Origin of the sequence: Sphaerisporangium fuscum, from assembly GCF_018531465.1 — a bacterium.
Classification (GTDB): domain Bacteria; phylum Actinomycetota; class Actinomycetes; order Streptosporangiales; family Streptosporangiaceae; genus Sphaerisporangium; species Sphaerisporangium fuscum.
This window is the reverse complement of record NZ_JAHDTF010000004.1, coordinates 1-57,461: the sequence shown is the minus strand read 5'-3', so window position 1 is coordinate 57,461 and position 57,461 is coordinate 1. Positions and strand designations below refer to the sequence as shown.

The following is a 57,461-nucleotide window of genomic DNA, read 5'->3' as shown; positions in this document are numbered from 1 at the left end:
TTTTCATAATCGCACCTCCTCCCACTTCCAACCGTAGCTTTCCGATCACTTGATAGCGAGCACCGAGTTTCGAAATACCATGGCCGCCGCTCTTCCTTGTCAGCCAGAGCGGCGGCCATCGATCCTCACCGCGCTTCAGCAGCTGAACCCGACAGTCAGCCGTGAATCCTCCACTGCAGTGTACGGCAGGTCAGAAGTACCAACGATAGCCGTACACATCCCACCACTGGGACTCGAACCTGTTCTCGTAGGGCTTGAGCTTCTTGGTAGAAAAGGCCAGCGTTGCCCTAGCCATTACTTTTTGCTTGATGGCGTTTATATTACACCAGTTGCATTCCGATTTGATTTCGTCGGCGTCATAGGAGACGGTTTTTTGTCCCGCAGGGCCGACGAAACTGGCTTCGCTGGCGGCGCTACACTCGTTCGGGCTGGTAAGGCCAAGCTCCTTTCCGCTCGGCGTTACAGTCAAACCCCACCCTAGACTGTCGAAACAAAAGGCGGTCTGGATCTCCACATTCGATTTTTTGATAAGGTAGGAGTTTTTTTGCTTTTACGAAACTTAGTGCCGTAGACAAGACTTCCCCAGGCCTCGGCGCCGTCGATGGTGAAACTTGTCGTCGGAAGCCAATTTTTTGGATCAGCCGTGTCGAGCGGTTTATAGTAGAATAAAAAGCAGGCATCCAGGCGAACACCTTTTACGGGATACTTTGTCTTGTCGCACCCTCCTACTGCTTTATGACCGCTACTGCTACCCGGATACGTCCCTCCGTACCCAGATTCCGCATCATCGAAGAAATCGTCTGAATCCTCATACAGCTGGTCGCCGTCGATAACACCATCAAGGTCGCCGCACTGACGGAACCTGAATATGATGTTCGTTGATCGGCTATCTTTTTTGCTGTCGGTAGCGCCAGCCGGATCTACCCATTCTATTTGACGTGTTCGATCAACGGTCGCGTTGACGAGAACTTGACCACCTACCGTCTCTTGCGCCACGACATCATGTACCTGAACGGCGGCGTTCTTCTGGTTGACGTGACTCGATTCCATCTTCTGCGCAGCCGTCACGATCGGCCTGTTGATGAGTGCTAGCTGTGCGGCGATGGGGCCACTTGGTTCAGCTGCCGGCAGATCCCAGACATTCGGGGCCCTATGTTCAAGGACAACGTTTTGGGCCTCGAAGTAGGCCCTTATGGTGTTCGCATAGGATTCCTTATTGCAATCTTGCGAAGAATCGGCAGGCCGATCGATTGGGATCGTAAGTGCTCGCGGAGAGACCGAGGCGGCCTCCCATTCGCCCGGGGCGATGCGAGTCCTGGCTCGAACTCTGATCGTATAGATCGAACCGTTCGTCAACTCAGCAATTGACGTCGAAGTCGAGGCCGTTTCCAGAGCGCGAAGCACATGCCCCCCAGCATCAAGCACCTCGATGTCGTACGAGTCTATTAGGACGTTCCCTCCGCTACTCTCAGGAACCCCCCAACTTACCGTAGCCCCTCCGTCACCAGGAGCCGTCGAAAGGTTGAGCACTTTGCTTGGAGGGCCGGGCTGAGCATAGGCCAGCGAAAGAGACGGCCGATTCAGTGCAGAAGGATCACCGAAGATAACCGGACCTTCTCGGTTTGACGTCACTAGCAGCCACGCGTATTCGTATCCGGCGATGTCGGCAATGGGTGAGGTGATGGGCATTTGGAAGCCCTCATCATCGACTTCCGCTGCAAGGTCCGATCCTCTTGTCTCCGAGGTCACCTCACCCCGCAAGGGCTTCACATTGATAATGGTATCCGCGGCACATGAACCTGCAGGGCAGGTAGGAGTACCGAGATTCAGGAGTGCCTCGGATACTTGTGCTCCGTCAGGAAGCTCACCAAGCCGGAAGCCGATTACCATGGCCGTCTGGTCGGTTCCAGTGCCGCTCACTTGCATGATGTCTGTGTCAGTGACGACGCAAGGACTACCGTTGCAGGCGGTCGGGCCGGTCTTCGCGGCCTTGATGACGAAGCTGTCCCTACTCAAGGTGAGGTGTCGAACATCTCCGATGGGATCTGCTGGTGGCGTCCCCGGAGTGGCAAAGCTTACTGCGTTCGTTTTGGCCGTGCAGATTTCTTCCACGCATGCCTGCATCTGCCATTTGTAGATAGTACCTGGCTGGACCGTATCAGCAGGAAGCTGGAACGATGCGCGCTCACCGCCCTTCACATCCCGCTTTCCGAGGGGGATTGAACCGATAGGGGCGCCGGTGCCGTCGTACAGGTAGTACTTGGCTACCACCGGGCCGCCGGAGGGGCGGTTGACCATTCCCGAGAGGATCGGCTGGGTTGGGTCCGCCATGCCGGTCTCGGTGTCGGTCGGCAGGTAGGGGGCGTCGGTGGTGATTCGGTAGTAGGGGGACTCGCTGCAGGTGATGGGGGTTACGCCGTTCAGGCAGGCCTTGACGGAGACCTTGAAGCTGTCGACGTTGCTGACGTCGTAGGTCTTGGTCGCGGACTGGCCGGAGGGGAGGTTGGCGTTGGTCGGCGGGGTGAGGTTGAGCATCCACTTGATCTCGGTCTCGCTCAAAGCCCGCTGATAGGCGCGGACCTCGTCATACGAGGCTTTAGACGCTGTGAGACTGCCACCGCTGGGGTTGATGAAGAACTGGCTGTTGCTGGACCACGTGTCAGAAGTAGAGGTGTAGCTGTCCTCGGCGGAGAGCGCGCCGTTGACGTACAGGCGCATCTTGTGGGCTGATGCGTCGTAGATCGCCGCCAGGTGCGTCCAGGTGCCGGTGCTTCCAGTGGCCGATGAAGCAATGGTCTTGCTCGCCGTGCCACTGCTTCTCAGGGTCATATCCCACTTGCGGGTATTCGGGTTGTATCCGACCACAAAGCCGTCTTGGGTGGAGTTCTGTTGGCTAAAGAACCCAGCCGCCCAGGTCGGAGTGACATCAAGGCGCACCCAACCGGCCACTGAGAAGCTCTTGTCGGTGTGCAACACGGGTTCTTGCGTGGAAGCGTACGATGGAACGGCGGTCGCGCCGTTGAGCTGTAGTCCTTTGCCGTCCTTGCCATCGATGTAGGCGTAACGGCCTGAGACCATCACGAGCGAGTGCTTGTTACCACTGCTGTCGCTCGACTCTGCGCCTTCTGTGAAGCTCCACTGGCCGACTGCTCCAGCACCAGTAGTCCAGGCAGGCAGAGGTGCAGTGGAGTCAAGTACTGAAAGGTAGTAGTCGAGGTTGCGACCGTCGACAGAGCTGCTCTTGTAGCCGACCTTCACCGAACTCGTGCGCACGATCGCTTGGTCGGCGTCCATGGAGTCGACCGATTCAGCAGTGACGGTGGGGATCTCAGGCGGCAGGAAGTACTGCACTATGAGCTTCGGCGGGGTCGCTCCGGCACCGGTCATCTCCGTGGAGTGGAACAAGACTGAGTAACCGTCCCAGTCGTTGACCAGGTCCTCAGTAGGTCCACTGAGCTCGATGCCATAGTTCGGAGTACCTGCCGACCACTTCTTGACCCAGTTGGTGATGGGCCACGACATAGCAGCGGGAGTGTTAACCCCAGTGGTCGGGCAGATCGTCCCGACGATCCCCTCTCCGGTCGACGGCTTGTTGTACCAAGTCAGGCTGCCGGCCGTCCAGGAGTCGGCGAGGGGACTGGCCCAAACCTTCCCGTCTCCCCTGGCGGAACAGGCTCCAGCCTGTGTACGCCACAGCTGCAGCGCCGCCGAGTAGATCGCCTTCCCTTCGAGCGCGCTGGTGTCGAACTGCAGATAAGAACGGAAGTACTGGAACTTCGAAGTGCCCGAACACCTCCACAGCTCGCCGCCAACCTTCAGCAGCGTGTCTTCAGGCGAGTCGAAAGTGCCGCATTCCGACCGTGAACCCAGGGTCGTATCGCTGGTGGCGGTGAGTGTCGTGGTGGGATCGATCGTCACGGGATATCGCGTCGCCGGGTCGGCCAGCCAAGCCGCGTCTGGCTGAGCACGAGGATCTGCCGGCCGTTCTCCCGTACCACCGAGGTGTTGATCGTTCCGATACGGCGGGTCTTTGGGCTGCCGGCCGCGGATTCGCCGGTGCTCTCCAGCATCACCGGACGGGGGGCCTCTGCCACCACCTTGTCCTTGGCATCGGTGAGCTGCAGTCCGCCCTTCTTGCTCTTGCCGAAGCTGATCCCCGTCGACTCGACCGGGAGGCGGAATTCCAAAGGCCCCTTGGGTCGCTCTCGCAGCACGACGTCATGTGAGAAGCCGGTGCTACGGGCGGTGACCACCAGATCCGCCCCTGGCCCGGCCGCATCGACGTACGTCGCGACGTTGCCGTTGATGACAGGCCGGGGCAACGTCTTTCCCCACGAGAGGGCGAATCGCTGACCGCCGGCACGCTCCATGGTCGCAAAGGGAGCGTCCCCACCGAGCGAGAACTGGACCTTGGCTTTGGCGACCTTCGGCTTGAGCGCTCCGTCCTGTTCGACGAGGGAGGTGTCCATCCAGGCCCAGGAACCGTCGGCCTGCTTCACACGTGCGGGAGCGGAATAGGACTCCATCGCGAGGTGGCCGTCGGGATAGGCCCAGGTTCGGGAGGTTTCGGTGGCCGCGGGCAGAACCTCTACCGGCTTGTTCTGCTTCTTCGCCTCGGCGATGCCGGCGCGGAGGTCCGCGTCGGGGTCGGCAGGGCGGGGGAACTCGGTGGCCTTCGGCGTGAGGTTGGAGGGGGCCGGAGCCGGATTCGTCTTGGTGTCCGCGGTGGCCGGGGCCATGGCACCGGCGGTGAGGAGGGAAGCCGCCAGAGCCGACACCATGACGACGGCGGTCCTTCGGCGTAAGCCCTGCCTCTCTCTAGCTGAGGGTAACTGGAACGTTCCTGATAGTTTCACACACCACCCCAATGGGTCGTAAGTGGACCTGTCAGGTGGTTTGTATGTTGCCAGCGATCTTCCAGCAATGTGGCATGGATCACCGGGAACACGCCGAGGGTGTCCGTAACGCATGATCGACCGAAAGCGATCGGAAGATCACTAAAGCGATGCACTTCAAAGGATAATTCGCAGTTCAGCGGCCTCTGGCATTTGGGTAGGCACGCATTAGAACGCGGCTCCGATCTTGGAATCGGTGCGTCCGTTAGGGCTTCATCCGTCGAGCAGCAGTAGGGCCGGGCGGTCGCCCGGTCCTACTGCTCGCTGTTTTCCGCTCGCGTGGCGTGAGCTGTCAGAAGTCGAAGACCGCTCCTGTGGAGGCGTGGAGTTCGCAGCGGTTGCGGAAGGTGCGTTCGTAGGCCAGGCGGCTGCCGTCCCAGAGGCCGGTGCCGTAGACCGTCACCGGGTCGTACTCCTTGGCGCACTTGTCGTCCGGGGAGACGTTCATGTCGTTCAGGTTGGCCGCGACCCGCTCGAGTTGCCGGCAGGCATCTCCGCTCTTCGGGTGGCTGCCGCCCGCCGGGGCGCACTGGAGGTACGTGGCGCGGTGGGCCGGCGTGCTGGAGTCGCCGCGGGCGATGGTCAGCAGCAGCACCCGGCCGATCTTGCCTCGGGCCCGCCCGAGGTGACCGTTCCCGAAGTAACCGGTCCCAGATTGGCCGTTTCCGAAGTGACCGGTCCCGGATTGGCCGTTCCCGGAGCGGCCGTTCCCTGACTCGAAGTACGAGCTCCATGACTCAATGTGAGGGCCGTCCTCGCTGGAGTGACCGCCGTCCCTGTCCCCGTGCGCGAGTTCCGCCACCGGGTTCCAACCGACGGAGTGGGCCGCCGGGCCCCCTGGGAACGGGCGCGGGATGGCGGCGAGCGCGCGCGGCGCGGCGGAGACGGCCGAGGCTGCCGGGGCGAGCGTCACCGCTCCGCCGAAAGAGACAAACGTGCAGGTCAGGCCTATAAAGAGACGTCGCATGTGGATCCCCCGATTCCGCGTGCCCGTGCCGGCCGCAGCCTCTGTTCCTCTCCTTGTCGCTCTCGCGCCGTCCCCCTGATCACAAGGCGAAATTCGACGCACCAGATATCTCTCCGGTTCCCGGCGTTTCATAACAAACTGATTACGGCGAGCTGTATTTGTCCGGATTTGCGACTGTTCGGGGTGATCGCAGCAGTACGGTCTTCAGGTCTCTTTACGTACGCATGGGGCTCTCCCGGGCAACCCATGACATAGAAGGAGCTCAATGAACACCCGAGCAAAGCGTCTGATCCTCCCTCTCGGTGGCGCTCTCGTCGTCACCGGCGTGATCGGCGCGACCCTCACCACTCCCGCGAGCGCGCAGACCAAGCCCTCCCCGGTCAGGTCGGGCTCGCTGGCGAACGGGACCGACGCGAAGGCCATCGCGGGGTCCTGGACGCCGAGCAAGCTGAAGGCGGCCAAGCACTTCAACGAGGACTCCTCGGTCTCCGCCAAGCTGCACAAGAGCACGAGCAAGGCCTCCGCCGACGGCAAGGCCGGCCAGATCGCCCCGATCGGGGACGGCGACAAGAGCGTCGGCAAGTCGAAGAACGTCAACCTGCCGACCAACGTCGGCAAGGTGTTCTTCCAGGTCGACGGCAAGCCGTACTGGTGCTCCGGCACCTCTGTTCAGTCGAAGTACCACAACCTGGTCGCCACGGCCGGGCACTGCGTGTACGACACCGACAAGAACAAGTTCGTCGACAACTTCGTCTTCATCCCCGGCTACTACCAGGGCAAGGCGCCGTTCGGCATCTACGTGGGCTCGAAGGTCAACCTCCACGACGACTTCAAGGTCTACGAGGACTACGACTACGACTATGCCTTCGTGAACGTCTTCAACGGCGTGAAGCAGACGGGCGAGAAGGTCGTCGACAAGACCACCTACGACGCCTACAAGGGTCCGAAGCGGGCCGAGGACGTCCAGATCACCAAGGACGAGTACCAGAAGAAGGTCGACGAGAAGGGCGGCGAGACCGCCGACGCCTGGTCGAAGACCACCGGTTCCGAAGTCGTCCTGCCCTGGGGCACCGCCGGCGGCCAGAAGGTCGTCAAGGAGGTCACCAAGGACGAGTACGACAAGGCCCCGGCCGCCGACGCCAAGGTCAACTACGCCAAGGCGCCCGGCAAGACCGCGACGGAGATCGTCGACGAGGTCACGTACAACAACTACAAGGGCCCCGGCTACAAGAAGATCGTCGACTCGGCCTACACCATCACCCACTACTTCGTGAAGTACTGGGTGAAGAAGACGACCGACGTCAAGTACTACAAGACGGTCTTCTACATCAAGACGTTCGTGGACGCCGGTCGCCTCGGCGACAACGTCGGCGGCCAAGGCTTCACCTGGAACCGGAGCACCAAGGCCAAGCAGTTCAGCTTCGGGTACCCGACCGACGCGCACCTCGACGGCAACAAGGCCTACACCGGCGAGACCATGAAGTGGTGCTACGGCCAGACGGCCGCCGCCCCCGCGGTGGCCAAGTACAAGGCCGAGGAGCAGCTCGCCATCAAGTGCGCCTTCACCCCGGGCGCGACCGGCGGCCCGTTCCTCATCGTGTACAAGAGCGCGAACCGGACCGGATACCTCAACGGTGTCGTGAGCCTGACTCTCGACACCGACGGCAACGGCCGGTACGACCACATCACGACGCCGTACTTCAACAGCGACACCTACGGTGTCTACAAGTACGCCGCCAACCTGTGGACCGGGAAGCTTACGACGAGCTGACGCGCGCCACGGCACAGTAGGGGGCCGGGCCGTGCGTCCGGCCCCCTTCCGCCGCACTTTCCAGCAGTGTCGTCGATCACATGTTCAATAACAAAGTGAATCCAGGTCCGCCAAGTGGGGTGCCACAGGCCCGTTGATCTGGAAAAATCGCCCTTCACTGTTGTCTGTTCATCTCTGATCATTGGAAGGTACGAAATGCCGGCCCGAGCGAAGCGGATCGCGCTCACATTCTGCGGCGCCCTCGCGTCCGCGAGTGTGATCCTGTCCGCGGGCCCGGGAGGTGCGCCCGCGTTCGCGTCGGGGTCGTCGGTGCCCGACGGCATCACCTCCGTCGCGCTCGCGCAGACCGACGCGGACATGCAGAAGGTCGTCGACTGGTGGACGCCCGACCGTCTGAAGCGGGCGAACAGCTACACACCCCCCGACAAGTCGGCGCCCAGTTCCGGATCCAAGACGACGAGTCCGAGCAGCACGCCCGCCGCCGCCACCGCCACCCCGGCGGCCGCCGAGGCGGGCAGCATCAGCACGAAGCTCGACGACAAGACGAGAGCCGTGTCGGGCCAGGTCCCGCCGAGGACGGCCGACCAGGTCATCAACTCCAAGAACGTCAACCTCCCGCCGACGGTCGGCAAGGTCTTCTTCCGCATCGGCAACGCCGAGTACTGGTGTTCGGCCTCGTCCGTGCACTCCAAGTACGGCAACGTGGTCGCCACGGCCGGCCACTGCGCGTACGACGCCAAGAACGGCAAGCCGGTCGAGTACTGGGTCTTCATCCCCTCGTACGCCGGAGACGGCCTGACACCGTACGGCATCTACGTCGGGCACACGCTCTACCTCAACGGCACCTACGCCGCCACCGGCGACTTCGACTACGACTACGCCTTCGTCACCGTCCACCACGGCTACAAGTACGCCCCCGACCTCGACGCGAACGGCAAGCCCAAAAAGGACGCCAAGGGTCAGACCGAATACAAGCGGGTGGACACCGGACGGCTCGAGAGCCAGGTCGGCGGCCAGGGCTTCGCATGGAACAGGGGCTTCACGGTCGCGGCGTACGCCTTCGGATACCCCGCGGGGCCGAACGGCGACGGCAGCCGGCCCTTCAACGGCCGCACGATGGAGTCCTGCCTGACACCGGCGACGAGCAAGATCTCCACCGACAAGTGGGACCTGCAGAACGGCGTCCTGTTCAAGGGGTGCGCCTTCACCTCCGGCGCCAGCGGCGGGCCATGGCTGATCAAGTACAGCAACACGCGCCGCATCGGCTACCTCAACGGCGTCAACAGCATCACCTGGGACCTGGACGGCAACGGGCGCAACGACGGCGTCTCGTCGCCGTACTTCAACACGGCGACCTATGCCGTCTACTCCTACGCGGCCCGGCAGAAGACCGACTGAGGCGCGTAGCCACAGACTCACGCGGAAGGGCCCGGCATTCGTGCCGGGCCCTTCCGCGTTCCGCTGTCCGCTCCGTAGCCGCCTGTCGGGATGTCCCGTTCCAGACGTTCTCTCGGTGTGCGGAGCCGTTAGACGGGCCGCGGGCCCGGGTCAGTTCCATCAAATCACTGTGATCTACGACACAAATTCAGTGATCACATAACGCGACAGTAAAGATCACGGTGAGTAGTTGATCGTTTAGCGGTGCATCTGACCTGCAGAAAGATCTACTCGGGACGCCGTCTGACAAAGATCATTCCAGTGGAGCTTCGGTCACAAAAAGGACACGAGGGGCCCAAGGTCAAGAACGGGATCCAGAAGTCGTATCGGGACGAAGATCACGACGCTATCTTTTTTGTCATCCCTTTACTGACGCATGGGACGCAAGTGGCGTCCCACGACAGCCCAAGGAGTTCCTTGTGAACACCCGAGTGAAGCGCCTCGCGCTCCCGCTGGGTGGCGCTATCGCCGCCACCAGCATGATCGGCGCGACCCTGGTCACCTCGGCCAACGCCGCGACCGCTCCCTCCAAGAAGGTCGTCTCCCTGGCTTCCGCTTCCGAGGCCAAGAAGATCACGAGCTTCTGGACCGCCAACGCCGGCGCCAACCTGAAGGCCGCGGCTGAGTACGAGTCCAGCAGCCAGGTCGAGGGCAAGATCAAGCTTGGTGGCGGCACCGCCAACCCCGACGGCAAGGCCGGCCAGGTCGCGCCGATCGGCCAGGAGAAGGTCGTCCCGACCAAGGTCAAGAACGTCAACCTGCCGAAGACCATCGGCAAGGTCTTCTTCACGGTGGGCGACAAGGAGTACTGGTGCTCCGCGTCCTCCATCCAGAGCAAGTACCACAACCTGGTCGCCACCGCCGGGCACTGCGTGTTCGACGAGGGCATCCAGAACGGTGCGCTCGACAACTGGGTGTTCATCCCGGGCTACTACCAGGGCAAGGCTCCCTGGGGCATCTACGTCGGTAAGGCCGCGTACACGCACTACGACTTCGCGGTGTACGAGGACTTCGACAGCGACTACGCCTTCGTCACCGTTTACAACGGCATCGCTTTCGGTGGCGAGAAGCAGGTCACCCAGGAGACCTACAACAACTGGCAGGGCGAGAAGTACGCGAAGGACGTGGAGATCACGGCCGACGAGTACAAGAAGACCGTCGACGCCAAGGGCGGCGAGAGCGTCGACGCTTGGTCGAAGACCACCGGCTCCGAGGTCGTCCTCCCGTGGGGCACCAAGGGCGGCCACCCGGTGACCAAGGAAGTGACCAAGGACGAGTGGGAGAAGGCTCCCTCCGAGAACACCCCGGTCAACTACCACAAGTCGAAGTTCAAGAAGCCGGTCACCGAGGTCGTTGACGAGGCCACGTACAACGCGTACACCGGCCCCGGCTACAAGAAGATCGTCGACTCGTCCTACACCATCACCCACTACTTCGTGTCGTACTGGGTGAAGAGCGACTCCACCACCAAGTACTACAAGACCCTCTTCTTCGTGGTGGTCGTCAAGGACGCCGGTCGCCTGGGCGACAACGTCGGCGGCCAGGGCTTCACCTGGAACCAGAAGGTCGGCCAGCCGGTCTACGCCTTCGGCTACCCCGCGGCCCCGCACCCCGACGGTGACAAGCCGTTCACCGGTGTCACGCCGAAGTGGTGCTACGGCAAGACCTTCGCCGCCGCCCCGGTTGCGAAGTTCAAGGCCGAGGCCCAGATCGGTCTGAAGTGCTCCATGACCGCCGGCTCCTCCGGTGGCCCCTGGATCCTGAAGTACAGCAGCACCAAGCGCCTCGGCTACATCAACGGTGTCACCAGCCTCATCGGCGACGCCGACGCCAACGGCCGGATCGACTTCGCCACCTCGCCGTACTTCGACAGCGAGACCTACTCGATCTACAAGTCGGCCGCCAACCTCTGGTCCGGCTCCATCGTCACCAAGGACGGCGACATCGCCACCAAGGCCTGACGATCTAGCTAGCTAGAGTCAGCAGTACCGCAGTACCAACAGCAGGGCCCGGCACCCAGTGCCGGGCCCTGTTTGTGTTGTGGCGTCCGAAGCCGGCATTGGAGTCCGGATTCGCGGATGCCTCGTTCCAATGCTCGAGGAGCGAGCGCCTAACGGACTTCTGGGCGATTCGCCGCAATTGTGAAGTCGTTAGACGTACCCAGCCCGCGAATCGGCTCCCCTTGAAGACTGTGATCTGCGTCACACGGATTAGGTGACGGAGGGCAACAGTCTCGATACGCCACTTTTGCCACAAACGCCACAGTGATCATCTGAGCTGCGTTGACAATCGTCCCGGCAATCGCCTGACTCGTCGCGGACGGGCGCGTCAAAAGGTCACAGGACGGTCACACGACCACGAAGATCGACTTTTCCTCTGATTCGGGTTACCCGGCTGCCGATCTTCTCTGTATCTTCCTGGCTATCCCTTTACTGACGCATGGGACGCAAGATGCGTTCCACGACAGCCCAAGGAGTTCCTTGTGAACACCCGCATTGCGCGTCTCGCCCTCCCGCTGGGTGGCGCCATCGCCGCCACCAGCATGATCGGCGCGACCCTGGTCACCTCGGCCAACGCCGCGACCGCTCCCTCCAAGAAGGTCGTCTCCCTGGCCTCCGCCTCGCAGGCTCAGAAGATCACGAACTTCTGGACCGCCAACGCCGGCGCCAACCTGAAGGCCGCGGCTCAGTACGAGTCCAGCAGCCAGGTCGAGGGCAAGATCAAGCTCGGTGGCGGCAACGCCAACCCCGACGGCAAGGCCGGCCAGGTCGCGCCGATCGGCCAGGAGAAGGTCGTCCCGACCAAGGTCAAGAACGTCAACCTGCCGAAGACCATCGGTAAGGTCTTCTTCACGGTGGGCGACAAGGAGTACTGGTGCTCCGCGTCCTCCATCCAGAGCAAGTACCACAACCTGGTTGCCACCGCCGGGCACTGCGTGTTCGACGAGAACATCCAGAACGGTGCGCTCGACAACTGGGTGTTCATCCCGGGCTACTACCAGGGCAAGGCTCCCTGGGGCGTCTACGTCGGTAAGGCCGCTTACACCCACTACGACTTCGCGGTGTACGAGGACTTCGACAGCGACTACGCCTTCGTCACCGTTTACAACGGCATCACCTACGGTGGTGAGAAGGAAGTCACCAAGAGCACTTTCGACAGCTGGCAGGGCTACAAGTACGCCAAGGACGTGGAGATCACGGCCGACCAGTACAAGAAGTGCATCGACGAGTTCGGCAAGGACAAGGCGCCCTGCTTCACCAAGCCTGACGGCACCGACAAGGTCGTTCCCTGGGACACCAAGGACGCGGTGATCGCGAACAAGGAAGTCACCAAGGACGAGTTCGACAAGGCGCCGAAGGCCGGTAGCAACCAGAACTACCAGCAGGCCCCGTGGATGACGAAGAAGGAGATCGTCGACGAGACCACGTACAACGCGTACACCGGTCCCGGCTACAAGAAGATCGAAGACTCCTCCTTCACCATCACCCACTACTTCCTGGTCTACAAGGTGTCGAAGGCCTCCGGCACCAAGTACTACCGGACCGTCTACTACATCGAGTACGTCAAGGACGCCGGTCGCCTGGGCGACAACGTCGGCGGCCAGGGCTTCACCTGGAACCAGAAGGTCGGCCAGCCGGTCTACGCCTTCGGCTACCCCGCGGCCCCGCACCCCGACGGTGACAAGGCCTTCACCGGCGAGACGCCGAAGTACTGCTACGGCAAGACCTTCGCCGCCGCCGCTGTGGCGAAGTTCAAGGCCGAGGCCCAGATCGGTCTGAAGTGCTCCATGACCGCCGGCTCCTCCGGTGGCCCCTGGATCCTCCAGTACAGCAGCACCAAGCGCCTCGGCTACATCAACGGTGTCACCAGCCTCATCGGCGACGCCGACGCCAACGGCCGGATCGACTTCGCCACCTCGCCGTACTTCGACAGCGAGACCTACTCGATCTACAAGTCGGCCGCCAACCTCTGGTCCGGCTCCATCGTCACCAAGGACGGCGACATCGCCACCAAGGCCTGACGATCTAGCTAGCTAGAGTCAGCAGTACCGCAGTACCAACAGCAGGGCCCGGCACCCAGTGCCGGGCCCTGTTCGTGTGTCAGGAAGTGCTTGCGCTTCCTCCGGCCCCAGGTACCCGCGCATCGTCCAGACTTCGTAGCACCCTGACAGAGATGTCCCACAGGAGATTTCCGCTGCATAGGCGGCAACCAGTCCCTATTTTCGCTTTTCTTCCTAAAGCTCTGATAACTGGCTAAAAAGGCTGTAAACGTACACGAAAACCGACCGGCCGACCGGGGCTCCTCCGGGGTGGCCAGCCGCGGAACGCGATCCGCGCCCCTCTCGCGTCCGACGGTGGCTCGCCACGATCATGCCGCACGAAGATCCGCCGGGCGGCCCCAGAGGCTCAGGCGGCCTCCCCGGGCACGACGAGAGACCATCCCAAGGCGGCCGTCACTCACACCGCGTCCCCAAAGGTCGCGGAGAGTACGAAAAATCTCGCCCCCGGTACGCCGAGAGGCGACTCAGGCCGGCGGCTCGATCGATGTGGGTCCGCTTAGACGTAGCGAGCCCCCGGTTTGGCTCCACCGAGTTCGTGTGATGTGTGTCACATTGATGCTCGCCGAGTATGCCACCAGGCCCCAGAGGTCACAGAAGAACCGCTAGGTACACAGGCGCCCTGAACTGGGAGTAAAGCGGAATCTGGCCAAATTTCTGCGGCAGTCAGCGGCCGAGAACGATGGTCACGAAGAGGTCACAGCGTCGCCGAGGCCAAAATTCACCCAGAATCGTCCCCACAAGCGGAGATCGACTCAGTATCTTCATGGTTATCCCTTTACTGACGCATGGGACGCCGATTGCGTTCCACGACAGACCAAGGAGTTTCCTTGAACACCCGAGTCAAGCGTCTCGCCCTCCCCCTCGGTGGCGCCATCGCCGCCACCAGCATGATCGGCGCCACCCTGGTCACCTCGGCAAACGCCGCGACCGCGCCGACCAAGAAGGTCGTCTCCCTGGCCTCCGCCAGCAGCGCGCAGAAGGTGGCCAACTTCTGGACCGACAAGGGCAGCGCAGCCCTGAAGGGCGCCGAGCAGTACAAGGGCGACCAGCAGGTTTCGGGCAAGGTCAAGCTCGGCGGCGGCGACGCGAAGCCTGACGGCAAGGCCGGCACCGTCCAGCCGATCGGCCTGGAGAAGGTCACCCCGACCAAGGTCAAGAACGTCAACCTGCCGAAGACCATCGGCAAGGTCTTCTTCACGGTGGGCGACAAGGAGTACTGGTGCTCCGCGTCCTCCATCCAGTCCAAGTACCACAACCTGGTCGCCACCGCCGGGCACTGCGTCTTCGACGAGGGTGTCCAGAACGGCGCCATGGACAACTGGGTGTTCATCCCGGGCTACTACCAGGGCAAGGCTCCCTGGGGCATCTACGTCGGCAAGGCCGCCTACACGCACTACGACTTCGGCGTGTACGAGGACTACGACAGCGACTACGCCTTCGTGACCGTCTACAACGGCATCAGCTACGCCGGTGAGAAGCAGGTCACCAAGGACACCTTCGACAAGTGGCAGGGCTACAAGTACGCCAAAGACGTGGAGATCACGGCCGAGGAGTACAAGAAGCTCGTCGACGAGTTCGGCGACAAGGCTCCCGTCTTCACCAAGGACGCCGGCACCGAGAAGGTCGTCCCCTGGGTCACCAAGGACGCGGTGACCGCGAACAAGGAAGTCACCAAGGACGAGTTCGACAAGGCGCCGAAGGCCGGCAGCGACCAGAACTTCCAGCAGGCTCCGGAGCTGACGCGCAAGGAGATCGTCGACGAGACCACGTACAACGCGTACACCGGTCCCGGCTACAAGAAGATCGAAGACTCCGCCTACACCATCACGCACTACTACCTCGCGTACAAGGTGCAGAAGACGGCGGCCACCAAGTACTTCAAGACCGTCTACTACATCGAGTACTACAAGGACGCCGGTCGCCTGGGCGACAACGTCGGTGGCCAGGGCTTCACCTGGAACCAGAAGATCGGCCAGCCGGTCTACGTCTTCGGTTACCCCGCGGCCCCGCACCCCGACGGTGACAAGCCGTTCACCGGTGTCACGCCGAAGTGGTGCTACGGCAAGACCTTCGCCGCCAAGCCCGCCGCCGCCTTCAAGGCCGAGGCCCAGATCGGCCTCAAGTGCTCCATGACCGCCGGCTCCTCCGGTGCTCCGTGGATCCTGAAGTACAGCAGCACCAAGCGCCTCGGCTACATCAACGGTGTCACCAGCCTCATCGGCGACGCCGACGCCAACGGCCGGATCGACTTCAGCACCTCGCCGTACTTCGACAGCGAGACCTACTCGATCTACAAGTCGGCCGCCAACCTCTGGTCCGGCAAGATCGTCGCCTCCGACGGTGACCTGATCACCAAGGCCTGACGTCAGAGCCAGCAGCGCAACGCAGGACCCGGCATCCGTGCCGGGTCCTGCCCGTTTTACGAAACGGTTTACACGATCGGCAGTGAGATACGTCACATCGCGCCGCAGCGGTAAACCGGCCCGCATCCGGCCGCCGAGATCGTTGGACCGTTTCCACCTGGGACGGCAGCCCCGCGCGTGGGCGCCTTCCCGGACGTCCTGTGGGCCCGCGTCCGCGACTCGCTGACGAGCTTCGCGGCCCATATTTCATGATCAGACCGATAGGTTCTTACTGTCCCTTTTGGGGTCAGTGGGGCAGGAGTCACCTCCTGCGGCAGAACAAGGAGTCTCATTGAACACCCGAGTCAAGCGCTTCGTGCTCCCTCTCGGTGGCGCCACCGTCGCCGCCGGCATGATCGCTGCTTCCCTCGCCGGCAGTGCGGCCGCCTCGGCCGCCGCCGCCCCGGCGTCCGACGGCATGGCCACCAGCAAGGCCGCCGCCCTGTCCACGGTCAAGTTCTGGTCCGCCAACGGTGGCAAGCTGCTGAAGGCCGCCGCCAACTACAACGAGGACGCGGCCACCAGCGGCAAGATCAAGCTGGGTGGCGGCGACGCCGCCCCCGACGGCAAGACCGGCACCGTCCCGCCGATCGGCCAGGAGAAGGTCACCCCGACCACGGTCAAGAACGTCAACCTGCCGCGCACCATCGGCAAGGTGTTCTTCTGGCTCAACGGCAAGTCGTACTGGTGCTCCGGCTCCTCCATCCAGGGCAAGTACCACAACCTGGTCGCCACCGCGGGTCACTGCGCCTACGACACCGACGCCAACCGTGACACCCTCGACCACTGGGTGTTCATCCCTGGCTACTACCAGGGCAAGGCGCCGTGGGGGTACTACGTCGGCAAGTCGGCCTACACGCACTTCGACTTCGCCAACTACGAGGACTTCGACAGCGACTACGCCTTCGTCACCGTCTACAACGGTGTCGACGCCAACTGGAAGGACGTCGGCCGTCTCGGCGACAACGTCGGCGGCCAGGGCTTCAGCTGGAACCAGAGGATCGGCCAGGCCGTCTACGCCTTCGGTTACCCGGCGGGCCCGCACCCCGACGGCGACAGGCCGTACACCGGCCTCACGCCGAAGTACTGCTACGGCAAGACCGCCGCGGCCGGCGCCGTCTCGGCGTTCAAGGCCGAGGCGCAGATCGGCATCAAGTGCTCCTTCACCGCCGGCGCGTCGGGCGGCCCCTGGATCGCCCAGTACAGCAGCACGAAGCGTCTCGGTTACATCAACGGTGTGACCAGCCTCGTGGGCGACAGCGACGGCAACGGCCGCTTCGACTTCGCCACCTCGCCGTACTTCGACAGCGAGACCTACTCGATCTACTCCGCGGCCCAGAACCTCTGGTCCGGCAAGATCGGCAAGTGAGCCGAGTAGCCATCGCGTGAGGATCAAGAGGGGCCCGGCGGAAGCCGGGTCCCTCTTCACATTCAACCTCACCGCATGGTGATACTCCCCTTGCCGTAAATCCCGATAAATGCCCGAATGTCCGTTTATCGGGCTCGAACATATGGAGGAGGTAAAGAAAGCGCATAGGCTCGAAGACATCCCCTTTGGGACGCATGGGGCATAAGTGATGCCCTTTGTCAGAACAAGAGGAGTCTTATGAATTCCCGAGCAAAGCGCCTCATCCTCCCCCTCGGCGTCGCCGTCTCCGCCACCGGCATGATCGGCGCGTCCCTCACCTCGTCCGCTGCGGCCTCGGCCAAGCCTCAGCCGACGAACGTCACCCTCGCCTCCAGCAAGGCCAAGGCGAACGACACCGCCAAATTCTGGTCCGCCAACGGCGGCAAGCAGCTCAAGGCCGCCACGCGGTACCACAACGACGACTCGGTAAAGGGCAAAGTCAAGTTCGGCGGGAGCGACGCCGCTCCCGACGGCAAGACCGGCACCGTGCCGCCGATCGGCCAGGAGAAGGTCACCCCGACCAAGGTGAAGAACGTCAACCTGCCGCGCACCATCGGCAAGGTGTTCTTCCGGGTCGACGGCAAGCCGTACTGGTGCTCCGCCTCGTCGATCCAGGCGAAGTACCGCAACCTGGTCGCCACCGCGGGCCACTGCGTCTACGACACCGACTCCAACCGCGAGACGCTGGACCACTGGGTGTTCGTCCCCGGCTACTACCAGGGCAAGGCGCCCTGGGGCATCTACGTCGGCAAGTCGGCCTACACGCACTACGACTTCGCCGTGTACGAGGACTACGACAGCGACTACGCCTTCGTCACGGTCTACAACGGCATCGACGTGCGGACCTGGAAGGACGCCGGCCGCCTCGGTGACAACGTCGGCGGCCAGGGCTTCGCCTGGAACCAGAAGATCGGCCAGCCGGTCTACGCCTTCGGCTACCCCGCCGGCCCGCACCCCGACGGCGACAAGCCGTACACCGGTGTGACGCCGAAGTGGTGCTACGGCAAGACCAAGCCCGCCGCCGTCTCGGCCGCCTACAAGGCCGAGGCCCAGATCGCCATCAAGTGCTCCATGACCGCGGGCGCCGCCGGCGGTCCGTGGATCAGCAAGTACAGCAGCACCAAGCGTCTCGGCTACGTCAACGGTGTGACCAGCCTCATCGGTGACGCCGACGGCAACGGCCGGTACGACTTCAGCACCTCGCCGTACTTCGACAGCGAGACCTACGCGGTCTACAAGAAGGCCGCCAACCTCTGGTCCGGCTCGATCCGGTAACGAGGGGTAAGATCCACTTCGCGGGGCCCGGCCAGTGCCGGGCCCCGCGTCGTTTTCAGGACGCCGGAAGTGCACGGGCGCGGAGACAGAAGCTCACGCCGCCGGCGCCAGCTCGTGGCTGCGCCGCACGAGCGCGGCGACCGCGGGCTCCTTGACGAGCGGCTCGAGCCGCTTGCGCAGGTCGGCGACGTACGACCGCGTACGCACCGACTGCAGCCCGGCCGCGAGGTCGAGCGCGGACGCCCCCACCTCGCAGGCCTGCTCGACATCACCGCACAGCGCGTGGGCCGAGGCGAGCAGGGTCAGGTTGAACATGCGCCCCCGGACGTACCGCCCGTCCATGTCGAGCGAGCGGCGCGCGTAGCGGACGGCCTGCGGCCCGTCCCCGAGGTCGCGGAAGCAGTGGGCGTACTTCGCCGCGAGGTACGCCTCGTCGAAGTAGCGGATCCACTCGGGCTCCTCCCCCGCCCTGCGCCGGTCGAAGGCGAGATCGGCCTGGTGGAGCGCGGCCGCGCAGGCCGCGCCGTCGGAGAGCGCCGCGTGGGCGTGCCCCTCCAGGACGTACGCCTCGGCGAGCAGGGGCGGGACCTCGGCGCGGCGGGCGGACAACTGGGCCGCCCTGGCGAGGTCGAGGGCGTGCCGCGGCTGACCTATGTAGATGGCCTGGTGTGCCATGCCGGCGAGGATCTCCCCGCCGAAGCCGTGGTCGCCGGCGCCTCGCGCCAGGCTGAGCGCCTGGATGAGGTGGCGCTGCGCCAGGCCGTGCTGCTCGAGGTCGTAGGCCATCCAGCCGGCCAGGCGGGTCACCTCGGCCGCGGCGGACGCCAGCGCCCTGCCGGTGGCCTCGCCGTACGTGCCGTCCTTCAGCAGCGGGGCGACGGCCGAGTCGAGGTATTTCACCACGGCGGAGCGCACACGGCCCCCGCCGAAGCGGTTGTCGAGCTCGCCGAACGACCGCGTCACCTCCCGGATGGCGGCGATGTCGGCGGAGCCGACCTTGCGCGAGCCACCGGCCTCGGGCCTGCTCTCCATGGGAGAGGTCAGCCAGCGCAGGGCTCCGGCCGAGCCCGCTCCGACGGCGAAGGCGGAATCTAGCAGGAACCTGCGCCTTTCCATGTCCGCCCTCCATAGTGCTGTCACCGTCTCGACACCCTCCTGCCACGAGTGAGTGAATTGCTGCCCGAGATCGAGGGGCGTGGCTCCCCCCGCCATTCCGAGGTCGTCAGGGGTGATCGGCCGGCCGAGTCGCAGAGCGAAGATCTCCGCGAGCAGCGCCGGCACCGGGTCGCGCGGCTGCTGGCCCGCCATCCACCGCAGCACCGAGCTGTGGTCGTACCTCAGCCCTTTCAGGCCCCGCGCGGCCCCGAGGTCGTTCAGCCTGCGGGCCAGCCCTTTGTGCGAGAAGGCGGCCTCGCCGACGAGGCGCCGGAACAGAAGGTTCGGCTCGCGTTGCATCGCCACCCCAGGAGGACTACGCGGACGGTGTGTCTGGCACTCCGGCTGCCGCAAGCCCCCTGCGCACACATACGCCCTTCGTGCACACCCTTGCCCCGACAGGTAACGGAGGGTTTTTGTTATAGCACGATGAGTGACGGCGCGTGCGAATTCCCAAGACTTGACCCCAGGAGCGGTACCTCATGGCGAAGGAAAGGCTTTTCGACTGGGATGTCTACACGGGCGATGACTCGGGCCGGTCTGTGTGCGGGGTCACGGCCACCGAGAAGCTCGCCGTGGAACGGGTTCAGGCGGCCTTCGCGGAGCTGCCGCGGGGGACCTCCGCATGGGCGGAGGTCACGCGCGTGCGGCTCGATCCGTCCCATCTGGCGCCGCGGGAGCGGCTCGCGCACGGGCGCCTGGTGGCCGTACGGCTGTGGGACGGCACCGTGCTCTGGTCGCGGCCACACCTCGGCCAGGGCGCCGTGGACATGCCGCAGGCCCGCCAGGCGTGAGCGTGGCGGGCCTGCCGGGAGAGGTTACTTACGGGCCACGCCGTCGAGGCGGGCCTGGGTCGCGACCGCCTCGATGACCGCGGGGGCGACCCGCTGGTCGAAGGGGCTCGGGATGACGTAGCCGGCCGACAGGTCGGCGCCGACCACCGCGGCGAGCGCCTCGGCGGCGGCGACCTTCATGTTCTCGGTGATCGTGGAGGCGCGCACGTCGAGGGCGCCGCGGAACACGCCCGGGAACGCCAGCACGTTGTTGATCTGGTTCGGGAAGTCGGAGCGGCCGGTGGCGACGACGCGGGCGTGCCTGCGGGCGACGTCCGGGTGGATCTCGGGCGTCGGGTTCGACAGGGCGAAGACGATCGAGTCGCCGGCCATGGAGGCGACGGCCTCCTCCGGCAGGGTGGACCCGGACAGGCCGATGAAGACGTCGGCGCCGGCGAGGGCCTCCTCGGTGGAGCCGGTGTGGCCCGCCTTGTTGGTGTCGCGGGCGAGCGCCTCCTTGAAGGGGTTCAGCCCCTCACGGCCGGCGTAGATCATGCCCTTGGAGTCGGAGACGGCGATGTCGCCGATGCCGGCGTTCAGCAGCATCCGGGTGACGGCCACGCCGGAGGCTCCGGCGCCCGCGACCACGGCGCGCAGCTCGCCGAGCGACCGCCCGGTGAGGCGGGCGGCGTTCTTCAGCGCGGCGGTCACGACGATGGCGGTGCCGTGCTGGTCGTCGTGGAAGACCGGGATGTCGAGGATCTCGCGCAGGCGGTCCTCGACCTCGAAGCACCGCGGCGCGCTGATGTCCTCCAGGTTGACCCCGCCGAACGAGGGGGCGAGCCGCACGACGGTCTCGACCAGCGCGTCGACGTCGGTGCAGTCGAGGCAGATCGGGACGGCGTCGACGCCGGCGAACTCCTTGAACAGCAGTGCCTTGCCCTCCATCACGGGCATGGCGGCGGCGGGCCCGATGTCGCCGAGGCCGAGGACGGCGGTGCCGTCGGAGACGACCGCGACCACATTGGAGGTCCAGGTGTACTCGGCGGCGAGGTCGGGCTGATCGGCGATGGCGGTGCAGACCCTGGCGACGCCCGGTGTGTAGGCGAGGGACAGGTCGGCCGCGTCGCGGACCGGCACGGTGGAGCGGACCTCGAGCTTGCCCCCGCGGTGCATGGCGAAGACGGGATCGAGATCAAGTGATTCGAGTGAAGCGGAGAACGGCGTGACTGCCACAGCGACCCCTGTGTCGTAGCGACGGATTCCTTCGGTAGACGCCGCATGGCGAGCGAAGGCCCAGGCTTCTGTAGCCGCCCGGCGGCCGTCGTCGTTGACGGTCGTCTCTTTCGGGGGTACGGGGGTCACCCGTTGCTTGATTGTGCCACATGTCGAGACGCCTGCCAGTGTCGCTTTGGCCACAGAACCGCGAGTCCGCCGGCGACGAGCGCATCAACCCGCCCATATCACCACCGATCCCCCTGACCAGCACATACCCGGAGCTCTACGCCTCGATACCCCCACCTGTACCCGGGACCTCTCACCGCCGGACCCGTAGCGCTGTGCGGAACCTCTGTTGTCCCCGTCCCGGGGTCCGCTTTCGTGTAATACTCGATATCCCGAGTCGTCTCTTACACCGGTGGAATTCCACGTGGACCTGACCTCGTACGCGGAACTCGCGGTGCTGCTGGTCAACAACGAAGACGCGCTGGACTCCCTGGAAGGCGCCCGGCGGTTCCTCGCCGAGGCGGGCCGCGCCGCGCAGGCCGGCCGCCTCACCAAGGCCGATCTCCAGGCCCTGCGGGAGCTGTGCCGCGCCCTGGCCGCGGTCTTCGCCGCCGCCGCCCGTCACGACGAAGAGGACGCCGTCGCCCTCCTGAACGCGCTGCTGACCCGGCATCCCGTACACCCGCAGATCTCCCGGCACGACGGGCAGCGCTGGCACCTGCACCTCACCGAGGGCGGCCGGCTCTCCGACGAGTACGCCGCCGGCGCGATCATGGGGCTCACGGCGCTCGTCACCGAGCTCGGCGTCGACCGGCTCGGCACCTGCCAGGCGCCGCCCTGCCGGCGCGCCTACCTCGACACCTCCTCCAACCGCTCCCGGCGCTACTGCTCCGAGCGCTGCGCCAGCCGGGCGAACGTGGCCGCCTACCGCGCGCGCCGCCGCGACCTGACCGGCCGGGCGGGCTGAAGGCTCACCGCGGCCGCAGGCCCCGGCCGAACGGCCAGTAGCGCAGGACGACCCGCCCCACCAGCAGCGACGCCGGTACCGCCCCGAAGTCCCAGCTGTCCTTGCGCCCGGGCGCGCGCTGGTTGTCGCTCTCCAGCCACCAGCCGTCCCCCTCCCGCCACGCGGCGCGCTTGACGATCAGCCGGGAGTGGTCGCCGGGCAGTCTGGCGACCACGAGATCACCCGGCCGCACCTCCGCGCCGCGGCGGACGACGAGCCAGTCCCCGGGGCGCAGGACGGGCAGCATCGACTCCCCTTCGACGCGGACCCTCATGAACCACATCCCCCTCTGCTTCCGGGATTGTCGGCTAGTAAGTTGGGAACCGGATAGTGCTGCCTGTTAATCAGCATCAAGGAAGGAAACCGATGCTCGCACGACTGCTGCGGCCCGGCCATGTCGCCTCCGCGCACTGCGACCTCCCCTGCGGCGTCTACGACCCCGCCCAGGCTCGCATCGAGGCGGAGTCCGTGAAGGCGATCATGCAGAAGTACGCCGACAACGACGACCCCGTGTTCCGCGCGCGCGCCCTCACCATCAAGGAGGAGCGTGCCGACCTGGTCAAGCACCACCTCTGGGTGCTCTGGACCGACTACTTCAAGCCGCCGCACCTCGAGCAGTACCCGCAGCTCCACGGGCTGTTCTGGGACGCCACCAAGCTCGCGGGCGCGGCCGGCGCGAAGGGCACGGTCGACGTGAGCAAGGCCGACGAGCTGCTGGGGAAGATCGACGAAATCTCGAAGATCTTCTGGGAGACCAAGGCCGCCTGAGCCTTGCAGCCCCTTTCTGGCCTCGCGCGGTCGCTCGATCGCGCGGGGCCAGCGGCTTATCGTGGGGCCGAAGGCCCGCGCGGCCCAAACCGGACGCCAAGGGAAGGTCAGCCGGACACCAGGCGGGCGGGCCGCATTTCCGCAAGATCACGACTATCGGCGCGTCCCAGTCCTCCAACAGGGGACACGGGGCGGTAAGTTGCTAATCAGCAGCTCTGTGCGAGGAGGAACGTGACCGACGAGACAGCGACGCGCGCCGAGGGCATTCCTGACGGCATCACGGGGATCCGTGACGCGGTCAGCGTGCGGCTTCCCGCTGCCAGTGCCTACCTGTCCGTGCTGCGTACGGCCACCGCGGGGCTCGCGGCACGGCTCGACTTCACGCTCGACGAGATCGAGGATCTCCGTATCGCGGTCGACGAGGCATGTGCCATGTTGCTGGGCCACGCCGTGCCCGGCACCGACCTGACCGCCGAGTTCGAGCTGACGGGCCAGGAGATGATCGTCCGGGTCGAGGTCAGCACGGTGGGGCAGGCCGAGCCCAAGCGCGACGACTTCGCCTGGATGGTGCTCACCGCGCTCGCCGACGACGTCGAAGCCGAGACCGACTCTCCCGACCGCATGGCCATCGTGCTGCACAAGCGTCGAGGCTCTGCGAGGCTGCCGTGACCGAGAAGACCCGCGCAGTGGCTGGCAGCGACAGCACCGTCCCCGACAGGGTGCGGGCGCGCGGGCTGTTCGGTGAGCTCGCCGAGCTCGCGCCCGACGACCCGCGCCGCCAGCGCATCCGCGACGAGCTGGTCGAGCTCCACCTCCCGCTGGTCGAATACCTCGCCCGCCGGTTCCGCAACCGGGGCGAGTGGCTCGACGACCTCACGCAGGTCGCCACGATCGGCCTGATCAAGTCGATCGACCGCTTCGACCTGGCCCGGGGCGTGGAGTTCTCGACCTACGCCACGCCGACCATCGTGGGCGAGATCAAGCGGCACTTCCGCGACAAGGGCTGGGCGGTGCGGGTGCCGCGGCGCCTGCAGGAGCTCAAGCTCTCGCTGACCAAGGCCATAAGCGAGCTGTCCCAGCGTCAGGGCCGGGCGCCGACGGTGGCCGAGCTCGCGGCCCACCTGCAGATGAGCGAGGAAGAGGTGCTGGAGGGCCTGGAGTCCGCCAACGCCTACTCCACCGTCTCGCTCGACGCCCCCGACTCCGGCGACGACGACGCGCCGGCCGTCTCCGACTCGCTCGGCATCGTCGACGAGTCGCTGGAGGGCGTCGAATACCGAGAGTCGCTCAAGCCGCTGCTCGAGAGACTGCCACCTCGCGAGAAGCGCATCCTGCTGCTGCGCTTCTTCGGCAACATGACACAGTCGCAGATCGCGACCGAGCTCGGCATCTCCCAGATGCACGTCTCGCGTCTGCTCGCCCGCACACTGGCGCAGCTGCGCGAGGGCCTCACGGCCGAGGACTGACCGCGTTCCCGGCCCTGCGGGGCCGTGGAGTCACTGCTCGATGAGCGCGCGCGTCGTCGCGGGCGCCAGCAGCGTCCCCAGGCCGGCCAGCGCCAGGACGATCAGCAGGATTCCGGGCAGCCACTGCCCGGACTGGACGAGCGAGACGGCCACCGGCAGGGTGAAGATCTGGGTGACCACGCCGGGGCCGCGGGCCCAGCGGGCGACGCGCAGCAGGCCCCAGCCGACCGCCAGCAGGCCCGCGCCGACGACGACGCCGAAGGCCGACAGGGCTATGGAACTGCTCACATCGACGGGCCGGCCGACTATCGTCTCGAACCCGGCGTAGCCGCCGAGCAGGACGGCGACGACGCCTTCCAGCGCGAGGACGGCGGCCGCGATGGTCAGGGTCACCGGACGGTTCGACATATCCGGTCACCCTACTGGACGGACGTCGCGGGTCTCCGACCGGTGGATACGCTGGGCGACATGCGCGCACTCCTCCTGTTCAACCCCAAGGCGACCTCGACGAACCGTCGCACCAGGGACGTCCTCGTCCGCGCGCTCGGGGCGGCGGTGGAGCTGTCGGTGGAGGAGACCGGGTACCGCGGGCACGCGGCCCTGCTGGCGGCGGCGGCCCGTGAGAAGGGGTTCGACGCGATCGCGGTCCTCGGCGGTGACGGCACGATCAACGAGGCCGTCAACGGCATGATGAACGGCGACCGGCAGGCGCGCCCGGCGTTGATCGTGATCCCGGGCGGCAGCGCGAACGTCTTCGCCCGCTCCCTCGGGCTGCCGAACAACCCGGTGGAGGCGACCGGCGCGGTGCTGGAGGCGATCCGGGAGGGCCGCCGCCGTACGCTGAGTCTCGGCCAGGCGAGCTGGGACGACGGCGCGCTGCAGAACTCGGACGAAGGCTTCCATACGGGGCTAGAAGGCAGCAACAGTCGCTATTTCACGTTCTGTGCGGGTCTCGGGTACGACGCCGAGGTCGTGCGGGCCGTCGAGGGCCTGCGCGGCGCGGGCTACAAGGCGTCTCCGCACCGCTACATCCACACGGCGCTGCGCCACTACTTCATGACCGACCGCCACCACCCGGCCCTGCGGCTGGAGCGCCCGGACAAGCGCCCCGTCGACGGCATCTTCATGGCGATCATCTCCAACACCGCGCCGTGGACGTACGCCGGCCACCGGCCGATCAATCCCACGCCCTGGGCGGGCTTCGACACCGGTCTCGACCTGCTCGGGCTGCGGCGCATGGGGGTCGTGGCGATGCTGCGGCTCGTCAGGCAGATCGTCGGGGAGCAGGTGGGGCTACCGAAGGGCGGGCACCTGGTGCAGTTGCACGACGAGAGTGAGTTCACGTTCCGGGCGCGGCGGCCCATGGCGTTCCAGCTGGACGGCGACTACCTCGGCGAGCGGGAGCAGGTGACTTTCCGGTCAGTCCCAGCGGCGTTACAAGTTCTGGTCTAAACGCTCACATCCCGTCATAGTGTGATGCATACGACAGCCATATCAGGCAAAACGTTCTCCCAAACCTCTTGCGTGACCTGGGCATGCCTGAAAAGCTCAACACGACGTCGGAACGTAGGACGTTTGAGGATCCACACATGTTCCTCAAAGGTCTGCGGCGATCACACGAGCTTCTGGACCCCCAACCCTAAGGCCCAGGCAAAAGTTCGCTCTTGTTAGTGAAAGAGTTCACAAACATCCGTCACCCGGACGGAGCCGCAGGCTCCACCTGAGAAGGAGTGGAACGCATGGACTGGCGCCACCGCGCTGCCTGCCGTGACGTGGACCCCGAGCTGTTCTTCCCGATCGGCAACACCGGCCCGGCACTCATGCAGATCGAAGAGGCCAAGCAGGTCTGTCGCAGCTGCCCGGTCGTCGAGCCTTGCCTGAAGTGGGCCATCGAGTCCGGCCAGGACGCCGGTGTGTGGGGCGGCATGAGCGAGGACGAGCGCCGCGCCCTGAAGCGCCGCACGGCCCGCGCCCGCGCCCGCGCGGCGGTCTGACCCATCGCGTTTCCGGCTCGCGTCGAGCCGGCGGACCCCGAGACCGCTCCCGGAAGACCCGCGAGATCCACGCACGCTGTCCGCATCGCCCCAGCGTCGCGGCGTACGGAACGACACGCCCGGCATCGCCCTGTGCGATGGCCGGGCGTCACAGCGCGCGGAAACGGTCACCGACACCCCCCGTCGTCGAGATCAGCACCCCGATGGGCACTGCTGTAGACGATAGAGCACCCCTCTGACAAGATGCCCCACCGGGGTCGGCGGAGCCACTACGCGGGCTGCACCGGAATGGTCATGGAGACCTCCGTGCCCCCGCCCTGACGCGGCTTGACCGCCAACCGCCCCGACAGCTCCCCCACCACCAGCGTGCGCACGATCTGCAGGCCGAGGCTCGTGGCCGCGTCGAGGTCGAACCCCTCCGGCAGCCCCTGCCCGTCGTCGGCGACCGTGACGTCGAGCCGCTCCTCGGTGCGCGAGACGATCACCTTGATCGTGCCGCTGCCGTAGGCGAACCCGTGCTGGACGGCGTTCTGCAGCAGCTCGGTGAGCACCATCGCCACCGGAGTGGCGATCATCGCCGGGAGCATGCCGAAGCTGCCCACCCGGCGCGGCATGACGTTCGCCGCCGACACCTCGCCGGTCATCGCGATCACGCGGTCGGCGATGTCGTCGAAGTCGACGTTCTCCTCGGGCGTGTGCGACAGGGTCTCGTGGACGATCGCGATCGAGCCGACCCGGCGCACGGCCTCCTCCAGCGCCTCACGGCCCTCCGGCACGCGCAGCCGCCGCGCCTGCAGCCGCAGCAGGGCCGCCACGGTCTGGAGGTTGTTCTTGACCCGGTGGTGGATCTCGCGGATCGTGGCGTCCTTGGTCATCAGCTCGCGCTCGCGGCGGCGCAGCTCGGTGACGTCCCTGATCAGCACCAGAGCGCCGATGCGCCCGCCGCCGACGATCAGGGGGATCGCCCGGAGCTGCACGACGTTCGCGCCGGCCTCCACCTCGGTCTCCCTCGGCGTGCGGCCGCTCGCCACGAGCATCAGGTCTTCGTTGATCGGCTCGTCGGAGTAGCACAGCGCCGCGGTGGTCTTGCCCAGCTCGCTCCCCACCAGATCGGCGTTCAGCCCGAGGCGGCGGTAGGCCGACAGGGCGTTCGGCGAGGCGTACGTCACCCGGCCCGCCCGGTCGAGCCGCAGCAGCCCGTCGCCCACCCTCGGCGAGCGGACGAGGATGGGCCCCTCCTCAGGGAAGGGGAAGCGACCCTCCGAGACCATCTGCGCCAGATCGGACGCGCTCTGCAGATAGGTCAGCTCCAGCCGGGAGGGAGTGCGTGCCGACGAGAGGTTGGTGGAGCGCTGGATCACCGCGACATAGTGGTCGTCGCGCCGCACCGGGATGGTCTCCTCGCGCACCGGCACCCCGCTCGACCAGTCGGGGTCGCCCTCGCGGCAGATGCGGTGCTCCTTCCACGCCGTGTCGATCAGCGGGCGCTCCCCGGCCGCCACGATCGTGCCGACGACGTCGTCGTGGTACACCGTCGGGCCGGTCGTCGGCCGCATCTGGGCCACGGCCACCCACCCGGACTCGTCGCGCAGGGGGATCCACAGGATGAGGTCGGCGAAGGACAGGTCGGCGAGCAGTTGCCAGTCGGAGACGAGCGAGTGCATCCACTCGAGGTCCGCGGGATCGAGCGTGGTATGACGGGCAACCAGGTCGCTGAGAGTCGGCACGTCTGCATCATGCGTGCTAACCACCGCCCAAAGCGAATCGACTGCCGGGCTGCTGGGAAGATTCTCGGGTGGAGCACGAGAGGCGTGCCCTGTCACCACGTGGAGCGTCCGGCGAGCGGGGCCGCCGAGCCGAGATGAGGCCATGATCACTGACCCTCTGGCGCGGTTGCGCGCGGCCGCCGCCGTACGCGAGGCGGCCGGGCTGAGACGCGCCCTGCGCCCGCGCACTCCCGACCACGACGGAATGATCGACCTGGCCTCCAACGACTACCTCGGCCTCGCGCGGGACGAGCGGCTGGTCGCGGCGGCCGTACGGGCCACCGAGCGGTGGGGCACGGGCTCCACCGGGTCACGCCTGGTCACCGGCTCCACGGCGCTCCACGCCGAGTTGGAGGAGCGCCTGTGCGCCTTCACCGGCGCCGCCCGGGGGCTGGTCTTCTCCTCCGGCTACCTCGCCAACCTGGCCGTGATCGCCACGCTCGGCGCGGGCGGGCTCGTGGTGAGCGACGCGCGGAACCACGCCTCGATCATCGACGCCTGCCGCCTGTCCCGGGCGCGCGTGACGGTCACCCCGCACGGGGACGTCGACGCGGTGGAGAAGGCGCTGGCCGGCCGTGCCGAGGAGCACGCCGTCGTCGTCACTGACGCGGTCTTCTCCGTGGACGGCGACCTCGCGCCCGTGGCCGCACTGCACGCGGCGGCCGTACGGCACGGGGCGCTGCTGGTGGTCGACGAGGCGCACTCGTTCGGGGTCGTCGGCGATCACGGGCAGGGGGCGGTACACGCCGCGGGGCTGGCCGGGGCGCCCGAGGTTGTGATAACCGTCACACTGTCCAAATCGCTCGCGTCGCAGGGCGGCGCCGTGCTGGCCGCGCCAGAGGTGGTGGACGCCCTGGTCGACACGGGAAGACCGTTCATCTTCGACACCGCCCTGGCACCCTCCGCCGTAGCGGCGGCACTCGCCGCGCTTGATATCGTTGGCGACCATCCTGAGCTGCCAAGACAGGCTCGGCAGAACGCCTCGGCGCTGGCCCGCGCGGCCGCCGGCCACGGACTGCCCGCGACGGACCCGGCCGCGGCCGTCGTGCCGGTCGTGCTCGGCCCTCCGGACGCCGCGCTGCGCGCCGCCGAGGTGCTGGCCGAGCACGGTGTGCGCGGCGGCTGCTTCCGCCCGCCGTCGGTGCCGTCCGGCCGGTCTTGTCTGAGGTTGACCGCACGGGCCAATCTGAGTTCGGATGATCTCGCGGTGATCGGACGGGCGCTCACCGCAGTGGCCGAGATGAAGGTGAACGTGTGACGGAAGATTCTCCCCGGATTCCCAAGTACTACGACGTCAAACGTAACTTGCTGGAACTCACCAAGTCTCTGCCCGCCGGGGCGGCGCTGCCGCCCGAGCGTGCTCTCGCCGTGCGCTTCGAGACCTCCCGCACGACCGTGCGCCAGGCCCTCACCGAGCTCGTCATCGAGGGACGCCTGCTGCGCATCCAGGGCAAGGGCACCTTCGTCGCCCAGCCCAAGGTCGCCCAGGTCCTGCAGCTGACGTCGTACACCGGAGATCTCCGCCAGGTCGGCCTCGAACCCGACACCAAGATCCTCGACATCAGCTACATCACCGCCGACGAGACGCTCGCCCGGCGCCTGTGCATCAACCCGGGCGGGCGGGTCCTGCGCATCCACCGGCTGCGCCTGGCCAACGGCGAGCCGATGTCGATCGACACCACCCACCTGTCGGCCCGCCGCTTCTCCCGGCTGCGCCGCGAGCTCGAGGTGCACTCCTCGCTGTACGAGACGCTGCACAACGCCTACAACGTCCAGCTCACCGACGCCGAGGAGATCATCGAGACGGTGCTGGCCACGCCGTACGACGCGCAGATCCTCGGCGTCGACGTCGGCCTGCCGATGCTGCTGCTCACCCGGCACGCCTTCGACGCCGAGGGGAACCCCGTCGAGTGGGCCCAGTCGCTCTACCGGGGCGACAGGTACAAGTTCGTCACCCGCCTGCGCAGACCCCCGGAGGCCGACCACCCGCGACGCTGACCGTCCCGGACCCACCTGCGACCGAGAATCGTGATCTTCGCGTCTCGGCCCTCTAGGGTGGGTCCGGTGAGCGTTCTGGTGATCACCGGCACCGACACCGGGGTGGGCAAGACCGTCGTGACCGCCGCCGTCGCCGCGCTGGCGCTGGAACGGAAGGTCCCGGTCGCCGTCGTCAAACCCGCGCAGACCGGGGTCGAAGCCGGCGAGCCCGGGGACCTCGACGAGGTGATCCGGCTGTCCGGGGTGACCACGACGTTCGAGTTCGCTCGCTTCCCCGACCCGCTGTCCCCCGCCGCGGCCGCCCGCCTGTCCGGCCTGCCGCCGGTCTCCCTGACGGACGCGGCCGAGCGGGTGCGCGAGCTGGCCGAGACCCACCGCCTGGTGCTGGTCGAGGGGGCGGGCGGGCTGCTCGTCCGCTTCGACGAGGACGGCGCCACGATCGCCGACCTGGCCCGCCTGCTGCGCGCCCCCGTCCTGGTGGTCACCAGGGCCGAGCTCGGCACGCTCAACCACACCGCGCTCACGCTCGAGGCGCTCGCCGGGCGGGGACTCGACCTCGCGGGCCTGGTGATCGGCTCCTGGCCGCGCGACCCCGGCCTCGCCGAACGCAGCAACGTGCCCGACCTGGAGACGCTGGCGGCCCGTCCGCTCGCCGGAGCGCTCCCCGAGGGCGCCGCGTCGCTCGACCGGGCCGCCTTCAACCGCCTGGCCCACGACGGTCTGAGCCCGGTGCTCGGGGGCGGTTTCGACCCTTCGCGCTTCCGGGCAACCCTAAGTCTGTGACGCAACCGGCGAGGGGAGCATGAGCGTGGACATCCTGGAGACCGCCCGGGTCCAGGTGCTCGGGGAAGGCCGCGGCCTGACGGCCGGTCAGGCCCTGGAGTGCCTCGAACTGCCCGACGACCGCCTTCCCGACCTGCTGGCCCTGGCCCACGAGGTCCGCATGACCTGGTGCGGCCCCGAGGTCGAGGTCGAGGGCATCGTCTCCCTGAAGACCGGTGGCTGCCCCGAGGACTGCCACTTCTGCTCCCAGTCGGGGCGGTTCGACTCCCCCGTCCGCTCGGTCTGGCTCGACATCCCCTCGCTCGTCCGGGCGGCCGTCGAGACGGCCGCGACGGGCGCCACGGAGTTCTGCATCGTCGCCGCCGTGCGCGGCCCCGACCGCCGCCTGATGAACCAGGTGCGCGAGGGCGTCGCGGCCATCCGCGAGGCCGTCGAGATCAACGTCGCCTGCTCCCTCGGCATGCTCACCCAGGAGCAGGTGGACGAGCTGGCCGAGATGGGCGTCCACCGCTACAACCACAACCTCGAGACCGCGCGCTCCCACTTCGGCGCGGTGGTGACCACCCACACCTGGGACGAGCGGTGGCGCACCTGCGAGATGGTCCGCGCGGCCGGCATGGAGCTCTGCTGCGGCGGCATCATCGGCATGGGCGAGACCCGGGAGCAGCGGGCGGAGTTCGCCGCGCAGCTCGGCGAGCTCGCCCCCGACGAGGTGCCGCTTAACTTCCTCAACCCCCGGCCCGGCACGCCGTTCGCGACCTACCCGCTCGTCGAGGGACGCGAGGCGCTGAAGACCATCGCGACCTTCCGGCTGGCGCTGCCGCGCACCATCCTGCGGTACGCCGGCGGGCGTGAGCTCACCCTGGGCGACCTCGGCACCCGCGAGGGCATGCTGGGCGGCGTCAACGCCATCATCGTCGGCAACTACCTCACCACCCTCGGCCGCTCCCCCGAACGCGACCTGGAGCTCCTGGCAGATCTCAAGATGCCCATCAAGGCCCTCTCGCCGACTCTCTGAGCCTAAAGTCGCCCCTTGACCAGCCCGAACGAGGGCTCAAGGATTGACCGGGGACGGAGAAGGTAAGTTCACGTCATGGAGTCTGCAAAGCACGCCGGCGACGTCGCGGTCGCCGTCTCACGGGCCTACGGTGCCGACGTCATGTTCACCTTGTCGGGCGGCCACGTCTTCCCCCTTTACGACGGGGCCGTCCACGAGAACATGCGCATCGTCGATGTGCGGCACGAGCAGAGCGCGGTGTTCGCCGCCGAGGCCACGGCGCGGCTGACGCGACAACCCGGCCTCGCGGTGCTGACGGCCGGGCCGGGCATCACCAACGGGGTCAGCGGTGTGGCGACCGCCCACTACAACGGCTCGCCGGTCGTGGTGATGGGCGGGCGCGCCCCGGCGTCCCGGTGGGGCTCGGGGGCCCTGCAGGAGATGGACCATCCCCCGCTGTTCGAGACGATCACCAAGCTGTCGTTCACCGCGGGCGGCGCCGACTCCATCGGCCAGGACGTCGAGATGGCCTTCCGCACGGCCATCGCCCCGCACCGCGGCCCGGTGTTCCTCGACTTCTTCATGGACCACCTGTTCTCGCCGTCCCCCGAGCACAAGGCCGAGACGCTCACGCCGTCCCCGTTGGAGCCCGACTCCGAGGCCCTCGCCATCATCGCCCGGCTGATCGCCGAGGCCGAGCGGCCCGTGCTCGTGCTGGGCTCCGACGTCTGGATGGACCGCGCCGAGGAGGCCGCCCGCGACTTCGCCGAGGCCTGGCAGCTGCCGGTGATCCCCAACGGGCAGGGCCGCGGCATCCTCCCCGCCGGGCACGAGCTATTGGTCACCCGGGCGCGCGGCATGGCGTTCTCGCAGGCCGACCTGGTGATCGTCGCCGGCACCCCGCTCGACTTCCGTCTCGGTTACGGCCTGTTCGGCGGCAGGGACGGAGCCCCGCTGGCCAGGGTCGTCCACCTGGCCGACGCCCCGTCGCAGCTGGCCACGCACGTCGGCACGGCCGCCTCCACCGCCGCCGACCTCTCCCTGCTGTTCTGGGGCCTGTCGACGGCCTGCACGGAGGCCGGGGTGTCCCCCAAGTCCTACTCCAGGTGGGTGGCCACGCTCGCGGAGGCGTCCAGGGCCGCCATCGCGGACGACGCCGAGCTGCTGGCCTCCGACGCCGACCCGATCCACCCGATGCGCGTCTACGGCGAGCTCAACCGGCTCCTCGACGACGACGCCGTGGTGATCGGCGACGGCGGCGACTTCGTGTCGTACGCCGGGAAGTACATCGAGCCGCGCAGGGCCGGCTGCTGGCTCGACCCCGGGCCGTACGGCTGCCTCGGCACCGGCCTCGGCTACTCCATCGCCGCCCGCATCGCCCGCCCCTCCTCGCAAGTGGTGCTCCTGCTCGGCGACGGAGCCGCGGGCTTCTCGCTGATGGACGTCGACACGCTGGTGCGCCACAAGCTGCCCGTGGTGATGATCTGCGGCAACAACGGCATGTGGGGCCTGGAGAAGCACCCGATGCAGATGCTGTACGGGTACGACGTCGCGGCCGAGCTGCAGCCGCAGTGCAGGTACGACCAGGTGGTGGCCGCGCTCGGCGGCGCCGGCGAGCTGGTCACCTCGCCGTCCGAGATCGGGCCGGCGCTGCGCCGCGCGTTCGACTCCGGCGTGCCGTACATGGTGAACGTCGCCACCGACCCGCAGATCGCCTACCCGCGCACCACCACCGGCATCTGACCTCGCACCCGGGCCGCGACGGGGTCGCGGCCCGGGACGGTCAGCTGGCCGAGGGGGTCGGCGTCGGCGTCGGGGACGGGCTCTCCTCCCCGCAGGAGAGGCCCTGCTCCACCACGATGGTGACGAGACGGTCGGTCGGCCACGAGGTGCCGGGCTCCGGGTTCTGGTCCAGCACGCGGGTGCAGCCCTCACTGCTCGGCTCGCCGCTGATGTCGACCTTGACCTTGAATCCTGCGGCCTTGAGCTTGTTCTGCGCGAGCTGCTGGGTCAGGTTCCTCACCATCGGCACGACCTTCTTGGTCGCCTGAGATTTGGTGACGGTCGGGCTGGGCGACGGGCTCGGGCTCTTCGACGGGTCGGGAGATTCGGTGTCGTCCGTCGGCGTCGGGGTGGACTCGCTCGTCCTGGTGGGGAGGGTCGCCGGCTCCTCGGGCGGAGGAGTGGTCTTCTTTGGAGGACGAGTCTTCGGGGTGTGCTTCGGGCCGCTCGGGCTCTCGCTGGGCCCCTCCGACACCGAGGGGCTCACCTCCGGGGTCTGCGCTCCGGCGCTGGCCACCTGGTTGTACACCACGGCGCCCCCACCGCCCAGCAGGGCGCCGACGGCGATCACGGCGGCGACGATCCCGGCCCTGCCGCGTCTGGGGGCGGCGGCCCGGCGGCGGGAGCCACGCGGGGCGGGCGGCGGCGCGACGTCGGTCGGAGGGGGCGCATGGGCGCCGGTCTCCGAGGCCGCCGTGGGCATGATGTACGGCGGCGGCGTCGGGGTGGACGGGGCGGTGTGGCCCTCGCTCCACGACGGACTCGCCGCGTGGGAGCCGGTCTCCGGCGCCGCGATCGGGGCGGCGTGACCGGCGGTGGGTGCCGAGGAGACCATGCCGGTCAGCCCGCTGACGGCCGCGACCGCCCCGGTCTCGCCGCGCATGGCCTGGCGCGCGGCCACGCTCATCTCGGCGGCGCTGTGCCAGCGGCTCCCGGGATCCTTGGCCAGCGCCCGCTCCACCAGGTGACGCACGGCGGGAGGCACGTCGGCGGGCAGCGGCGGCGGCTGCTCGCGGATGTGCTTCAACGCGATTGTGACCGGGGTGTCGCCGTCGAAGGGCCGGTATCCGGCCAGGCACTCGTAGGCGACCACGCCGAGCGCGTACAGGTCGACGGCGGGGGTCACCGGCTGACCCTCGGCCTGCTCCGGCGCGCAGTAGGCGGCGGTGCCGAGCACCATGCCGGCGTCGGTCAACCGGCTGGCGGTGTCGGCACGGGCGATGCCGAAGTCGGTGAGGACGAGCGTGCCGTCCGGGCGGACCAAGAGGTTCCCGGGCTTGACGTCGCGGTGCACGATGCCGCGATCGTGCACGGCCTGCAGGGCCGAGGCGGCCTGCGCGATGAGCTCCATGGCGGGCTCGGGGGCGATGCGGGTCAGCCTGGTCAGCAACCGGTCGAGCGGCTCACCGTCGACGAAGCGCATCACGAGATAGGCGGTCGGCCCGGCCCCCGGCACGTCGCTCACGCCGTAGTCGTAGACGTCGACGACACCCGGATGGTTGATGGTGGCCATCGACCGCGCCTCCCCCTGGAAGCGGGCGGCGAACCCGGGATCGTCCATCCGGCCTGGTAACAACACTTTGACGGCGACGGTGCGAGCCAGGACGGTGTCTTCACCACGCCACACCTCGCCCATCCCACCGGCGCCGAGGCGGACGTCAAGCCGGTAACGTCCCGCCAGCGTGGTCCCTTGGGCCACCATCTCTCCCCCGCTTACCCCTTTTCCGTCCAGGCCGACGTCACCCCAGAGTTCTCCAACAAAGCGGATTTGTGTCGCGGCCGGATCACGCCGGGGTCACAAAACCCTGTGGTCGCACGGTTCGCCTCGGGGTGTCAGCCAACCGTCACGCCGTGTTCGACGCAGCGGGCGGACCACCCCCGCGGCGTCACCTGCACCACCAGCCGGCGTGCGCACGCCGGGCAGTGGCGAGGTGGCTCCATGAGCCGCGCGGCATGGCATGCGGAGTGGTCGCCGTCTCCCTCGAGACGTCCGCAGTGGTCGCAGTACGGGCTCACGCCAAAAGCGTATTGCATCGTTCCCCACCAAGGCCGCCCATCCGGCGAAGGTGGTCGCAGACCACGCGAAAAGCCAACTGGGGACGGTCGTGCCGTACGCCCGCCCAATAGGCTTGCCCGCATGACGATCGAGCCTGGTCTGCGCGCCGAAGTCCTCATCATGGTCGAGAGGAGCGACACCGCGATCAAGGTGGGCAGCGGCGACGTCCCCGTGCTGGGCACGCCGCGGCTGCTGGCCGTCGCGGAGGCCGCGACCGTGCGGGCGGTGCGCGACCACCTGGCTCCCGGGCAGACGTCGGTCGGCACGAAGGTCACGCTGGAGCACCGCGCCGCGAGCCCCGTCGGCACGCACGTCGAGGTCGTCGCCGAGCTCGTGGAGGTCGACGGCCGCCGCCTGGTCTTCGAGGTCACCGCGCGCGACCGCACCCGCACGGTGGCCACCGCCACCATCGAACGCGTCGTGGTCGACCGCGAGCGCTTCCTGTCGGGCCTCACCGGCTGACGATCCTCGCGGGGCTACTCGATGACGGCGATCAGGTCGCCCTCCTGGATGACGTCGCCCTCGGCCACCTTGATCCCGGTCACGACACCGGCGTCCTCGGCGATCACCGGGATCTCCATCTTCATCGACTCCAGGATGACCAGCGTGTCACCTTCGTTGACGCTGTCACCCTCGGCGACGACGATCTTCCAGACGTTCGCCACCATCTCCGCGCGTACTTCCGCCACCGGGAACTCCCCTCACTGAATATCTGATCGCCCCAGAAGGGCTCTGGTCGTCGTCGCACCCGCTGGTGAAACTCCGCTTGGGCCTACCGCTGACGTCCGCCGTCACGCGCGCATCCGCGCCACGAGCCCGGTGTCGTAGTCGCCGCCGGCGAACTCCGGGTCGTCCAGCAGCTCGGCGAAGAACGGGAGGTTGTTCTTGGGTCCTTCGACGCGGAAGGCCGCCACGGCCTCGCGGGCCCTGGCCAGGGCCTCCTCGCGGGTGTCCCCGTGGACGCACAGCTTGGCCATGAGCGGATCGTAGAAGGGGGTGACGGTGTTCCCGGCGACGTATCCGGAGTCGAGCCGGACACCGGGCCCGGTCGGCTCCTCCCAGACGTCGATCTTGCCGGGCCCGGGGAAGAACCGCTTGGGGTCCTCGGCGTAGATCCGGAACTCCACCGCGTGCCCGCCGGGCCTCCGCGTCGCCGTGGAGAACGACACCGGCTCGCCGGCCGCGATCAGCAGCTGCTGCTCGACCAGGTCGATGCCCGTGACCAGCTCGGTGACCGGGTGCTCGACCTGGAGCCGGGTGTTCATCTCGAGGAACACGAAATCCTGGGCGTCGGCGTCCACCAGGCACTCGACCGTGCCCGCGCCACGGTAGCCGACCGCCTCTCCGGCCCGCACGGCGGCGGCCAGCATGCGTTCGCGCAGCTCAGGGGTGATTCCGGGCGACGGGGACTCCTCGACGACCTTCTGGTGCCGCCGCTGCACCGAGCAGTCGCGCTCGCCGAGCGCCACGACCGTGCCGTCGGCCAGCCCGAGGATCTGCACCTCGACGTGCCGCGCCCGCTCGATGTAGCGCTCGAGCAGGATCGCCGGCCCGCCGGAGGTCTTCCCGCCGAAGCGCTCGGCGGCGCGGGCCGCGGTCTCGAAGGCCTTGACGAGCCCGGCCTCGTCGTGGGCGACGCCCATGCCGATGCCTCCGCCGCCTCCGGCGGCCTTCACCATGACCGGGTAGCCGATCTCGGCCGCGGCGGCGAGGGCCTGCGCCTGCTCGCTCACCGGCTCGCGGGTGCCCGCGGCCACGGGTACGCCGGCCTGCTCCATGAGGTTACGCGCGTTGATCTTGTCGCCCATGCGCTCGATGGCCTCGGGGGACGGCCCGATCCAGGTGAGCCCGGCGTCGATGACGGCCCGGGCGAAGGCGGCGTTCTCGGCGAGGAAGCCGTAACCGGGGTGGACGGCCTGCGCGCCGGTCGCGCGGCACGCCTCCAGCACCCTGGCGACGTCGAGGTAGCTCTGGGCCGGGGCCGCCGGGCCGAGCAGGAACGCCTCGTCGGCTTCGAGCACGAAGGGCAGGTCGGCGTCGGCCTCCGAGTGCACGGCGATGGCGCGCAGGCCCATGGCCTTGACCGTGCGGATCACCCGACGTGCGATTTCTCCGCGATTGGCAACCAGGACGCTTTCGAACACGGCCGCTCTCCCTTCGACGGCTCACCACCCTATGACTCGGGCGTCCCTGGGGCCCTTCGCGCGAAACCACCGATCCCCCGTGTCCCGTATGTAGGAAGTCCACAACGGGACGATCGTTCCGGGTCGCCGTAGAACAGGGCTCCACTGGTGGTAAAGACGGCGCACCCGGCCAAAGCGGCCGTGTCGGAGGCCGTGGTCAGAGCCGGTTGACGGGAGCCAGGCGGTCGACGACCTTCGCCATCAACCCCACCACGACGGGATCGTACTCGCCGCCGTCGTCCTGGCGGAGCCGTTCGAGGGCCGCCGCCGCGCGGTCGCGGTCGGTGGAGCCGCCCACCAGGTCGTCATAGGCGTTGGCCGCCTTGATGATGCGGCTGGCCAGCGGCGGCAGGTCGGGCCCGGCGTACGGATCGCCCTGATGACGCACGATCTCGGCCACACGGTCGAGCACGCCGGTCTTCTTGATGATCTCGGCGCCCAGCTCGGCGATGCTCCGCGCCTGCCCGGGATCGGTGAGCACGGTGGCGCCGCCCGGGATCGGGTCGCGCAGGGAGAGCTGCCCGATGTCGTGCATGAGCGCGGCGTACTCGAGCTCCAGCAGCTCCGGCTCCCCCATGCCGAGCTCGCGCCCGATCGCCAGCGACAGGCGGCTGACCCGCCGGGAGTGCCCCGGCTCGACGTACCCCCCGACCTCAGTCACCCTCGCCAGGGCGCGGACGGTCTGGAGGTAGGTGGCGCGGATCCCGGCGTACTTACGGAAGGCGACCTGGGTGACCAGCAGCGGCGCGGCGAAGACGGCGAGCGCGGCGAGGTTCATGCTGTGGGAGGCCAGGGCGAGCAGGACTCCCGAGGCGGTGACGGAGGCCCCGAGCGGGGTGGCCATGCGGACCTCGTCACGGTAGGCCACGCGGAAGTTCGTGCGGACCTGCTCGGCCCGCAGCACCGCGGCGATCACCACGTCGGCGGTGAGCATGGCGGTGGTGAGCACGGCCATCACGCCGAGCACGGGCCACCATGTGCCGCCGCTCGCCACGGTGTCGTACAACGCGGGGGCGAGCGGACGGTAGGCGAAGGCGAGCAGCGCCCACGACAGCAGCCGGCGCGCGAGCGCGTCGAGCTGCGGCGGCCTGCCGACGGCGAGGTGCGGCAGCGCGCCGATCACCATGCCGACGGCCATGACCGCCACCACCTGAAGCGCGGAGTGCCGGGTCGGCGTGCCGCCGACGTCCAGCAGCAGGGTGTACCCGAGGGCGGCGGCCGCGCCGATGGGCGCCACCTCGCGGTTGCCCGGCATGGTGAGCCTGGCGAGCTCGCCCACGGCGACCATCACGCCGAAGGCGATCGCGACCTGGGGGTCGACGAGCCCCACCGCGGCGGTGTGGGCGACGCCCGCCACGGTGACCATGCCGGCGGCGCAGATCAGCAGGAGCTGCCCGGAGTCGAGGCCGCGCAGGGGCCGGGCCGTCGTGGTCACCGCTCGGAGGCCACTTCGATGGGCATGGTGGGATCGTCGTGGTCCTTGGCGGCGGTCTCCACCGCCTCGCCTGCCGGGGGCTCGGTCACCCTGCGGGGAGGATCCCAGCCGCGCCGGTCGACGGCCCTGATGAACGCCCCGACCATGACGGGGTCGAACTGCGTGCCCGCTCCCTTGCGGAGCTCGGTGAGCGCCTCCTCGATCGACTTCGCCTTGCGGTAGGACCGGTCGGAGGTCATGGAGTCGAACGCGTCGGCGACGGCGATGATGCGGGCGAACTCGGGGATCTCGGCCCCGGCCAGGCCCATGGGGTAGCCCCCGCCGTCGTGACGCTCGTGGTGGTGCATGATGCCGGCGAAGGCCTCGTCGAGGAAGTCGATGCCCCGCACGATCTCCAGGCCGCGCATCGGGTGGAGCTGGATCGCGGCGTACTCCTCCTCGGTGAGCCGGCCTTCCTTCTGCAGCACCTTGGTGGGGACGCCGAGCTTGCCCACGTCGTGGAGCATGCCGGCGTAACCGATCGCGCGCATGCGCTCGGGTCCCATGCCGATCTCCTGTGCGATCATCGTGGAGGCGCTCGACACGCGCATGCAGTGGCCGCGCGTGTAGTAGTCCTTGGTCTCCACGGCCTGGCAGAGCGCGGCGATGGTCGCGTCGTAGGAACGCTGCTGGGCGAGGTACTGGCCGAAGGCCCAGCGCGCGACGAACAGCGGCAGCAGCACGAGCACCGCCGAGATCGACTGCACGGTGGCCCACAGCCCGGCGATCAGCAGGCCGAACGTGGCGTACCCGAAGTAGGACGCGAGGAACTGGGCGAGCCCCCGCAGCGGCACCTCGCCGGTGCGCAGCCGCCCGGCCAGCGACAGCATGACCGCGAACAGCACGAAGTTGAGCGGGACGAAGACCGCCGCCGCGCCCGCGAACGGCACCAGCAGGTCGGTGAACGTGCCGACGTTCGGGATCTCCTGGTGGCCGCCGAGCCGCTCGAAGACCCACCCCGCGGCGTACCCGCAGATGGCGAACTGCGCCCCGTTGAACAACCGCTTGTGAAGCGGCAGGCCGGGGCGCACGCTGAGCACCGCCGTGGCCCCGACCAGGGCCGCGCCGACGTCGCCCACCAGGACCACCGCGGCCAGGGCCGCGGAGAAGCTGACCGACATCGCCGCCTGCTCGACGTTGAGCAGCGTCGGCACCGATTCGCAGACCAGGAACAGCAACGCCAGCACGAGCAGCGTGGGCCACTCGTGCCCGCTGAGGTGCCCGGGGATGAGAAGACCCCGGCCGATCAGCGCCGCGGCCGCCGTGACGGTCGCGACGAGGTAGACCTTCGCCGGCCAGGGTAGATCACGCACTGCCGCCGCCTCGGACCGTCACGCGCACGCGCTCAGGTCCAGGAGATTCCCGAGGGCACGGGGATCGCGCCCTTCGAGACGGCCGCCAGAGCCGCGGCGCCGAGAGCGATGAGAACCCATCCGAAGCCACCGCTTCCCATGGCCGCCACGATGCGTGTGGCCATTGCCTTCATCATGTGCCGCCTCCCCATTGAGTCGGGCTTCAGGCTACAGAAACGGGGATGGGCAGGCCGGGAAGTCGAAGAATCGCATCCAAAGCGTAATCAAACCACTACCAGGAGCTAACGCGATCTCGCCCATTCGACGGTGGCCTTGAGACCGTCGAGAAGGTCGGTGCGGGGGCGCCAGCCGAGGGCGGCGAGGGCCGGGGCGGGGTCGACGGCCATGGCGGGCAGGTCGCCCAGGCGCGGCGGCTCGAACCTCGGCTCGTCGGGCGCCCCGGCGGCGGCGGCCACCAGGGAGTGCAGCTCGCGGTCGGTCGTCTGCACACCGGTACCGAGGTTGAACCTCCCGCCGTCGCCCGCCTCGCCGCACGCGCGCACGAAGCCGTCGACGACGTCCTCGACGAAGATGTAGTCGCGGGTCTGGGAGCCGTCGCCGTACACCACGGTCGGCGCGCCGCGCAGCAGGGCGTCGGTGAAGATCGACACCACGCCCGCCTCGCCCTCGGGCGACTGGCGCGGGCCGTAGACGTTCGACAGCACCAGCGAGGTGTACTGCAGGCCGTGCAGCGCCCTGAACATCGACAGGTAGATCTCGCCGCTGAGCTTGGACGCGGCGTACGGTGAACGCGGGTCGGTCGCCGCGTCGCCCGGGACGGGGATCACGGCGGGCCGGCCGTACACCGCGACCGACGAGGCGTAGACGACCTTCCGCACGCCCGCGGCCCGCGCCGCCGAGAGGACGTTGACCGTGCCCTCGACGTTGAGCCGCGCGTCGGCCACGGGGTCGGCCACGCTCCTGCGCACGCTGATCTGGGCGGCGAGGTGGCAGACCACCTCGGGCCGCAGGTTTCGGGTCAGGTCGGTCAGCGCGGGATCGGTGACGTCGAGCTCGTGCAGCTCGAACGCCTCACTTTCCATCGCGGCCGAGAGGTTGCCCCTCGACCCCGACGACAGGTCGTCCACGACGGCGACTTCGTGCCCGTCGGCGAGAAGCCGATCGACCAGGGTCGATCCGATGAAGCCGGCGCCGCCGGTTACAAGTACCCGCATCCCGGCATTTTAGGGGACCGGCCCGACGTCACTCCGCCATCTCGGAGCGGACCGCCTCGATGCGCTTGAGCACCTTGGCCCGGAGATCCTCGGGCACGGTGTCACACCCACAGTGCTTGGCGATCAGCTGCTTCACGGCCTTCTCGAGGCCGTACTCCTCCAGGCAGGGCCCGCACTCGTCGAGGTGCTGGCGGATGTCGGCCCGCCGCCGCTCGTCGAGCTCGCCATCGAGAAAGGTGTAGACCCTTTCGAGCACTTCGCCGCAGTCGGTGTCGTGCGGCTTCCCACAGCTCATGCCCAACACCTCACCAAGGCGCCGGCGCCGCGCCCGCGGCCGGTCACGGCCGACGACTCAATATCACCGCGCTCCGTCACGACGGCTCCTCCGATCGCACAAGCCCGCGTTCGCGTGCGTAGTCCTCGAGTTGCGTCCGCAGCTGGCGTCGCCCGCGGTGCAGGCGGGACATCACGGTCCCGATGGGGGTGCCCATGATGTCGGCGATCTCCTTGTAAGGAAAGCCCTCGACGTCGGCGAGATAGACCGCGATCCGGAAATCTTCGGGAAGCTCGGCCAGCGCGTTCTTGACGTCGCTGTCGGGGAGGTGCTCGAGCGCCTCCACCTCGGCGGACTTCAGACCGGCCGACGTGTGCGACTCCGCACGCGCGAGCTGCCAGTCTTCGATCTCCTCGGTGCCGGCCTGCTTCGGCTCCCGCTGCTTCTTGCGGTAGCTGTTGATGAAGGTGTTGGTGAGGATGCGGTACAGCCAGGCCTTGAGGTTGGTGCCTTCCTGGAACTGGTGGAAGGACCCGAAGGCCTTGGCGAAGGTGTCCTGAAGAAGGTCCTCCGCATCCGCGGGATTCCTGGTCATCCGGAGCGCCGCGGAGTAGAGCTGATCGAGGTACGGCATGGCGTCGCGCTCGAACCGCTCACTGCGTTGCTCCAGAGTCTCCTCGGCTATCTTGGAGACCGGACCCACCCCCTTAAACGCGCCGTACAGAGCCGAGAATACCGGCTCCTCTACGAGCGCCCGATCGCCGACCTCGGCCACCAGCATGGGACGGAACCTCCTAGCGTGTTTACGCCCGTCTGCAACACGCGGGGCATAGCATCTGTTCCCGGTAACTAGAAGGTGACGAAGGACCCGGTACGGGGAAAAAGATACGTACCGGCTGGTAGCGATTCCCCGGAGCCCCGACCGTCCAGGAGCCACTTGTGCTGCCCATCCCAGCCAGCGAACTGAACGGCTCAACCAGCGCGCTCGGGCCGTACTGGACCTTCTATCACGCCGTCGTGGCCGAGCAGCTGCGACGATGGCTCCCCCAGAAGCCCGGACTCCTCCTCGACCTGTCCGGCGGGCGGGGTCGCTGGCCCGCGCAGGCGGCCCGGGCCGGGCACCATGTCATCGAGATGGTCGACTTCCGGCGTCCCGCCGATCCGTCGCTGAACGGGGCGGGGAAGCAGAGGATCCGCAGGGTCCGCGCCGACGACCTCGGCTTCCTTCCGGACGCCTCCGTCGACGCGGTCGTGGCCGAGGAGCGCGCGCTGTCGCTGGAGCTGATGGCCGAGTCGACCATGGAGGACGTCGTGCGCGTCCTCAAGCCGGGCGGTCGCGTGCTGGCCTGCGTCGACTCGCTGGTGCTCGGCATGGCGATCATGGCCGAGCAGAACTACTGGGCCCACCTCTGCCAGACCGGCACGGGCGAGGTGATGCTCGTGCCGTGGCCCGACGGCAGCATCACCCGCTGCTTCAGCAGCGTCCAGCTGCGCGAGCTGCTCGTCGACGCCGGCCTGGAGGTGGAGTGGATCCGGCCGCGCACGGTGCTGTCGCCCTCGACCGTCGACCACGTCCTCGCCGCGGACGCCCGCGCGCTGAACTGGCTGGTGCGCACCGAGCTCGACGCCCACCCTGACGACGACGACACCGTCGGCATCCACCTGGTGGCGAGCGCCCGCAGGCCGGGCTAGCCGTGTTCATCTGCCTCGCTCCGCTCCGCTCGGCGGGCTCGGGTCTCCCCGAGCACTTCAGCGGCGGCGTTCGCGCTTCGACTGGCACTCCACGCAGCGGGCCGCCTCGGGGCGTGCCGCCAGGCGGCCCTCAGGGACGGGCTTGCCGCAGTCGACGCACCGGCCGTACACGCCCGCGTCGATGCGCTTGAGCGCGTCGAGCACCGCCGTACGCTGCCGGGTGGCCACGTCGATCATGGCCTGGGCGCGGTCGGCGTCGGTGAGGTCGGACCCGGCGTCGGCGGCCGATCTGTCGTCGACGGCCCCCGGATCACCTTTCAGCACCGCGATGGACCGATCGAGTTCGGCCAGCATGCTCTCCAACTGTGCCCGAGCGGTCGCGACGTCCACGAATCCGCACCTCCGGGAAGAAACGGGACACGGCCTCGGCGGGAACCCCCGGAACTCCCGCCTGGCTCTTGGGAAGACTTGGCAGTTGCGGTGACTGTTCGCGCACGAGCCATCGCTTTCCTGTTCGGATGCCCGTTCGGCACGCTTCTTACACCGCTGTGACCCAGGCTTTTGCCGACGTTCCTAAAACAGTTGCGTCTCGGGGCTCTCGGGGTCGATGAGGTGGGGGCCGTTGTTCCTGACGCTGTTCACCTCGCTCGACACCGGGTAGGCCACCAGCCCGCTCGGCGGGGCGGAGGCGAGCAGGTCGAGCACCTTGTCGGGTTCGGTGAGCGCCGGGTCGAGCCAGTCGGACCACATGTCGGGCTTCATGATCAGCGGCATGCGGTCGTGGATGTGGCCCAGGTGGTCCTCGGCGGTGGTCGTGATGACGGTGCAGGTGACCAGCCACTTCAACGGGTCGTCGTCGGCCCGCGTGGGGTCCTTCCAGTACTCGTACAACCCCGCCATGGCCATCACCCCGCCGTCCTCCGGGTGGATGAAGTAGGGCTGCTTGGTCTTCTTGTCGGCCCTGTACCACTCGTAGTAGCCGTCGGCGGGCAGCAGGCACCTGCGGTGGGCGAAGGCGCGGCGGAAGGACGGCTTCTCGGCGAGCGTCTCCAGCCGCGCGTTGATCATGCGGTTGCCGATGGAGGGGTCCTTGGCCCAGCTCGGCACCAGCCCCCACTTCAGCACCTGGAGCTGCCTGACGGGCTCGGCCTTCGCCTCGGCGGCCTGCTCCTCGGGACGGGTGAGCACGGCGTAGACCCTCTTGGTGGGGGCGACGTTGTAGTCGGCCGGGAGCTCGGCGGAGGTGCCGTCGAGGCCCACCTGGAACTCCTCCAGCAACTCCTGTCGCTTGCGTGCCGACGCGTATCTGCCACACATGGGCACTAGCCTGCCACCGCTCGGCCGTTCCCGGACAGACATGCCCTCCCCCGTCTCACGGCGGGGAGCGGTCGGCGTGCGTCATCCCTTTGCGGGGAAGGGTCCCGGTAGGCTCGGAGGTATGTCAGCTCCCCTGTGGCCCGCGCCCGAGGCGACCGGTCCCGTCGACGCCGTCGTGCGGCTGCCCGGGTCCAAGTCGGTGACGAACCGCGCCCTCCTGCTCGCCGCGCTCGCCGATGGTCCGAGCACCGTGCGGCGGGCCCTGCGCAGCCGCGACGCCGACCTTATGGTGGCGGCCCTGCGAGCCCTGGGCGCGGAGCTGACCCCCTCGGACGAAAGCCCCTCCGGCACCGACTGGCACGTCGTCCCGGGCCCGGTACGCGGCGGCGCGTCGATCGACGTCGGCCTCGCCGGCACGGTGATGCGCTTCGTCCCGCCGGTGGCGGCGCTCGCCGACGGCGAGGTGTCCTTCGACGGCGACCCGCACGCCCGCAAGCGGCCGATGGGCCCGATCCTCGGCGCGCTGCGGTCCCTCGGCGCCACCGTCGACGGTGACGCCCTGCCGTTCACCGTCAGGGGCCCGATCTCCGGTGGCGAGGTCACGCTCGACGCCTCGGCGTCCTCGCAGCTGGTGTCGGGGCTGCTGCTGGCCGCCGCCCGCTTCGACAAAGGCGTGACGGTACGCCACGACGGCCCGCCGGTGCCGTCCATGCCGCACATCCAGATGACGGTGCAGATGCTGCGCGCCGCCGGGGTGCGGGTCGACGATTCCGAGCCCGACGTCTGGCGGGTCGAGCCGGGGCCCGTCGCGGCCCGCGACCTCACCGTCGAGCCCGATCTTTCGAACGCCGCGCCGTTCCTGGCCGCCGCGCTCGTCACCGGCGGCACGGTGACCATCCCCGACTGGCCCGAGGAGACCACCCAGGGCGGCGACGAGCTGCGCTCGCTGCTGCCGCGCATGGGCGCGACGGTCACCCGCACCCCGCAAGGCCTGAAGGTCACCGGCGGCGCGAGCATCCAGGGCATCGACGCCGACCTGCACGACGTCAGTGAGCTGACGCCCACGCTCGCCGCCCTCGCGGCGCTGGCGACCTCACCGAGCACGCTGCGCGGCGTGGCCCACATCAGGGGGCACGAGACCGACCGGCTCGCCGCGCTGGCCACCGAGATCAACCGGCTCGGCGGCGACGTGACCGAGACCCCCGACGGCCTCGAGATCCGTCCGCGTCCGCTGCGCGCCGGGGTCTTCCACAGCTACGCCGACCACCGGATGGCGACGGCCGGAGCGGTGATCGGCCTGGCCGTCCCCGGGGTCCAGGTGGAGGACATCGCGACCACGGCCAAGACCCTTCCCGAGTTCGCCCGCATGTGGGCGCTGATGTTGGAGGAAGGCCGCTGAGACGACGCGAGTACGACGAGGAGGACGTGCGGGTCCGGCCCGGCAAGGGGTCGCGGCCGAGGACCAGACGCCGTCCGGCGCACGATGACGCCGTGGAGGGGTTCGTCGTGTCGGTCGACCGCGGCCGCTACACCTGCCTGGTGGAGAGTGACGCCACCGGCGGCCGCAGGCGCAAGAAGGACGCCGCCCGCGAGGTGACGGCGATGCGGGCCCGTGAGCTGGGCCGCAAGGGCATCGTGGTCGGCGACCGCGTGGGCCTGGTGGGCGACACCTCCGGCACTCCCGACACCCTCGCCCGCATCGTCCGGGTCGAGCCCCGCACGTCGATGCTGCGGCGCAGCGCCGACGACACCGACGAGGTCGAGCGCCCGATCGTGGCCAACGCCGACCAGTTGGTGATCGTCACGGCGCTGGCCGACCCGCCACCCCGGCCGCGCATGATCGACCGTCTGCTGGTCGCGGCCTTCGACGCCGACATCGACCCGCTGCTCTGCCTGACCAAGGCCGACCTCGCCACCCCCGACGAGCTCGTGGCGCGCTACGAGCCCCTCGGCCTGCCGTACGTCGTGGTACAGAAGGGCGGCGAGCTCGACGAGCTTCGCTCCCGGCTCAACGACCGGCTCAACGTGCTCGTCGGCCACTCAGGGGTGGGCAAGTCGACCCTGGTCAACGCCCTGGTCCCCGACGCCGACCGGGCGGTGTCCCACGTCAACGCGGTGACCGGCCGCGGACGCCACACCTCGAGCTCGGCGGTGGCCCTGGAACTGCCCGGCGGCGGCTGGATCATCGACACACCGGGTGTCCGCAGCTTCGGGCTCGGGCACGTCGTGATCGACAACGTGCTCGCGGCCTTCCCCGCGCTCGCCGAGGGCGCGGTCCACTGCCCGAAGGGATGCAGCCACCGGAGCGCCGAGTGCTCCCTGGACACCTGGGTGGCGGAGGGCCACGCCGACGCGGCGAGCCTTGAGTCACTGCGCCGCCTCCTCGGCAGCCGCGACGGCGCCCCCGACGACGACTGACGCGCCAGGGTCCGGCTCGGGTGAGGGACGAGCCCGGACGACGACGAAAGCCGCCGCCTCAAGCAGGCCCCGAGCCCGCCGAGCGGAGGCGAGGCCATCAAGCCGGCTCGGGGCCGGCGGTGGTTTGAGGAGGAGGGAGGGTGAGGGACGAGCCCGTACGACGACGAAAGCCGCCGCCTCAAGCAGGCCCCGAGCCCGCCGAGCGGAGGCGAGGCCATGCACGTCCGGCACTGCTCAAACCGGGGCGGGCACGATAGCGTTTGTCCTCGTGACGGGTTACAGCGACGACCTCCGCCTGGCGCACATGATGGCCGACAGCGCCGACGATCTCACGATGCGCAGGTTCAAGGCGGTCGACCTGCGAGTCGACACCAAGCCCGACCTGACCCCGGTGAGCGACGCCGACCAGGCGGTCGAGGAGGCCATCCGCGGCACGCTGCGACGGGCCCGCCCCCGCGACACCGTCATCGGCGAGGAGATGGGCACGACGAAGGGGTCCGGCTCACGCTGCTGGATCATCGACCCGATCGACGGCACCAAGAACTACGTGCGCGGCGTCCCGGTCTGGGCGACGCTCATCGCCCTGATGGAGCACGGCCGGGTGGTGGTCGGCGTCGTCTCGGCCCCGGCCCTCGGGCGCCGCTGGTGGGCGGCCCGCGACGGCGGCGCCTGGACGGGCCGCAGCCTGACCAAGGCCACCCGCTGCCAGGTGTCGTCGGTGAGCCGCCTGCAGGACGCGTCGTTCTCCTTCTCCAGCCTGGGCGGGTGGGAGGAGCGCGGCCGGCTCGGCGAGTTCGTCGACCTCACCCGCTCCGTCTGGCGGACCCGCGCCTACGGCGACTTCTGGTCGCACGTGATGGTGGCCGAGGGGTCGGTCGACATCTCGGCCGAGCCCGAGCTGTCCCCCTGGGACATGGCGGCCCTCACCGTGATCATCGAGGAGGCGGGCGGGGTCTGGACCGACCTGTCGGGTGCGGCGGACGTCGACGGCGGCAGCCTGGTCTGCGCGAACCCCGTGCTGCACGAGGAGGTGCTCAAGCGCCTCGGCGGCTGAGCACCTCCCGCGAGTCCGGCTACCGCTCCTCCGGCGGCCGTGAGATCACACGGTCGTCGAGGTAGCAACTGCAGTTACCGCATCCTGGAAGCACGCCGACCCTCCTCGCCCGTTCGACTCCCTCGACGCTACGCCGCGTGGGAGCCGCCTGTGACTGGCCGTGAGGGCACAGTCGCGTTCGGGGCCGGCCGCAAGGCGGTGTTCACCTGACGGGGCGGTTCCGTTCAGCGAGGTGCTTGGCGAGCCCTTCGGCCGCCGCCTCGACCATACGCAGCACCTCACGGAACCCGTCGATGCCGCCGTAGTAGGGGTCGGGCACCTCCGCCTCCTCCGGCGCGGCGGGGTCGAACGAACGGAACAGCCGCACGTCGGCCCCCGGCGGGGCGATCCGGCGCAGTGCCCTGAGGTTGTCGAGGTCCATGGCCAGCACCAGGTCACGCTCGGCGAACCACGCCTCGTCGAACTGCCTGGCGCGGTGGAGTGAGCCGTCGTACCCCTCGTCCGACAGTGTGCGCAGGGCGCGCTCGTCCATGGGCATGCCGGCGTGCCAGCCGCCCGTGCCGGCGCTGTCGACGACGACCTCGTCACCGAGGCCGTGGTCCTCCAGCACCCTGCGGACCACCACCTCGGCCATCGGGGACCTGCAGATGTTTCCCATGCATACCAGGCACACACGCGTCATGGGTGCAATGATTGCGCATAGCGCCCTGGACCGTTCACAACGATAGTGACCAGGCCCGTTCATTCCTCGTTCACCTTTAACGGGGGATTGCGTCACCTTTACTCCGTACCGTCCTGCCCGTTGAGAGAACCACGTGGGAGGACGAGAACCGTGAAATATGCAGGCCGGCTCGCCGTAGCCGCCATCGCCGGCGTGCTTTCGCTGGCTGCGTGCGGCACCGATAACAACAACACCGGCTCCGGCACCTCGTCGGCGAACGCCGGCGGGTCGAGCACGAGCGGTGGCAGCGGGCTCAGCGGCACGATCAACGCGGCGGGCTCCTCCGCCCAGGCCAACGCGATCGACCAGTGGAAGAAGGGCTTCCAGGGCGCGAACCCGGGCGTGAGCGTCAACTACCAGCCCAGCGGTTCCGGTGCGGGTGTCCAGTCGTTCATCCAGGGCACCATCGCTTTCGCGGGCTCGGACTCCGCGCTCAAGGACGACAAGGGTGAGCCCGCGCAGGCCGACGCCCGGTGCAAGACCGGCAAGGCGATCAACCTGCCCATGGTGATCGGTCCGGTGGCCGTCGTCTACAACCTGCCGGGTGTGGACGGCCTGCAGCTGTCGCCGCAGACCATTGGTGACATCTTCAACAGCAAGATCACCAAGTGGGACGACCCCGCCATCAAGAAGGACAACCCGAACGCCAAGCTGCCGTCCACCCCGATCCAGGCGGTGCACCGCTCGGACGAGTCCGGCACCAGCGACAACTTCACCAAGTTCCTCAAGGCCACCGCAGGCTGGCCGTACGAGCCGGCCAAGGCCTGGCCCGCCGAAGCCAAGGGCACCGGCGCCAAGGGCTCCGACGGCATCGCCCAGACGGTCAAGGGCGGCGAGGGCACGATCAGCTACGTGGAGCTCTCCTTCGCCGAGAACTCCGGCCTGACCAAGGCCAAGGTCGCCAACGGCTCCGGCGAGTTCGTCGAGCTGACCCCCGAGAGCGCCGCCAAGACCGTCGAGGCCGCCGAGATCAAGGGCACCGGCAACGACCTGAAGCTCTCGATCGACTACGCCACCAAGGCGGCTGGGGCCTACCCGATCGTCCTGGTGACCTACGAGATCACCTGTGAGAAGGGCCTGTCCGCCGAGGACTCCAAGCTCGTCAAGGCCTTCCTCACCTACACCTCCAGCGACGAGGGGCAGTCCGCTCTCTCCGGCCTCGGCTACGCGCCGCTGCCGGCGAGCCTGGTCGCCAAGGTGCGCACCGCCGTCGAGGCGATCTCCTAACACGAATGGCCACGTCAGTTCGTACACGCGAAGGCGGGCCGGCCGCTGGCCGGCCCGCCTTCCGGCGCACCCGCGGTGAGGGTCCCTTCCGCTTCGCCGCGACCGGCGCCGGCGTCCTGCTGCTCGTGATCATGGCGGCCATCGCGGTCTTCCTGATCGTGAAGGCCATCCCCGCGCTCCAGGCCAACACCTCGCACTTCCTCACCGAGAGGTACTGGACGCCGAACGCGACCAAGCCGGTCTTCGGTATCGCGGCCCTGGCCTTCGGCACGGTACTGAGCTCGTTCCTGGCGCTGATCATGGCGCTGCCGGTGGCGATCGGGGTGGCCCTGTTCATCTCCCACTACGCGCCGCGCCGCCTGGCGGGAGTGCTCGGCTACGTCATCGACCTGCTGGCGGCCGTCCCCAGCGTCGTGTACGGCCTGTGGGGCGTGATCTTCCTCATCCCGCTGATGCAGGGCCCGGCCACCTTCCTCAACACCTACTTCGGCTGGATCCCGCTGTTCGCCGGGGACGCCGTCTACGGCAAGTCCATCCTCACCGCCTCGATCGTGCTGGCGATCATGATTCTGCCGATCATCGCGGCGATCTCGCGCGAAGTGTTCCTCCAGGCGCCGAAGTCGCTCGAGGAGGCGTCGCTGGCCCTCGGCGCCACGCAGTGGGAGATGATCCGGATGTCGGTGCTGCCGTTCGGACGTCCCGGTGTCATCAGCGCGGCCATGCTGGGCCTCGGACGGGCGATGGGCGAGACCATCGCGGTCGCCCTCATCTTCCCGGCGACGTTCGAGATCACCATCAAGGTGCTGTCGAACAACGGCAACAGCATCGCCGCGAACATCGCCAACGGCTTCGGCGAGGCCACCCCCATCGGCCAGGGCGCGCTCATCGCGTCCGGCCTCGTGCTGTTCGTGATCACCCTGGTCGTCAACATGGCCGCCCGGCTGATCATCGCCCGCCGCAAGGAGTACTCGAGGGGCGCCGCATGACCATGTCACCCCCCATCCTCACCCCGCTGTCCACCGGCCGGCGGGTGAAGAACCGTATCGTCCAGGGTCTGGTGTGGCTGGCCTTCGCCATCGCCGTCGTCCCGCTCGTCTCGGTCCTGTGGCTCGTGCTGAAGAACGGCTTCGCCCGTTTCGACATGGAGTTCCTCACCCACTCGATGCGCAACATCGGCGCCCGCGACGCCGGAGGTGGTGCGTACCACGCCGTCCTCGGCACGCTGGAACAGGTCGGCCTCGCCACCCTGATCTCGGTGCCGGTCGGCCTGCTCACCGCCATCTACCTGGTGGAGTACGGCCAGGGGCGGCGGCTGGCCCGCAGCATCAGCTTCTTCGTGGACGTCATGACCGGCATCCCCTCGGTGGTCGCCGGTCTGTTCATCCTGGCGTTCTGGGTGCTGATCCTCGGCGTGGGCTACTCCGGGTTCGCCGGCTCGCTCGCCCTGTCGATCCTGATGATGCCGACCGTCGTCCGCTCCTCCGAGGAGATGCTGCGCCTGGTCCCCAACGACCTGCGCGAGGCGTCGTACGCCCTGGGCGTCCCCAAGTGGAAGACGATCGTACGAATCGTCCTGCCGACGGCCTTCACCGGCATCATCACCGGTGTCATGCTCGCCATCGCCCGCGTCGCGGGCGAGACCGCGCCGCTGCTGCTCACGGTGTTCATCACCGACTCCATCAACCCGGACCCGTTCCACGGGCCGCAGATGGGTCTCCCGTTGTACGTCTTCGACCAGATGACCCGGCCGAACATCACCGCGGTCGACCGGGCGTGGGCGGGAGCGCTCACCCTCATCCTGATCGTCATGCTGCTCAACCTGGTGGCGCGCCTCATCGGATGGTGGCGCTCTCCCGCCAAGGGCCGATAAGGGGTATCGACAATGGCCAAGCAGATCGAGGTCTCCGACCTCGACGCGTACTACGGATCGCACAAGGCGATCGAAGGCATCACCATGACGATCGAGCCGCGCTCGGTCACCGCCTTCATCGGCCCCTCCGGATGCGGCAAGTCCACGTTCCTGCGCACCCTCAACCGGATGCACGAGGTCATCCCGGGCGGGCGCGTCGAGGGCAAGATCCTCCTGGAGGACCAGGACCTCTACGGCGCCGACGTCGACCCGGTCTCCGTGCGGCGCACGGTCGGCATGGTGTTCCAGCGGCCGAACCCGTTCCCCACGATGTCCATCTTCGAGAACGTCGCCGCGGGCCTGCGCCTGAACGGCGGCGTCTCGCGTTCGGAGATCGACGGCATCGTGGAGCACTCGCTGAAGGGCGCCAACCTCTGGAACGAGGTCAAGGACCGGCTCAACAAGCCGGGCGCGGGCCTGTCCGGCGGCCAGCAGCAGCGCCTGTGCATCGCCCGGGCGATCGCGGTCAGCCCGGCCGTCCTGCTGATGGACGAACCCTGCTCGGCCCTCGACCCGATCTCCACCCTCGCCATCGAGGACCTGATCGGCAAGCTGAAGGACGAGTACACGATCGTCATCGTGACGCACAACATGCAGCAGGCGGCACGCGTCAGCGACCGCACGGCGTTCTTCAACCTCGCGGGGCAGGGCCAGCCGGGCAAGCTCATCGAGATGGACGACACCTCAAAGATCTTCACCAATCCCACCCAGAAGGCGACCGAGGACTACATCACCGGACGCTTCGGATGATCCACATCTAAGGAGATGGTGTGACCCAGCCGCAGGCCGCATCTGAAGTGGACGGGGACACTCGGCCGGCGCCCATGCTGCTGGTTGCCGATCCCGACGCCGACATGGTGCGGGAACTGTCCGGGGCGCTGGAACGCGAGGGCGTCCTGGTCGCCGGAGTGCTCGACGGGGCGCAGGCCCTCCTCCAGGCCGGCGCCCTACGGCCCGACGTGGTGCTCGTCAGCGCCACGCTTCCCGTCATCGGGCCCGTGGAGTTCGTCCGCGCCGTACGGTTGGCGCGGGCCGTACCCGTGCTGCTCGGAGTGGGTGAAGGACATGCCGAGCAGGCGGTCCAGGCGCTCGCCGCGGGGGCCACGGCCTGCGTGGCGCGGCCGTACCGCGTGCCCGAGCTCCTCCCCCTCGTCCAGGCGGCGTTCCCCGGCGAGCCGGGGGCACGCGGCGTGCTCGCCGTGGGCGACGTCGAGCTCGACGTCGGCGCCTACCAGGTGCGGGTCGCGGGGGCGCCCGTCCACCTGCCTCTGCGCGAGTTCGAGTTGCTGCACTACCTGATGCGCCACGCCGACCGCACGGTGACGCGCGAGCAGATCATGCGCCATGTCTGGCACGCCGCCGACTCCATGTCCACCAACACCATCGCGGTGCACGTCAAGCGCCTGCGCGCCCGCCTGGGAGACGTGGACGACCAGCTGATCCAGACCGTTCGCGGCGTCGGCTACCGCCTGGTGACCCCGAGCGCCTAGCCCGGTGAGCGCTCACCCGCGTCCGCCCCGGTGAGCGCTCCTGGCCGTCCTGGGCCTTCAGCGCTTCCGGGACTCGCACCTGCCCCTGTCGACGCAGACCCGGTTGGCGATGACCTGGAGGAATATCTGCCGCGCCTGGGCGAACGTACTCGCCACCATCGCGGCGCCGTTCGTCACCTCGGCGATCCGCCGCAGCTCCCCCGCGTCGATGCCCTGGCCGTACCCGATCAACGTGATCGTCACGGGTCGCTCCGGGGTGAACTCCTCGCGCAGCGTGGCGAGGAGGTGATCGAGCGAGATGCCGTGAGCGTCGTCGTTCCTGCCGTCGGTGAACACGATGACCGAGCTGATCATGTTCCTGACCTGGTGCCTCGACGCGGACCGGAAGGCCGCGAGCACCGAGTCGTACAGGCCGGTGTCCCCTCGTGTACGCCCGGGCAGCTTGCGCAGTTCCTGGAGGACCCGCGGGACCCGCTGCTTCATGGGGCCCACGGGGACGACCTCCCGGTAATCCTTGTCGCCGTCGAGGTTCGTGGAGAACACCCACAAACCCACGTCGCTCCCCTTGGGCAGGGACCGGACACCCGCCTCCGCCAGGCGGGCGGTGGCCTGCATACGGGTGGCGTGCATGCCGGGCACCGGCTCGGCCATGGACCCGCTGATGTCCAGAAGGAGCAGGGCACGGGTGTCGGCGAGGAGCAGCCTCACCGACAGCAGCGCGCGAAGCGTCGTAGCGGTGTCCGGGGCGGGAATGTCCCGCGGAGGCGCCGCACGCAGCCCCCGGCTCGCGTCCATGCCCGGTCCGGCCTCTCCTCGCGGGTCGCGGAAGCCCGCCGCCCGCAGAAGCGTCCGCCCGGTCGTGGACGCGATCAGCCGGCGGAACGCTTCGGCGGTCCTGACCTTGGCGGGGTCCTTCGTCAGGGACACGTACGGGTAGTCGAGCGCGATCGCCCCCTCCTTGGGGTAGAGGCCGACGGCGGGACGATCGGACCGGGAGGCGTTGTGCCGCCAGACGGCCTGCTCACTCGCCACGATCACCGGGTCCGTTCCGGCGGGCGGATCGTCGACGAGACCGAAGAGGGCGTTCTCGGACGGCACGATGGCTCTTTTCAGGTTGAGCGTCACGCCCTGCACGATCTTGAGCATGTCCGGCCGGTCCGCCACCACGGCATTGAGCACATTGAGCGCCGCGAGCCCCGATGCGAACCTGCTCGGAACAGGCAATGTCGTGAACGCCCTGGGCAGCCTCTTCCGGGTCCCCGACGTGGGAAGCAGCAACGTCCAGGACGGCTCACCGGGATGCGTCGCGAGTTTGGTGGCCGTTCGCCGGGTGACCGCCATGATGACGGGTGAACGGGCGATCGAGACACCAGAGGTGAACCGATTCCGATCCGCTCCCTGCATACGCGCGAAGTCGACCCACACCGATGCCTCGGGCACCCACACGTCCGTGTCGTCCTTCCGCGCACCGAGGCGATCGGCGGCTTCGGCGGAATTCCTGGCGGTCACGCTCATCTGAACGCAGCCGGCGTCGGAGACGGGATCCCGGGCCAACCGCTGCAGGACCGGCGCGATCTCGGGAGCCGCCACGATCCGGAGGGGCACGCGTTCGGTACAGCTCGACCGCGACATGAGGGCATAGCCCCCACCGGTGAGCCCCGACAGCAGCACCGCCCCCAGCGCGACGGCCGTGATCGTGCGCCGCCGACGCCCCGCCTTCGTCATGATGTGGCGGGACGCCACGGAAATGTCCTCCCGCGCAACCGGATCGTCTTTCCACGGGTCGAAACCAAGGGGATCCGGATTACGATGCCTACCCGTCACCGACATCACACCCTTAGCGCCTACCAGCCGTAGCGAACGGAGAGCGGCCACCCGATATCGTGAAGCGTAGCGCGGTAGGTGAGAGCTGACAGGCGTTCCAAGCAAGCGCTTGAATACGATGCGGAAACGGTCGCGTCCGAGATTATTTCGATCGTTCTCGCACCGGCCAGAAGCCATTCTCTCGGCCATGACCAGCGCGTGAACACCGCTCACGCCAGGAGACCAGGAGCCATCCTCCGACGACGAACGGATTCGGATCCCCTGGAGGGCTACCGGAATGGGCCCCCCTCTGTGCGTGGCGGTCGACTCGGGCGCTCATCGGTGGACGCCACTAGGGTCGGCACCATGCGAAGCAGCTATCTGTCCTGGCCCGCGGCGGTGGACCTGTTCGAGCGGCGCGGCCTTCCCCAGGAGACCTACCGGAACCTGTACGAGGAGGAGTACATCCTGTGCCCCGGTAGCGCCGCGATCAACGGGGAATTCTCGCTCAACGACCACGACCGCTCCCCCTGGAGTGACGACACGCCGGATGGGGCGACGGGCTACATCGTCGACGGTGATCTGACCGTCGACGGCAACATCGTCAACGACGACGACGGAGCCGCTTCCCGGACGGACAGGCCATGCACGGACGAGGCGATCACCAGCGACTCCATCGCGTGGGCCGACCAGCCCTCCCACCGTAGGACGGCGCCGACTTCGCCGTACGGTATCCCACCGCTGCGGCGCCGATGAGAAGGCATCAGAGCCAGCGACGAGTGAAACGCCTCGGTGAAAGCAGGAAAGGCGAGCCGGTGAAGGTAGGGGGCGGGCCGGTGAACGGTCTCGGCCAGCGGTTCGGGAGGAGGAAACCCGGACGAGGTAACCCCCGGCCAGTTGTAGCGGCTCATTTCGTACGGGACCCCGAGGCTCCCGCCAACAGCAGCAGAGTCCCCCGCCGCAGACGGTCGGTGGGGGGTCTGTCGGCCTGGCCGTAGAAAGCAGAAACCGGCAGGGGCCACCCGAAGCCCTGCCGACAGCAGCGGAATGCAGCTCGGATCGATGGTGTACGGTCTGTCGATCTGGCCATGCATGCCGAGATCGCGCGTTTGCCGGCAGAAACAGAAAAGGGCCGCCCACAGCATGGACGACCCTCGGCCCTCGCACGAACCCGCATCAGCACCCGCCGCTGCGGATGCCTCTCCCTGCGGATACCCCCACACAGCGGTAAGGGCCACCCGCTTGGCGGGTGGCCCTTACCATATGAAAAATTTGTCCGGCGGCGTCCTACTCTCCCACACCGTCCCCGGTGCAGTACCATCGGCGCTGGAAAGCTTAACTTCCGGGTTCGGAATGTAACCGGGTGTTTCCCTTCCGCTATAACCGCCG

The 57,461-nt window shown here is 68.1% G+C and carries 53 protein-coding genes and 1 rRNA gene; 30 read left to right on the top strand and 24 right to left on the bottom strand.

Annotated features, from left to right (window positions below):
* Window positions 1-190: 190 nt before the first annotated feature.
* The 4 genes from KIK05_RS05250 to KIK05_RS05235 all read right to left on the bottom strand — a co-directional run bounded on the left by KIK05_RS05250 (window position 191) and on the right by KIK05_RS05235 (window position 5,490).
* Window positions 191-514 (bottom strand): hypothetical protein, encoded by a 324-nt coding sequence (locus KIK05_RS05250; protein WP_214409408.1) that lies wholly within the window; start codon window positions 512-514, stop codon window positions 191-193.
* Window positions 478-3,918, bottom strand: coding sequence for a DNRLRE domain-containing protein (locus KIK05_RS05245; RefSeq protein WP_214409407.1), 3,441 nt, complete (start codon window positions 3,916-3,918; stop codon window positions 478-480). The genes KIK05_RS05250 and KIK05_RS05245 overlap by 37 nt, the downstream gene beginning before the upstream one ends.
* Window positions 3,915-4,781: a hypothetical protein gene (locus KIK05_RS05240; RefSeq protein WP_214409406.1), complete on the bottom strand. Its 867-nt coding sequence runs from the start codon at window positions 4,779-4,781 to the stop codon at window positions 3,915-3,917. Before KIK05_RS05240 ends, KIK05_RS05245 begins: the two co-directional genes overlap by 4 nt.
* A 406-nt stretch (window positions 4,782-5,187) precedes the next feature.
* A complete protein-coding gene (locus KIK05_RS05235) occupies window positions 5,188-5,490 on the bottom strand; it encodes an SSI family serine proteinase inhibitor (RefSeq protein WP_214409405.1) in 303 nt (100 codons plus the stop codon).
* 637 nt (window positions 5,491-6,127) lie between these two features.
* Between KIK05_RS05235 and KIK05_RS05230 the strand changes: the two genes are divergently transcribed.
* From KIK05_RS05230 to KIK05_RS05200, 7 genes are all read left to right on the top strand, one after another.
* Window positions 6,128-7,633, top strand: a complete 1,506-nt coding sequence (locus KIK05_RS05230; RefSeq protein WP_214409404.1) for a trypsin-like serine peptidase — start codon at window positions 6,128-6,130, stop codon at window positions 7,631-7,633.
* 195 nt (window positions 7,634-7,828) lie between these two features.
* A complete protein-coding gene (locus tag KIK05_RS05225; RefSeq protein WP_214409403.1) occupies window positions 7,829-9,031 on the top strand; it encodes a trypsin-like serine peptidase in 1,203 nt (400 codons plus the stop codon).
* A 458-nt stretch (window positions 9,032-9,489) separates the two neighbouring features.
* Window positions 9,490-11,031 carry a trypsin-like serine peptidase gene (locus tag KIK05_RS05220; protein ID WP_308249760.1) on the top strand — a complete coding sequence of 514 codons (1,542 nt, stop codon included), beginning with the start codon at window positions 9,490-9,492 and terminating at the stop codon, window positions 11,029-11,031.
* Window positions 11,032-11,552: 521 nt separating this feature from the next.
* Window positions 11,553-13,091 carry a trypsin-like serine peptidase gene (locus KIK05_RS05215; protein WP_308249759.1) on the top strand — a complete coding sequence of 513 codons (1,539 nt, stop codon included), beginning with the start codon at window positions 11,553-11,555 and terminating at the stop codon, window positions 13,089-13,091.
* 866 nt (window positions 13,092-13,957) lie between these two features.
* Window positions 13,958-15,493 carry a trypsin-like serine peptidase gene (locus tag KIK05_RS05210; protein WP_250562295.1) on the top strand — a complete coding sequence of 512 codons (1,536 nt, stop codon included), beginning with the start codon at window positions 13,958-13,960 and terminating at the stop codon, window positions 15,491-15,493.
* Window positions 15,494-15,824: 331 nt separating this feature from the next.
* Window positions 15,825-16,901, top strand: coding sequence for a trypsin-like serine peptidase (locus tag KIK05_RS05205; RefSeq protein ID WP_250562294.1), 1,077 nt, complete (start codon window positions 15,825-15,827; stop codon window positions 16,899-16,901).
* A 237-nt stretch (window positions 16,902-17,138) separates the two neighbouring features.
* Window positions 17,139-18,215 (top strand): trypsin-like serine peptidase, encoded by a 1,077-nt coding sequence (locus KIK05_RS05200; RefSeq protein ID WP_214409401.1) that lies wholly within the window; start codon window positions 17,139-17,141, stop codon window positions 18,213-18,215.
* Window positions 18,216-18,308: 93 nt separating this feature from the next.
* On the opposite strand, the gene KIK05_RS05195 is transcribed toward KIK05_RS05200, so the two are convergent.
* Entirely contained in the window at window positions 18,309-19,670 is a 1,362-nt protein-coding gene (locus KIK05_RS05195) for an NsdA family TPR-like regulatory protein (RefSeq protein ID WP_214409777.1), read from the bottom strand.
* A 182-nt stretch (window positions 19,671-19,852) separates the two neighbouring features.
* On the opposite strand from KIK05_RS05195, the gene KIK05_RS05190 reads away from it, so the two are divergent.
* The gene (locus tag KIK05_RS05190) at window positions 19,853-20,164 is read left to right on the top strand and encodes a hypothetical protein (RefSeq protein ID WP_214409400.1); all 312 of its coding nucleotides are present in this window, start codon (window positions 19,853-19,855) and stop codon (window positions 20,162-20,164) included.
* 24 nt (window positions 20,165-20,188) lie between these two features.
* On the opposite strand, the gene KIK05_RS05185 is transcribed toward KIK05_RS05190, so the two are convergent.
* On the bottom strand, window positions 20,189-21,319 hold the full coding sequence (locus tag KIK05_RS05185) for an NAD(P)-dependent malic enzyme (RefSeq protein ID WP_214409776.1): 1,131 nt from the start codon (window positions 21,317-21,319) through the stop codon (window positions 20,189-20,191).
* A 460-nt stretch (window positions 21,320-21,779) separates the two neighbouring features.
* On the opposite strand from KIK05_RS05185, the gene KIK05_RS05180 reads away from it, so the two are divergent.
* A complete protein-coding gene (locus tag KIK05_RS05180) occupies window positions 21,780-22,334 on the top strand; it encodes a CGNR zinc finger domain-containing protein (protein ID WP_308249758.1) in 555 nt (184 codons plus the stop codon).
* 4 nt (window positions 22,335-22,338) lie between these two features.
* Here KIK05_RS05180 and KIK05_RS05175 read toward each other — a convergent pair whose 3' ends face one another.
* Window positions 22,339-22,656 carry a S24 family peptidase gene (locus KIK05_RS05175; RefSeq protein WP_284681214.1) on the bottom strand — a complete coding sequence of 106 codons (318 nt, stop codon included), beginning with the start codon at window positions 22,654-22,656 and terminating at the stop codon, window positions 22,339-22,341.
* Window positions 22,657-22,739: 83 nt separating this feature from the next.
* Here KIK05_RS05175 and sodN point away from each other — a divergent pair, with 83 nt between their 5' ends.
* The 3 genes from sodN to KIK05_RS05160 all read left to right on the top strand — a co-directional run bounded on the left by sodN (window position 22,740) and on the right by KIK05_RS05160 (window position 24,607).
* Window positions 22,740-23,141 (top strand): superoxide dismutase, Ni, encoded by a 402-nt coding sequence (sodN, locus tag KIK05_RS05170; RefSeq protein WP_214409398.1) that lies wholly within the window; start codon window positions 22,740-22,742, stop codon window positions 23,139-23,141.
* A 231-nt stretch (window positions 23,142-23,372) separates the two neighbouring features.
* A complete protein-coding gene (locus KIK05_RS05165; RefSeq protein WP_214409397.1) occupies window positions 23,373-23,810 on the top strand; it encodes an ATP-binding protein in 438 nt (145 codons plus the stop codon).
* The gene (locus KIK05_RS05160; RefSeq protein WP_214409396.1) at window positions 23,807-24,607 is read left to right on the top strand and encodes an RNA polymerase sigma factor SigF; all 801 of its coding nucleotides are present in this window, start codon (window positions 23,807-23,809) and stop codon (window positions 24,605-24,607) included. The genes KIK05_RS05165 and KIK05_RS05160 overlap by 4 nt, the downstream gene beginning before the upstream one ends.
* A gap of 30 nt (window positions 24,608-24,637) precedes the next feature.
* Here the strand turns inward: KIK05_RS05160 and KIK05_RS05155 are convergent, their stop codons facing one another.
* On the bottom strand, window positions 24,638-25,015 hold the full coding sequence (locus KIK05_RS05155) for a hypothetical protein (RefSeq protein WP_214409395.1): 378 nt from the start codon (window positions 25,013-25,015) through the stop codon (window positions 24,638-24,640).
* Window positions 25,016-25,075: 60 nt separating this feature from the next.
* On the opposite strand from KIK05_RS05155, the gene KIK05_RS05150 reads away from it, so the two are divergent.
* Window positions 25,076-26,059 (top strand): diacylglycerol/lipid kinase family protein, encoded by a 984-nt coding sequence (locus KIK05_RS05150; RefSeq protein WP_214409394.1) that lies wholly within the window; start codon window positions 25,076-25,078, stop codon window positions 26,057-26,059.
* A 287-nt stretch (window positions 26,060-26,346) separates the two neighbouring features.
* Window positions 26,347-26,601: a WhiB family transcriptional regulator gene (locus KIK05_RS05145; RefSeq protein ID WP_214409393.1), complete on the top strand. Its 255-nt coding sequence runs from the start codon at window positions 26,347-26,349 to the stop codon at window positions 26,599-26,601.
* 269 nt (window positions 26,602-26,870) lie between these two features.
* On the opposite strand, the gene KIK05_RS05140 is transcribed toward KIK05_RS05145, so the two are convergent.
* Window positions 26,871-28,328: a PAS domain-containing sensor histidine kinase gene (locus KIK05_RS05140; protein ID WP_214409392.1), complete on the bottom strand. Its 1,458-nt coding sequence runs from the start codon at window positions 28,326-28,328 to the stop codon at window positions 26,871-26,873.
* A 142-nt stretch (window positions 28,329-28,470) separates the two neighbouring features.
* Between KIK05_RS05140 and KIK05_RS05135 the strand changes: the two genes are divergently transcribed.
* The 5 genes from KIK05_RS05135 (at window position 28,471) to KIK05_RS05115 (ending at window position 33,888) form a co-directional block, all read left to right on the top strand.
* On the top strand, window positions 28,471-29,625 hold the full coding sequence (locus tag KIK05_RS05135) for an 8-amino-7-oxononanoate synthase (protein ID WP_214409391.1): 1,155 nt from the start codon (window positions 28,471-28,473) through the stop codon (window positions 29,623-29,625).
* Window positions 29,622-30,365, top strand: coding sequence for a GntR family transcriptional regulator (locus KIK05_RS05130; protein WP_214409390.1), 744 nt, complete (start codon window positions 29,622-29,624; stop codon window positions 30,363-30,365). The genes KIK05_RS05135 and KIK05_RS05130 overlap by 4 nt, the downstream gene beginning before the upstream one ends.
* A gap of 66 nt (window positions 30,366-30,431) precedes the next feature.
* A complete protein-coding gene (gene bioD / locus KIK05_RS05125; protein ID WP_214409389.1) occupies window positions 30,432-31,148 on the top strand; it encodes a dethiobiotin synthase in 717 nt (238 codons plus the stop codon).
* Window positions 31,149-31,167: 19 nt separating this feature from the next.
* The gene (gene bioB / locus KIK05_RS05120; protein ID WP_214409388.1) at window positions 31,168-32,166 is read left to right on the top strand and encodes a biotin synthase BioB; all 999 of its coding nucleotides are present in this window, start codon (window positions 31,168-31,170) and stop codon (window positions 32,164-32,166) included.
* A 75-nt stretch (window positions 32,167-32,241) separates the two neighbouring features.
* Complete coding sequence (locus tag KIK05_RS05115) at window positions 32,242-33,888, top strand: acetolactate synthase (protein ID WP_214409387.1); 1,647 nt, start codon at window positions 32,242-32,244, stop codon at window positions 33,886-33,888.
* 40 nt (window positions 33,889-33,928) lie between these two features.
* Here KIK05_RS05115 and KIK05_RS05110 read toward each other — a convergent pair whose 3' ends face one another.
* A complete protein-coding gene (locus KIK05_RS05110; RefSeq protein WP_214409386.1) occupies window positions 33,929-35,629 on the bottom strand; it encodes a serine/threonine protein kinase in 1,701 nt (566 codons plus the stop codon).
* Between the two features lie 131 nt (window positions 35,630-35,760).
* Entirely contained in the window at window positions 35,761-35,961 is a 201-nt protein-coding gene (gene bsaP, locus KIK05_RS49680; RefSeq protein ID WP_443729116.1) for a biotin synthase auxiliary protein BsaP, read from the bottom strand.
* Between the two features lie 103 nt (window positions 35,962-36,064).
* Here bsaP and KIK05_RS05105 point away from each other — a divergent pair, with 103 nt between their 5' ends.
* Window positions 36,065-36,445: a thioesterase family protein gene (locus KIK05_RS05105; protein WP_214409385.1), complete on the top strand. Its 381-nt coding sequence runs from the start codon at window positions 36,065-36,067 to the stop codon at window positions 36,443-36,445.
* A gap of 14 nt (window positions 36,446-36,459) precedes the next feature.
* Here KIK05_RS05105 and KIK05_RS05100 read toward each other — a convergent pair whose 3' ends face one another.
* The 8 genes from KIK05_RS05100 to KIK05_RS05070 form a co-directional block, all read right to left on the bottom strand.
* Window positions 36,460-36,672, bottom strand: a complete 213-nt coding sequence (locus KIK05_RS05100) for a biotin/lipoyl-binding carrier protein (RefSeq protein WP_214409384.1) — start codon at window positions 36,670-36,672, stop codon at window positions 36,460-36,462.
* A 102-nt stretch (window positions 36,673-36,774) separates the two neighbouring features.
* Window positions 36,775-38,127: an acetyl-CoA carboxylase biotin carboxylase subunit gene (locus KIK05_RS05095; protein ID WP_214409383.1), complete on the bottom strand. Its 1,353-nt coding sequence runs from the start codon at window positions 38,125-38,127 to the stop codon at window positions 36,775-36,777.
* Between the two features lie 196 nt (window positions 38,128-38,323).
* Window positions 38,324-39,601, bottom strand: coding sequence for an HD-GYP domain-containing protein (locus KIK05_RS05090; protein ID WP_308249756.1), 1,278 nt, complete (start codon window positions 39,599-39,601; stop codon window positions 38,324-38,326).
* Window positions 39,598-40,953 (bottom strand): HD-GYP domain-containing protein, encoded by a 1,356-nt coding sequence (locus tag KIK05_RS05085; protein WP_214409382.1) that lies wholly within the window; start codon window positions 40,951-40,953, stop codon window positions 39,598-39,600. The genes KIK05_RS05090 and KIK05_RS05085 overlap by 4 nt, the downstream gene beginning before the upstream one ends.
* A 32-nt stretch (window positions 40,954-40,985) precedes the next feature.
* Complete coding sequence (locus tag KIK05_RS47955) at window positions 40,986-41,117, bottom strand: hypothetical protein (RefSeq protein ID WP_284681213.1); 132 nt, start codon at window positions 41,115-41,117, stop codon at window positions 40,986-40,988.
* 117 nt (window positions 41,118-41,234) lie between these two features.
* Window positions 41,235-42,167 (bottom strand): NAD-dependent epimerase/dehydratase family protein, encoded by a 933-nt coding sequence (locus KIK05_RS05080; protein ID WP_214409381.1) that lies wholly within the window; start codon window positions 42,165-42,167, stop codon window positions 41,235-41,237.
* Window positions 42,168-42,195: 28 nt separating this feature from the next.
* Window positions 42,196-42,462 (bottom strand): mycothiol system anti-sigma-R factor, encoded by a 267-nt coding sequence (gene rsrA, locus KIK05_RS05075; protein ID WP_214409380.1) that lies wholly within the window; start codon window positions 42,460-42,462, stop codon window positions 42,196-42,198.
* Window positions 42,463-42,538: 76 nt separating this feature from the next.
* Window positions 42,539-43,144 carry a sigma-70 family RNA polymerase sigma factor gene (locus tag KIK05_RS05070; protein WP_214409773.1) on the bottom strand — a complete coding sequence of 202 codons (606 nt, stop codon included), beginning with the start codon at window positions 43,142-43,144 and terminating at the stop codon, window positions 42,539-42,541.
* A 236-nt stretch (window positions 43,145-43,380) separates the two neighbouring features.
* On the opposite strand from KIK05_RS05070, the gene KIK05_RS05065 reads away from it, so the two are divergent.
* Window positions 43,381-44,133 carry a class I SAM-dependent methyltransferase gene (locus KIK05_RS05065; protein ID WP_214409379.1) on the top strand — a complete coding sequence of 251 codons (753 nt, stop codon included), beginning with the start codon at window positions 43,381-43,383 and terminating at the stop codon, window positions 44,131-44,133.
* A 57-nt stretch (window positions 44,134-44,190) separates the two neighbouring features.
* On the opposite strand, the gene KIK05_RS05060 is transcribed toward KIK05_RS05065, so the two are convergent.
* Together KIK05_RS05060 and KIK05_RS05055 are read right to left on the bottom strand one after the other, a co-directional pair.
* Window positions 44,191-44,523, bottom strand: coding sequence for a TraR/DksA family transcriptional regulator (locus KIK05_RS05060; protein WP_214409378.1), 333 nt, complete (start codon window positions 44,521-44,523; stop codon window positions 44,191-44,193).
* 183 nt (window positions 44,524-44,706) lie between these two features.
* Window positions 44,707-45,450 (bottom strand): SOS response-associated peptidase, encoded by a 744-nt coding sequence (locus KIK05_RS05055; protein WP_214409377.1) that lies wholly within the window; start codon window positions 45,448-45,450, stop codon window positions 44,707-44,709.
* A gap of 121 nt (window positions 45,451-45,571) precedes the next feature.
* Between KIK05_RS05055 and aroA the strand changes: the two genes are divergently transcribed.
* The 3 genes from aroA (at window position 45,572) to hisN (ending at window position 48,922) form a co-directional block, all read left to right on the top strand.
* Window positions 45,572-46,849, top strand: coding sequence for a 3-phosphoshikimate 1-carboxyvinyltransferase (aroA, locus tag KIK05_RS05050; RefSeq protein WP_214409376.1), 1,278 nt, complete (start codon window positions 45,572-45,574; stop codon window positions 46,847-46,849).
* Window positions 46,846-47,868, top strand: coding sequence for a ribosome small subunit-dependent GTPase A (gene rsgA, locus KIK05_RS05045; RefSeq protein WP_214409772.1), 1,023 nt, complete (start codon window positions 46,846-46,848; stop codon window positions 47,866-47,868). The genes aroA and rsgA overlap by 4 nt, the downstream gene beginning before the upstream one ends.
* 268 nt (window positions 47,869-48,136) lie before the next feature.
* Complete coding sequence (hisN, locus tag KIK05_RS05040; RefSeq protein ID WP_214409375.1) at window positions 48,137-48,922, top strand: histidinol-phosphatase; 786 nt, start codon at window positions 48,137-48,139, stop codon at window positions 48,920-48,922.
* A gap of 202 nt (window positions 48,923-49,124) precedes the next feature.
* On the opposite strand, the gene KIK05_RS05035 is transcribed toward hisN, so the two are convergent.
* Window positions 49,125-49,604 carry a low molecular weight protein-tyrosine-phosphatase gene (locus KIK05_RS05035; RefSeq protein ID WP_214409374.1) on the bottom strand — a complete coding sequence of 160 codons (480 nt, stop codon included), beginning with the start codon at window positions 49,602-49,604 and terminating at the stop codon, window positions 49,125-49,127.
* Window positions 49,605-49,754: 150 nt separating this feature from the next.
* Between KIK05_RS05035 and pstS the strand changes: the two genes are divergently transcribed.
* From pstS to KIK05_RS05010, 5 genes are read left to right on the top strand one after another with little or no spacing between them, the layout of a single operon-like run.
* Window positions 49,755-50,870 (top strand): phosphate ABC transporter substrate-binding protein PstS, encoded by a 1,116-nt coding sequence (gene pstS / locus KIK05_RS05030; RefSeq protein WP_214409373.1) that lies wholly within the window; start codon window positions 49,755-49,757, stop codon window positions 50,868-50,870.
* A gap of 5 nt (window positions 50,871-50,875) precedes the next feature.
* A complete protein-coding gene (pstC, locus tag KIK05_RS05025) occupies window positions 50,876-51,856 on the top strand; it encodes a phosphate ABC transporter permease subunit PstC (protein WP_214409372.1) in 981 nt (326 codons plus the stop codon).
* On the top strand, window positions 51,853-52,740 hold the full coding sequence (gene pstA / locus KIK05_RS05020) for a phosphate ABC transporter permease PstA (protein ID WP_308249755.1): 888 nt from the start codon (window positions 51,853-51,855) through the stop codon (window positions 52,738-52,740). The genes pstC and pstA overlap by 4 nt, the downstream gene beginning before the upstream one ends.
* Before the next feature lie 12 nt (window positions 52,741-52,752).
* Window positions 52,753-53,529, top strand: a complete 777-nt coding sequence (gene pstB / locus KIK05_RS05015) for a phosphate ABC transporter ATP-binding protein PstB (protein WP_214409371.1) — start codon at window positions 52,753-52,755, stop codon at window positions 53,527-53,529.
* A 20-nt stretch (window positions 53,530-53,549) separates the two neighbouring features.
* Entirely contained in the window at window positions 53,550-54,269 is a 720-nt protein-coding gene (locus KIK05_RS05010) for a response regulator transcription factor (protein WP_214409370.1), read from the top strand.
* Window positions 54,270-54,326: 57 nt separating this feature from the next.
* On the opposite strand, the gene KIK05_RS05005 is transcribed toward KIK05_RS05010, so the two are convergent.
* Complete coding sequence (locus KIK05_RS05005) at window positions 54,327-56,012, bottom strand: substrate-binding domain-containing protein (RefSeq protein WP_214409369.1); 1,686 nt, start codon at window positions 56,010-56,012, stop codon at window positions 54,327-54,329.
* Between the two features lie 426 nt (window positions 56,013-56,438).
* Between KIK05_RS05005 and KIK05_RS05000 the strand changes: the two genes are divergently transcribed.
* Window positions 56,439-56,828, top strand: a complete 390-nt coding sequence (locus tag KIK05_RS05000) for a hypothetical protein (RefSeq protein ID WP_214409368.1) — start codon at window positions 56,439-56,441, stop codon at window positions 56,826-56,828.
* 518 nt (window positions 56,829-57,346) lie between these two features.
* On the opposite strand, the gene rrf is transcribed toward KIK05_RS05000, so the two are convergent.
* Window positions 57,347-57,461: ribosomal RNA gene (gene rrf / locus KIK05_RS04995) — 5S ribosomal RNA — on the bottom strand; the annotation flags it as partial.

Coding starts and splice junctions, on each gene's coding strand:
- KIK05_RS05155 (WP_214409395.1), bottom strand. CDS start 25,015: ATGTCGAACCGTCCGGTGACCCTGACCATCGCGGCCGCCGTCCTCGCG.
- KIK05_RS05055 (WP_214409377.1), bottom strand. CDS start 45,450: ATGTGTGGCAGATACGCGTCGGCACGCAAGCGACAGGAGTTGCTGGAG.
- sodN (WP_214409398.1), top strand. CDS start 22,740: ATGCTCGCACGACTGCTGCGGCCCGGCCATGTCGCCTCCGCGCACTGC.
- KIK05_RS05105 (WP_214409385.1), top strand. CDS start 36,065: ATGACGATCGAGCCTGGTCTGCGCGCCGAAGTCCTCATCATGGTCGAG.
- KIK05_RS05035 (WP_214409374.1), bottom strand. CDS start 49,604: ATGACGCGTGTGTGCCTGGTATGCATGGGAAACATCTGCAGGTCCCCG.
- KIK05_RS05185 (WP_214409776.1), bottom strand. CDS start 21,319: ATGCACCGCGGGGGCAAGCTCGAGGTCCGCTCCACCGTGCCGGTCCGC.
- KIK05_RS05145 (WP_214409393.1), top strand. CDS start 26,347: ATGGACTGGCGCCACCGCGCTGCCTGCCGTGACGTGGACCCCGAGCTG.
- KIK05_RS05135 (WP_214409391.1), top strand. CDS start 28,471: ATGATCACTGACCCTCTGGCGCGGTTGCGCGCGGCCGCCGCCGTACGC.
- bioB (WP_214409388.1), top strand. CDS start 31,168: ATGAGCGTGGACATCCTGGAGACCGCCCGGGTCCAGGTGCTCGGGGAA.
- KIK05_RS05150 (WP_214409394.1), top strand. CDS start 25,076: ATGCGCGCACTCCTCCTGTTCAACCCCAAGGCGACCTCGACGAACCGT.
- KIK05_RS05195 (WP_214409777.1), bottom strand. CDS start 19,670: ATGCAACGCGAGCCGAACCTTCTGTTCCGGCGCCTCGTCGGCGAGGCC.
- KIK05_RS05225 (WP_214409403.1), top strand. CDS start 7,829: ATGCCGGCCCGAGCGAAGCGGATCGCGCTCACATTCTGCGGCGCCCTC.
- KIK05_RS47955 (WP_284681213.1), bottom strand. CDS start 41,117: ATGGCCACACGCATCGTGGCGGCCATGGGAAGCGGTGGCTTCGGATGG.
- pstA (WP_308249755.1), top strand. CDS start 51,853: ATGACCATGTCACCCCCCATCCTCACCCCGCTGTCCACCGGCCGGCGG.
- KIK05_RS05230 (WP_214409404.1), top strand. CDS start 6,128: ATGAACACCCGAGCAAAGCGTCTGATCCTCCCTCTCGGTGGCGCTCTC.
- bsaP (WP_443729116.1), bottom strand. CDS start 35,961: ATGCAATACGCTTTTGGCGTGAGCCCGTACTGCGACCACTGCGGACGT.
- KIK05_RS05115 (WP_214409387.1), top strand. CDS start 32,242: ATGGAGTCTGCAAAGCACGCCGGCGACGTCGCGGTCGCCGTCTCACGG.
- KIK05_RS05190 (WP_214409400.1), top strand. CDS start 19,853: ATGGCGAAGGAAAGGCTTTTCGACTGGGATGTCTACACGGGCGATGAC.
- KIK05_RS05240 (WP_214409406.1), bottom strand. CDS start 4,781: ATGGTGTCGGCTCTGGCGGCTTCCCTCCTCACCGCCGGTGCCATGGCC.
- rsrA (WP_214409380.1), bottom strand. CDS start 42,462: ATGAGCTGTGGGAAGCCGCACGACACCGACTGCGGCGAAGTGCTCGAA.
- KIK05_RS05110 (WP_214409386.1), bottom strand. CDS start 35,629: ATGGTGGCCCAAGGGACCACGCTGGCGGGACGTTACCGGCTTGACGTC.
- KIK05_RS05080 (WP_214409381.1), bottom strand. CDS start 42,167: ATGCGGGTACTTGTAACCGGCGGCGCCGGCTTCATCGGATCGACCCTG.
- pstB (WP_214409371.1), top strand. CDS start 52,753: ATGGCCAAGCAGATCGAGGTCTCCGACCTCGACGCGTACTACGGATCG.
- aroA (WP_214409376.1), top strand. CDS start 45,572: ATGTCAGCTCCCCTGTGGCCCGCGCCCGAGGCGACCGGTCCCGTCGAC.
- KIK05_RS05000 (WP_214409368.1), top strand. CDS start 56,439: ATGCGAAGCAGCTATCTGTCCTGGCCCGCGGCGGTGGACCTGTTCGAG.
- KIK05_RS05175 (WP_284681214.1), bottom strand. CDS start 22,656: ATGTGGTTCATGAGGGTCCGCGTCGAAGGGGAGTCGATGCTGCCCGTC.
- KIK05_RS05200 (WP_214409401.1), top strand. CDS start 17,139: ATGAATTCCCGAGCAAAGCGCCTCATCCTCCCCCTCGGCGTCGCCGTC.
- pstC (WP_214409372.1), top strand. CDS start 50,876: ATGGCCACGTCAGTTCGTACACGCGAAGGCGGGCCGGCCGCTGGCCGG.